Source organism: Protofrankia sp. Cj5, assembly GCF_917627405.1.
GTDB lineage: Bacteria > Actinomycetota > Actinomycetes > Frankiales > Frankiaceae > Protofrankia.
In genome coordinates, this window is record NZ_CAKJTO010000039.1 from 1 (window position 1) to 43,325 (window position 43,325).

Here is a 43,325-nt window from a genome sequence, read left to right on the forward strand (position 1 = left end):
TTCGCCCGCCAGGCAATCGAGCGGCAATGGGGCGGGACGATGGTGCTCACCGAGCCCGACGCGGGTTCGGACGTGGGTGCGGGCCGCACCAGGGCGCTGGCACAGGCCGACGGCACCTGGCACATCGAGGGCGTGAAACGATTCATCACTTCAGGTGACTGGGATGTTCCGGAGAACATCTTCCATCTCACTCTTGCCCGGCCGGAGGGCAGCGGACCGGGCACCAAGGGACTGTCCATGTTCCTGGTCCCGAAGTTCCTGGTGGACCCGGTGACCGGCGAACCTGGCGAGCGCAACGGTGTCTACGTCACCGGCGTCGAGAAGAAGATGGGGCTGAAGGTATCCACCACCTGTGAGCTGCGCTTCGGCGAGAAGCACCCGGCGGTCGGCTGGCTCGTCGGAGACGTCCACGACGGCATCGCCCAGATGTTCGAGGTCATCGAGTACGCCCGCATGATGGTGGGCACCAAGGCCATCGCGACACTGTCCACGGGGTATCTGAACGCCCTGGAGTTCGCGCGGAGCCGGGTCCAGGGCGCTGATCTGACGCAGCTCATGGACAAGGCCGCACAGCGTGTCACGATCATTCATCACCCGGACGTCCGGCGGATGCTCATGTTGCAGAAGGCGTACGCGGAAGGCATGCGCGCGCTTGTCCTGTACACCGCCACCGTCCAGGACAGGGTTGCCGTGGCGAACGCCGCGGGCACGCCGGACGACCTCGCCGGACGGCTCAACGACCTGCTGCTGCCGATAGTCAAGGGCGTTGGCTCTGAGCGGTCCTATGAACTGCTGGCGACGTCCCTGCAGGTTTTCGGTGGTTCTGGCTACCTGCAGGATTACCCGATCGAGCAGTACATCCGCGACGCGAAGATCGACACCCTGTACGAGGGCACCACGTCCATCCAGGGACAGGACTTCTTCTTCCGCAAGATCGTGCGAGATCGCAGCCAGGCCCTCAGCGCGTTGTTCACCGAGATCCAGAGCTTCGCCAAGGACGGCGCGGGGGACGGCGCACTGCGCCGGGAACGGGAGATCCTGGCTGCCGCGCTGGAGAACGTCCAGTCCATGGTCGATGTGCTGACCGGTTTTCTCGCCGGTACCGCGCAGGATCCCAGGCAGGTGTACAAGGTGGGTCTGAACACCACGCGGCTGCTGATGAGTGTCGGCGACCTTGTGATCGGCTGGCTGCTGCTGCGTCAGGCCGAGGTGGCCACAGCGGCGCTCACCGGATCGCAACAGGCCTCGGCAGCCAGGGAGCGTGCCTTCTACGAGGGCAAAGTGTCCACAGCCCGGTGGTTCGTCGCGAACGTGCTGCCCGAGCTGTCGATTCGGCTCAGCGTTCTCCAGGCTACCGATCTTGACTTGATGGACCTGACTGAGGACGCGTTCTGACAGCTGCCCCACACCGGGCGCCGCTCAGGCGTCGTTCGGAGGCGGGGCGGGGCGATGGTCACCACATGCAACCGTCGGGCGCGCGAGACAGAGCCTGGATCGCGCCCCCGGCGGCCCGCCGCTACCAGGCTCCCAGCCCCTGACGTGCCCGGCGGAGGCACGCGGGAGCTGACGGCAGCGGCACGCGGCCGAACGCCTGCCGCGCGTTCACCCGCTGTCGGCCTGTTGCGGCACGGCGGGGTGATCCTCGGACCACCGGTCGTTTCATGACGTACGCAGCGGCGGGAAAGCCTGGTCCAGCTCATTGCGCATGTCCCGCTTGAGCAGGTCGTCGGCCTCGGAAGTGCCCTGGCCCTCCAGCAGGAATCTCGCCACCCGCAGCGTCAGATCGACGCGTTCAGCGAGGTTGAGAGGTCCGTTAAAACGGCCGCTGGAGCCTGCGGAGGTCAGGACCTTGGCGACAAATTCGTCGGCGGCCTGCAGTGCCTCCACGCGCGTCATGCGTTTCACCCCTTTGTACGGAAGCTGTGTCGGAAGCCGTAAGCAAGGCGCAACCGTACCAGGCGAGCTCCTTCCTCCGTTGTCCGCCCCATCCCGTGCTCTTTGTCCCGGTTGATGTCCCGGGTTGGTCTGTTGTGTCCCGTCTTGTGGATACCTCGGCGGGTGCTCGCTATGGCCTCATAATCGTTACTCACAGACACCAGAACGCGGGTCCGCGGGTGCCGCGGAGACTGGTCAACTCCAGGCCAGGGCCACGGCTGGGTCGGCGAGCATCGCGCCGATGTCCGCGAGTACCCTGGCGCCGAGCTCGCCGTCGACGATCCGGTGGTCGAAGGTCAGGGCGAGTTGCGCGACCGTCCGGACGGCGAGTTCTCCGTTGTGTATCCACGGCGTCGGACGGATGGCGCCAAGGGCGAGGATCGCGGCCTCCGGCGGGTTGAGGATGGGCGTTCCGATGTCGATTCCGAACACGCCGATATTGGTAATTGTGATGGTTCCGCCGCGTAGCGAATCAGGTGTGATTTTTCCAGCGCGGGCAGCCGTGGTCAGTTCATGCAGGGCGTGCCCGAGCGCGACGAGCCCCATCCCCTGCGCCCGCGGGATGTTCGGCACCACGAGCCCTCGGGGCGAGGCCACCGCGATCCCGAGGTTGACATCCTCATGGATGAGGATCTGCGCGGGTGCGTCACCGACCGCTTCCGCCCAGCTGGAATTGATCATTGGATGCCGCTGGACCGCGGTCAACAGCGCCTGTGCGACAAACAACAGCGCGGTCACCTTCACACCCGTGAACTCGGGCAGGGCGGCAATCCGGTCCCGAGCCGCCATCATCTCGGTGACATCGACGCTGACGAACTCGGTTACCTGCGGCGCGGTGTACGCGCTGGTCACCATTGCCGCCGCGGTCGCGCGCCGGACGCCGGTCACCGGTATCCGGCGGACGCGGCTGGCAGGCTCCTCACGGGCAGGCAGCCGGGCCGCCTCGACGTCCGCCCGGCTGATCGTTCCGTGCGGCCCAGTACCGGCGATCCGCCACAGGTCGATGCCGAGATCCCGAGCCAGCTTGCGGACTGGTGGTTTCGCCAGTACCCCAGGCTGGGATCGCCGCTCGGCGTGCTCGGCGTGGTCTGGGCGGATTGCCGGTCCGTCCGGTTTGTTGCGTTCCTGCTGCCTGTTCTGTCCGTTCTCGTCGGTCCGCTGCCGGGGCCGGGTGTGTGACGGCCCAGCGGATGCGCGCGGGCCGTACCCGACCAGCACGGGTGTCCGCCCGTCCGCCGGGCTGTCCGTTCCGTGGTCCGTTCCGTGGTCCGGTCGGGTGACCGGACCGAGGTCCGCCGCTGCCGTAGCATCGGTGTCGACGGTGATCAGCGGCCGTCCCACCTCGACGGTGTCGCCGGGTTCGGCGTGTCGAACGACGAGGACACCCGTGAGTGGTGAAGGCACCTCCACCAGCGCCTTGGCGGTCTCCACCTCGACGATCGGCTGATTGATCGTCACAGGCTCGCCCACCGCCACCAGCCACCGGACGATTTCGGCGTCCGGTAGGCCCTCGCCCAGGTCAGGGAGGCGGAACTGTTCACGCGGCACAGGTGACCTCCAACTGGCGGACGGCTCGCGGCCTGGCGCGCGCCGCGCGGGTCTGGTTCGACGGGTCTGCTTCGACGGGCTGGCTCGACAGATCGGCCAGCACCGGTCGTCAGTACTGGAAGGAACGGTCGACGGCGTCCAGGATCCGGTCGACATCCGGCAGGTGGTGTTCTTCCAGCCGGGACGGCGGGTATGGGATGTCATAGCCGGTGACGCGTAGCACCGGAGCCTCCAAGGAGTAGAACGCCGCCTCGGTCACCCGGGCCGCGATCTCCGCGGACAGGGACACGTTCGACGGTGCCTCGTGCACGACCACGCACCGGCCGGTGCGGCGAACGGACGCGAACACTGGGGACAGCTCCAGCGGGGAAAGGGTGCGCAGGTCGATGACCTCGAGCTCGCGCCCCTCGTCCGCCATGACGGCGGCTGCGTCCAGGCAGGTCCGTACCATCGGGCCGTAGGCGACGAGTGTCGCGTCGCCCCCGGTCCGGACAACCCGGCTGGCGTGCAGCGGCGTTGCGTTGGCGAGTGGTTCGTCGGTCTCGACCTCCCCCTTGTCCCAGTACCGGCGCTTGGGTTCGAAAAAGATTATTGGGTCATCGGCCGCGACCGCTTGCTGGATCATCGTGTGGGCATCGGCCGGGCTGGCGCAGGCCACGACTTTCAGGCCCGCGGTATGGCAGAAGTACGCCTCTGGCGACTCACTGTGGTGTTCCACAGCGCCGATGCCACCACCGAACGGGATGCGAACCGTCACCGGCAAGCGGACCCGCCCTTGGTTCCGGTAATGGATTTTCGCCAGCTGAGTGACGATCTGGTTGAAGGCCGGGTAGGCGAAGCCGTCAAACTGGATCTCGCACACCGGCCGGAACCCGCGCATCGCCAGCCCGATCGCGGTGCCGATGATCGCGGACTCGGCCAGCGGGGTGTCGATGACGCGAGCCTCGCCGAAGTCCGCGAGCAGCCCTTCGGTGATCCGGAAGACGCCGCCGAGCCTGCCGACATCCTCGCCCATCACAACGACCTTCTCATCGGCGGCCATGGCCGTGCGCAGACCGGTGTTGAGGGCCTTGGCCAGCGTCAGTGTCGAGCGCACCGTCAGACAGCCTTTCGTGGCTGGCGGGCTGGGCCCGGTGCGGCCGGCATTCCGGCGGTCACGCCCGCGGTGGCCGCGATCTGGGTGACCCGCGTCAGGGGCGGGCGGGTGTTCCAGGCCGCCGGTCCGGCCGGTTCCGGATCAGCCGGTTCCGCCGGTACCGCTGCCGGCCAGGCGTCCCGCATGGCCGCCAGGGTTCTGGGCTCGTCCACGTACACGTGCTCGAACATGCTGCGCGGGGACGGGTCGGGCAGGCTCAGACAACGTTCACGCAACGTGGCCGCGAGGGCGTCGGCCTCGGCGTCGAGAGCGGCTGCCGCATGGTCATCCAGGAGCCCACCGGCGCGCAGATAGGCGGTCATCCGTTGCAGCGGGTCATGCTCTCCCCAGTAGGCCAGTTCCTCGGCATGGCGGTACCGGGACGGATCGTCAGCGGTGGTGTGGGCACCCATCCGGTAGGTCACCGCTTCCACCAGCGTCGCGCGTCCCTGGCGGGCCGACTCCAGCGCCCAGCGGGTTACCGCGAGCGTCGCCAGCACGTCGTTGCCGTCCACCTGGATCCCCTGAATACCGAAACCTGACGCCCGCTGGTAGATCGGCACCCTGGTCTGCCGCCGGGCCGGCGCGGATATCGCCCACTGGTTGTTCTGGCAGAAGAACACCACCGGAGCTTCGAAGACACCCGCCCAGTTGAGCGCCTCGTTGACGTCGCCCTGGCTGGATGCTCCGTCTCCGAAGTAGACCAGCGTGGCCGGCATGCGGTGGCCGTTACTACCCGCACCCACCGCATGATCGCGGGAGATGCCCATCGCGTAACCGGTGGCGTGCAGGGTCTGCGAGCCGACCACGATCGCGTAGCACTGGAACCCGTGTTCGTCCGCGTCCCATCCTCCGTGGGTGACCCCACGGAACAGGCTGAGGATGTCCAGCGGGTCGACGCCACGGCACCAGGCCACCGCGTGCTCCCGGTAGGACGGGAAGACCATGTCGTCGGCACGCAGCGCCCGGGCGGAGCCGACCTGGGCGGCTTCCTGGCCGCGCAGGCTGGCCCACAGGCCAAGCTCACCCTGGCGCTGGAGAGCGGTTGCCTCCTCGTCGAAGCGGCGCGCGATCACCATGTCGCGTAGGAGCCCGTACAGATCAGCGCCGGTGAGGTCAGACAGGTAGGGATCGTAGGTCTGGTCGGGCAGCCGCTCACCGCCCGGCGTGAGCAGCCGTACCGGCTCCGGGCTGCCGTCCCGGGATTCACGTGATCCCTGTGATTCACGTGAATCCCGGGGATCACGCGGGACGGGTGTGACGGCGCCGTTCGGCCCGTCTGTGTCAGGAACGGACATAGTGTCCTCCGGTCATCCTCGGCCGTCCCCGAGATCGTCGGTCGCAGCCGCCGGTTGGGGCAGCCGGTCGCCGCGGTCAGCGGGACCGTTCACCGCGGAGCTGACGATAGTCGTCCCATGGTGGCGAGCAACCCCGGACACGGCTTCCGGCTGTCTGCCGTGGTCGGCGCGTCCCGATAGCGTGGTGCGGTGACAACTGCCCCGACGTCCGCGAGCGGCGCCGACACCGCCAGCGCCATCGTCGACACCGCGCGCCCGCCCGTCCGTTGTGACCTCGGTCGGGTCGGGATCTGGAGCGGCCAGTTCGACTTCTCCCCGGCTTCGGTTGTCCGGGCGGCCGTGGCCGAACTCGACGAGCTGGGCTACCGGGCGGTCTGGACTGGTGAGGTCAAGGGCCGGGAGGTCCTGGTGACAGCCGCGCTGATGCTCGCGGCGACCTCCCGGCTCACGGTCGCGACCGGGATCGCGCAGATTTTCGCCCGGCATCCCCAGACGATGGCGGCCGGGCAGCTGACCCTCGCCGAGGCGTTCGGAGACCGGTTCCTGCTCGGGCTCGGCGTGTCACACGCGTCCCTGATGGAGATCCGCGGCGTTGCCTACACCAAGCCGTTGACGCAGCTGCGGGCATATCTCGACGAGATGGATCGGGCGGCTCGGGAGCAGTACCGGGCAGTGCCACCGGCCTCCTCAACGCGGGTCCTGGCCGCGCTTGGCCCGAAGATGCTGGAGCTGGCACGGGTCCGGGCGGACGGCGCGCACACCTACTTCGTGCCGCCGGAGCACACGGCAAGCGCACGGAAGATCCTCGGGCCGGGCAAGCTGCTTGTCCCAGAGCAGGCGTTCGTCCTCGACACGAATCCCGAGAGCGCGCGGGAGCTGGCGCGGCGGCATACGGGTTCGTATCTGCGGCTGCCGAACTACACGAACAACCTGCGCCGTTTCGGCTTCACCGACGACGACCTCGTGGGCGCGGGTTCCGACCGGCTCGTCGACACGATCGTGCCGTGGGGTGATCCGGACGTCCTGCTCGGCCGGATCAGCGAACATCTTGATGCCGGAGCCGATCATGTGTGCGTCCAGGTCCTTGATGCGGACCGCCGCGGGCTGCCCCGCCGGCAGTGGCGTGAGCTCGCTCCGGCCTTGCTGAGCCTTGGCTGAGGATGCGCGGGGGACAGTTCCCGGCGCACCCGGTTCCAGGCTGGCGTAGCCCCAGTCCGGTCAGTCCGGTCAGTCCGGTCAGTCCGGTCAGTCCGGACTGACCGCGCAGGTGGCGCAGGTCCCGTAGATCTCCAGGGTGTGGGCCACATCGGTGAAGCCCGCCGCCGTCGCGATGTGGTCCGTCCACACCTCGATCTCCGGTCCTTCGACCTCGACGGTCCGTCCGCAGCGACGACACACGAGGTGATGGTGGTGATTGTCAGTGGTGCAGCGGCGGTAGAGGGTCTCGCCGTCGTCACGCCGCAGCACGTCCACCTCACCCCGGTCAGCGAGGACCTGCAGGTGCCGGTACACGGTGGTCAGGCCGACGGCCTGACCACCGTCGCGCAGGTACGCGTGCAGGTCCTGGGCGCTGGTGAAGGCATCGATCTCGGCGAGCGCGGTGGAGACCGCATCGCCCTGGCGGGTGGCCCGGACGGCTGTCCCCCGGCCGAGCGCGGACCGTCTGTTACCGCTCGACCTCCCTGGCGCTGCGGATGTGGGCGGAGGCGTCGACCCGGACACGGCTCGCGATGATGCCGGGGGCGGCGCGGATCGGCTGGATTCGGCACTGGACACAGCCTTCACTCTCTCACCGCTGGCTTCCTCCGGGGGGCGGCAAAGGGGCCACGCTCGTTGGCATGCGGTCGACCGTGCGAAAAATATTGATAACGGTTTTCGTTATTTTCGCTCTCGATCGTTTCGATGATTACGGATCCTCCTGTCGTCAGCTCTGTGTGTAGGTCTCGAGGAACCTGCCGATACGGCCGATCGCGTCGGTGAGGTCATCCACCCCGGGCAGGGTGACTATCCGGATATGATCGGGCCTGGGCCAGTTGAAGCCGGTGCCCTGCACGAGCAGAATTTTTTCGGTCAGCAGCAGGTCCAGGACGAGCCGCTCGTCATTGACGATCCGGTGAACGGCCGAATCGATACGCGGGAACGCGTACAGCGCGCCGCGTGGCTTCACGCACGATATGCCCGGAATATCGTTGAGAAGTTTCCACACCACGTCGCGCTGCTCGTGCAACCGGCCGCCGGGCAACACGAGGTCGCCAGCTCCGCTGTCATCCGCAAGCGCGGCCCGCATGGCATATTGGCCCGGGACGTTGGCGCACAGCCGCATGTTCGCCAGGATGTTGAGGCCTTCAACGTAGCTGGTGGCATGCGTGCGCGGACCGGAGACAACCATCCAGCCGGAGCGGAAGCCGGCGAGTCGATACGCCTTTGACAGCCCGTTGAACGTGACACACATGATGTCCGGAGCGAGCGCCGCGGTGGAGATGTGCTCGGCGTCGTCATAGAGGATCCGGTCGTAGATCTCGTCAGAGAAGATCATGAGGTTGTGCCGGCGGGCGATCTCGATGATGCTGGACAGCGCCTCGCGGCTGTAGACCGCTCCGGTCGGGTTGTTCGGATTAATGATCACTATTGCCCGGGTCCTGGTGGTGACCTTGCTTGCGATGTCGTCGAGGTCGGGCATCCAGTCGGCGGACTCGTCGCACATGTAGTGGACGGGCTGGCCGCCGCACAGACTGACGACCGCGGTCCACAGCGGGTAGTCCGGTGCCGGCAGCAGCACCTCGTCGCCGTCGTTGAGCAGCGCCTGCAAGGACATCATGATCAGTTCTGAGACGCCGTTGCCGAGGTACACGTCGTCGATGTCGATTCCGGCGACGCCCTTACCGGTGGTGTAACGAACCACGGCCGCCCGTGCGGATGCCAGGCCCTTGGAATCGCTGTAACCCTGTGCGTCGGCGAGGCTGTCCACCACCGCCTGAAGAATCGCCGGAGGTGCGGCGAACCCGAACGGCGCGGGGTTGCCGATGTTCAGCTTCAGGACGCGTTGGCCCTCGGCTTCCAACCGCGTCGCCTGGTCGAGAACAGGACCCCGGACGTCGTAGCAGACGTCGGCGAGCTTGTCGGACTGGGTGAACTCCATCTGCCAAGGGTAGGCGCGCCGTCCAGTGGGTTTTCTCGCCCGTGACGGGCTATCCGCCGTACAACCCCCTCGGCGTGGCACGCGGGGAGCCCTGGTTCGGTGGCTGGTTGTGCTGACCAGAGTCAGGGGGTGCGGGTCCAAGTCGGGGTGAGGCCGCGGCCCAGGCCACGGGCCGGACGGGCCGGAGGACGGGACGGTATCGGCAGCGGTCCGGTGTCGATACCGGCGAAGCGGGTGTCCTTGCGGACCTGGTAGACCCAGCTTTTGCTGACACTGATACCGCGGGCGGCGAGCAGCGCGGCAGCCTGTGCCGCCGAGCCGTCGCTCTGTTCCAGCGCGCGGATGATGGCGTCCCGTTTTCCGGCGGTGTCCAGCCCTGGGAATGCCTGGCCGGACGGTTCCGCCGCGGTGTCCGGTAGATCGTCCACATCCTCCGCCACCGCTTCGTACCCGGCCGCACGGCGTCCGTCGACTGGATCAGCCGGATTCAGGGGGCCCGCTGGATCCGGCTGATCGACATCTTCGACGGCTTCGACGTGATCGGGTGTTTGTACTGGGACGGGAGCCAGGAACAGTGGTGACCGCCCGAGCGTGGGCTGCCCTGTGCGCGGGGCGGGAATGCTGACCGTACCGCTGAGCCTCTCACCGGGCGCGACCGGAACATCGGTCGTGTGGGTGGTCGGGCGGCGGGCGTCGGGGAGCGGGCCCACGGGGCGGATCTGACGCATGAGCAGTTCGTAGGAACCGAGCAGAGCCAACGGTGGCCAGGCCGCGATAGCCCTGGCTGTCAGGTTCGGGTCGGCATGCAGGACGTTTGCCGCCAGCGACGCGCATGCGCCCATAGTGAGCAGGGCATAGGACAGCTGGGAACGGCGCCGGCCCGCACGGCGGTCCGCCCACATGCTCATGGAGGCGGCGACGATCAGCCCGTCCACGCTCAGCGGCAGCACCGCCGCGGTCATGGAGTCCTCGCCGTGCTCGATGGCGACGCCACGCATGTGGCGGTAGGAGACGAAGGCTGCCACCGCCGCGACCAGGGTGACGGCCGCGACCGTCGCCATCCGGATGGCCCGCTCCGCGGATGCGCCTGGATGACTACCAGATGACACTGGACGACCCGCGATCACAACAGATCAACTCCCCACGCCGGCTGCGCCGTCCATGATGCCCGTCATCCCAGCCGGAATTCGGCCGGACTCCCCGAAACCCGACCGAATTCCGGCGTGCTTGTTGCTGTTGGTAACATAACTATGACGTTAGGGTGTTTTTCGCTGTTCAGGGCTCCGCGAAGGGGCTATCTGTATTGGGTCATGATTGTTGCGTCGCGCAATGATTCCAGTGTGCTGTCGGTGCTGTCACCGAACGCGGTATCGAGCGCATGCTGGGTCAGGACGGCCGCGGTCGGCCCGAAAGCGATCTGACGGTGGTTGAACAGGAACACGTCGTCGCAGGCCAGATGCGCGAGGGCGAGATCGTCGGTTGAGATCACGACGCTGGCGCCGGCTGATCGCATCGTTGCGAGGGTGGCCAACAGCGCTGCCTGGCTGGGCACGTCGACCTCGGTGAGCGGCTCGTCGAGCAGGAGGATGCGTGGCTGCTGGGCTATGGCGCGCGCGAGCATCACCCGTTGACGCTGGGTGCCGGACAGCGTCTCGAAACGGTCACGGGAACGGTCGGCGAGCCCGACTCTCGCCAGCGCGCGGGCGGCAACCGTCCGGTCGGCGAGGGTGGGGCGCCGTACCCATCCGATCCATCGGTAGCGCCCCATGAGTACGACCTGGATGACGGTGACTCGAGTTTTGCTGTCAAAACTGTCGGCCGGTGGGATGTACGCGACCTGGCGGCGGGCCTGCCCCGGCGGCTGACCGAGCACGGTGACCGATCCTTTGATCACCGGTGCCAGCCCGAGTATCGATTGGAGCAGTACTGATTTTCCACCGTGCCGTGGGCCTATAATAGCGACGGCATGGCCTGTTTCGACGGTTCCGTGGACGTTCGTGAGTACCGGTGTCCGGCCGGCGGCGATCGTGACCCGCTCGAAGAGCACGGCCGGGCCCGCGGCACCTGCTATCGACGCGCCGGGCTGGTCCGATGCATCCGTTATGTTCACTATCTTCGGTACGTTGTAGGTGTCGCCCGACAGCCCCCGCATTACCTCGGCCATGCTTCGAGACGGTACGGCTGTTGCGCGTGCAAGGCATGACGAGCTGTGACCGTGCTGGCGCTATCACCCGTTCGGGTTGGCTCGGCCGGCGGGTGACGCGACCTATGGGTGACGCGACCTATGGGTGAAGAAAGTGGCGCGCCACCTCCACCAGATAACGGTCAGCGGCATGCTTGGGCAGCGCGTCCAACGGCTTGTCCGGAGGGTTGGCCGCCTGGAACATATTCAGCCGCTTGTCCTCGCTGAATAAGCACGCCCCAATGATTACTGGTATGATCCGACAGCCACCGGCGTCCGCCGCCGCTAACAGCTTCGGCACTTCTTTGTGATTAATGAAGTCGGATGCGAGAAAATTGGCACTGACCAGAAGGATCGCAATTTTTGCCCGTTCCAGGGCCTGAGTGATCTCGGTCAGCCAGCGGTCTCCGGCCTGAATACGCCGATCATCCCACAGGTCGAGCATTCCGTCGCGGATGAGTGGACGCAGGTGGGTGTCCAGTCGCTCGAGCCAGGCCCCGTCCCGGTGGCTGTAGCTGACGAAAACCTGGTCGCGAGGCCGGGGCAGGCGCTTGCCAGCCACCTCGGCGAGCTGTTCGGCGCTGCGGCGCCGTAGGTAGAAAAGTAGCTGAGGGTCCTCGCCGATAATCATCCGTGCCCGTGGATCGTAATGCAGATGTTTCTCGATAGCGGCGGAGGGGCCGGTCAGCCCGGCCGGGTGGCTGCGGATGAAGGCGTCGATCCCGGCCGCGAAGCCAGGGTTGTCCACCCGTACGTCCTCGCGCAGGTCGTCAAGGCGCAGGACCCCGTCATCATGGCGGCCCAGCTGGGTAAGCAGATGGATGCAGGTGGCTTCGGCGGGTCCGTCGAGCGCGGCGAAGCCGGCCAGCTCCGGGTCGTACTTGGCGGCCAGATCACGCATCACCCTTGTCTCCGCACGGGTGACGTCGCCGGCTATCTCCACGGAGAACGGCTGAGTCCGCTCGACACCGTGGAGAACGGCCAGCTCCCAGCACAGCATCTGCGCGGTCAGCAGGCTCCCCGCCGCCGCCCGCACGATCTGCGCACGGTCCTTGAAGACCAGATTGAGCGCTTGTTCGCCTTTGCCGATGACGTCGAGGACGAGGGCGTTGCCGTCCGTGCGCAGACCGGCCGCGGACAGCCGGAAGACGTCGATGCGGGTGGCCACGTCGAAACCCAGGTCGACCAGGCTCGCGCCGGTACCCGGTATCCCCACGACGAGGAGCTTGGCCGCCGATTCTTCGTCGGCGAGCACCTTGAGGTGGTCGAGCAGCCTCTCCCGCAGCTCCGCGGGCAGCCGGTGGAAGTCGTCGACGGCAACCGTGCCGACATGGTGCTCCGGGAGCCGCTCGATCGCCGGGCGGTCGGCTGGTTTGCGGGCACTGAGCACCTGGACCTGTCCCAGCGAGGGCCCGGCCCGCTCCAGCGCCTTCTTGAGCAGCGTCGTCTTGCCGATACCGGACGGCCCTTCGACGACGATGCCCCGGCCGGTGGTGCGCAACGCCATGATGAGCCGGAAGAACTCCGGCGGCTCGACAAAGGTCAGTGACGGCACACCGCTGCGCTTGAAGACGTCGTTGAGGTCGAAGACCTCTGTGGACGCCGCCGGATCGGTGCCGTAGGGTGTGTTGTCTTCCAGGATCAGTGGTGCCGGGGGCGTTGTATATCGGCCAGCTGGGTAAGCGCCGCCCGGAGGTCCGGACCTGGCTTCCCAGGTGTTCCGGGTGGCCTCGTCGATGGCGAGCCAGACGCCCTCGACGACACTCGCGATCGCGGCGTCCCGGCTCTCCCATTCGCTGATGGGCACGCCACCGCTCGGCAGTGGAGTGAGATCCCGGAGCTGGGTCCGCTGCCAGGTAATCGGATGGGTGATCACCGGTATCACGATCAGACGGCCGGCGCTTTGTTCGGCCAGCAGCTTCTCGACCGCGACGGATTCCAGGAACTGGGAACGAAGCAGCCCACGGCTTATCAGCAACAGGACCACGTCGCCGTTCTCGGCTGGCAGTACCTGATTGTCGATACCGTTTCCGCTGCTGGTCTGCCCATGCCCAACGGGATTATCGAGCAGCGCGTCGATCTGCCATAGAATCGGTTCCAGCCGCGTTTCGCGGCGAAGCACGAAGGCGCTCCAGATTTCCCTGGCGTCGTCCGAGTCGTGAGCGTGGATGACGAAGATCTTGCGTCCGTGGGCAGCACTCGCCGCTGATGGGTCCTCGTTCGCCCTCAGGACATCCGGCAGTCGTTCCATGAGAGCATGTTGTCGTGTTCTTGTGTAGGTCCGTACGACCGCCGCGACGGCGTCATCGATTTCTTCGGGGTAGACGGCGGTCAGATCCAGAGCCGGTATATTTCGCAGCTCGGATGGCAGTCCGGTTTCTCTGACGATGACGGGTAGTACGGGTCTACGTGATTCGAGGAACGTCCGCAGTAATCGGGGGATGCTACTCGATCGGAAATAGGAGGGTGAGACCACGACGATCAGGACGTCGGCCGATTCCGGCGCCGGGGGAGGTCCTTCCGACGGTACGATCGGTGGATACGGTCCGTCGGCGGGAACAACCTGGTATCCCTTTGCCCGGAGCGCATCCCTGATCTTCGTTCCCCAGCCGGCGTCCTGCGGCGCGCAGCTGAGGAAGACGTCGTAGTGTGCCACGGGACCTGCCTCGGTGAGTGCGAACCGTGGCGCTGATAGTAACCGGGCGGATCGTGACTGTGGGTGTCGGACGTGTAGATGACACCCAGATGGTGTGCTCCGCGGAGGAGGATGGCCGGCATCGGTCGGTCATGGCCCAGCATCAGGTTGTGGCCCAACACCGGTCATGAGGTGCGGTAGGTGATGGTGACGCGGCGGTTCTGGGCGCGGCCGGCGCTGTTGTCCGAACCGTCCGGATTGGTGTTCGCGGCGACGGGGCTGGCGGAACCCTGGCCGGTCGCGGAGACCAGCACGTCGTGTGGGGCTCTTGGGCGCAGCAGGTCCGCGACGGCGTTCGCCCGTCGTTGGGAGAGGATCACGTTGTATGCGGGTGTGCCGGTGCTGTCGGTGTAGCCGTTGACCGCGACGGTCCCCCTGGCGCCGCCGATCCCCGCCGCTATGTCCGCGAGGTGCTCGCGGGCCGTCTCGGTCAGATCGGCGGAGTCGAAGGCGAACAACACGTCCGAGCTGATGGTCACGGCCACACCGGAGGCGTCCCGCCGCTCGGTGCGCAGCGGGACAACAGCTGTGTCGACCTCGATGGGACGGACCGCGTCCGCCACCTCGATTCGCTGGATCGAGGCGGCGATAGCCTGATCGCTGACTGTGGCCGAGGGCGCGGGCGGCTCCGACGCGGCCCAGGCGTTCGGTTCGTCGGCCCAGAGAACGGCGCCGGCGACCAAGGCGACAACCGTGACGACGGCAACCGTGACGATGGAGATCGCGGTGGCCGGGCGCCGACGTCGTGCGCCGCCGCTTCGGCCACCCGGGCTATCGGCTGACCGGAGCATCGTCGAACAACAGCCGATCGTCGGCATAGACGTCGACGGTCCGCACGTCCTCAGGCGGCGCCGCGAACGTGTACGAGGCGCTGACCGGGGTGTTGTTGACAGTCTTCGTCCGCGGGCCGCTCGCGCCGAGTTCAGTGTTGCGGCTGTCCTGGACGACCACGTAACGCTTCAGATTGGTGCTGTCGACAAGAGCGATGGCCGGGCTATGCGCGGCGAACATGTCGAAAACCGAGATCTCCTTGTCACGTGGGAGATCACTATACCTCGGTGTCCACACAACGGTCAGCGTCGCCAGCCGCCCGTCCACCTTCAGGCTGATGAAACCGACCTCGACGGTTCCGGAACCTCCACCCGGAGCGCGGAAGCTGGCCGTTCGGGAGGCGACAGCGCCATCCGCGGCGCCCTGGCCGGCCCCGGTCGTACCGGCCCGCGGCGTGGTCACCGTGGTGGCCGATGCGTGGGCCGGTGGCGAAGCCTTGTTCGAGCCGCCGGAGCAGCCGGCGCTGACCAGCACGATCGCGCCAAGCGTGGCTGTGCGCAGAATCAGGCGGGTTCTCATCCTGCGGAACATCTGGACCTCCCGCATGAGTGTGACGACGGTGCGCGGTCCCGATTATGCGGATGGAGGCTGCTCCGGAGTTCCCGATTCGGTGGATGTGTGCGTGATGCTCACAGGTGGCGGTTTCAAAAATGTCATATTGACAAACTCGATGATTTTATGTATGGGCAGCTAGGCCTGCTTGCCTGGGTTCCGTCCCGCCAATCCACGCCACGGAAGTTTCTTGATCGACGTTGTTCGAGTCGTCTGACGAGTATTGTTTGATTGTGTTTCTTGTTGAAAATGTCTATTTTTAGTGTCTTTGTAGATCCGAAACAACACATGAGCAACCGGCGTGGAGTGTGGTAGCGATCCGCTGGGCTGGCGGAGGATTCTAGGCTGTCAGGTGTTCCGCGAAGGTGCTCCCTCATCCAGGAGGTGTTAGTTGATCTTCAGATATGTGGGTGACGGACGCCCGTATCCTGACCATGGCCTGAGCCAGCGGGAATGGGCCGCGATCCCCCCGCGCCAGGTCAGGTTGGACCAACTGATCACAACCAAGCGGGTGCTCGCGCTTGACGTCCTCCTCGACGAGGATTCGACCTTCTACGGGGACCTGTTCCCGCATGTTGTGGAGTGGGACGACGCGCTCTATCTGGAGGACGGCCTCCACCGTGCCGTTCGTGCGGCGTTGCAGCAGCGCAACTCCATCCACGCTCGTGTGCATGTGCTCCAGCCGAACCGGACCGTGGACACGGCTGGGTCCACCGGGGCTGACACGGCGTTCGGCGGCGCGGCAACCAGGGTCGGCCCGTGGCTTGGTGTCAGTTCCCGCTGATCAGATAGGTCGTGTAACGGTCTGTGCCGACTTTTCCGAAGATGTGCTCCGGGCAGTCGTGCGCGGGCTTGTAGGCAACGATCGGCCGCCAGACCGGCAAACGTCCGATCTGGGTGAGGGCGCCGCCAGCGAGTTTGCGAGCGTCCGCCTGGGTGCGGTCCTGTTCGTCACTGAGTTCATACCATGATCCGCACCAGCGGATCTCTCTCGGGCGGCTCGTCCACGCCGCGGTATGGAAGAACCACAGCAGGTACATCTCCCGGAACAATAAAGTGATCATGAAAATGACCAGCAGCGAACGGACAAAGTTCCCGGTTCGGCTTGAAGCGAGAACAGGGCTCACGGGACAAGGACCCTGGAATGTGGCCAGGCGATCTTTAGAGCGCCTGGCCGCGGGGGACGCGGCGTCGCGGGGCTGGGGCATGCCCCTGGCGTCATCACTCCCCGTCCATCGCCGCGCGACGCACGGGTACCCCGGCTCGTCGGTCGCCGGCCACCAGGGCGCATGCCTCCTTCGTCTCGCGGTGCACGTACCCCAACCCCACTCCTTGATCCGCGCCCCTGTCGCTGGTCGCTCTTGGTAGCGTTCCTGGGCGAATTGTCCGACCATCCGATGGGAGACGTCCTGCGGCCCCGACCACCGTGCGCCACTGCCCGCTTCTGTCCAACCATGATCGTATTGGCCGGCCGGTCCCACGGGAATTCGCCCGGCCCGAACACACCATAGGGGCATTTAGCCGTGTTCCGCGGCAACCGGCCGCCCGGCGCGCCACGCGGCCAGCGGATCGTCAGCTGTGCGGCCGGTAGGCGGCGACCAGCACGGCGACACCTGTGATGATCGGTACCGACAGCACCAGGCCGATGCCGCCCTGCGTGCCAGGCTGGTCCGGCATCCCTGGGGACGCCGGACCAGCTCACGGGCTGAGGTCCAACAGGCGCACCGGCTGACCCACCCACCGGTCCGGTGCCACCGTCGCGATCACCGCACCCGCGGGACGTTCCGGGGTGGGCTCGGCCGCATAGCGGACGTGCGCCGGCGCCCAGCCGGTATCGCGGGCCAGTGCGAGCGCGGCCGCCAGGTCCAACTCCACGATGGTCACCGCCGGCAGCGCGGCGATGTGCTCGGCGGTGCCCGGCCGGGCCCGGTCCGCCTCCACCAGCGCACACGCCGGCGCGTACAGAAAATGGCCCGGCTCGGTGTGGGCAAGGTGAATCAGCTCGGAGGCCAGCCGGTTGCCGTGCCCGGCCGAGAGCATCGCCGTGTCATCCAGCACCACATGCAGCGCGTCGCTCACCGCCCCAACGCCCGCGCCAGCCGCCGGTCCAACTCCTCCCGGGCCTGCGTGGCCTCCTCCTCCGTCGGGTCGTAACCACTCCACTCCCGCAGCACCGCCCGCGCCCGCTCCGCACGCTCAGCCCGCTCCGCAGGCGTCAGCAGCGTGCTCGCCAACCGCGCCAGATACGCCCGCAACGACAACCCTTCCGCAGCCGCCACCGCCGCCAACCGATCCCGCGCCTCCGCCGGAATCCGCACATTCGCATCCGTCATGGACAGCCTCCTTTCACCCACCCAGCAGAATACGGGTACGTGAACGTACCCTGGCAGATGCCGCAGGCTGCCCGTCATCTCATCCCCCCGCACTGTGTTCAGGATGCGGCGGGGGAGTGCCCGAGCAGTGGCACCCCCACACGGCAGCGGACTCCTGGTAAAGCGCGGGTGTCGAATCCAACCGCCCTACCAGGAGCCCGAGCGCCAGTATCGTCTGCGTGCACGTGTGTGTCCTGCCCCGCCCACCCCGAATCCCGCCAGTCGATGGCCGTAGCACCACACGACGGTTTCTACCCGTCCTCGACGATCACGGATGCGCAGTGGAGGGTGCTCGAACCGCTCCTGCCCGCGCCGGGTAACCGGGCGGGGAAGGGCGGCCGGCCCGCGAAGCACGCTCGACGGCGTGTCCTGGACGCGATCTTCTATCTGGTGCGGGGTGGCTTGACTTGGCGACAGCTCCCCGTGGAGTTCCCACCGTGGCGAACGGTGTACACTCCTTGTCCGTCAGATCATGTGGATCTTCCACTCGGGGAAATCTACTTGCCACTTTTAGCTATCGCATGGTCAAGGAAACACTGCCTAGTGCGTGCCGTTTCGACGGCGACTGGCCAGCAGGGCGAAAGCGCCGAATCCGATCCCGGCGATCCCGGCGATCAGGCCCGCGATACCCAGCCCTCGAGCTGTTCCGTCGCTGCTGTCGGCGCTTTGGGAAGCGGTCTGCACCGTCACGCCGCTGGTCGCCCCCGTGTTGTTCGGCGTGCTGGCGGCGGCTGCGGCGGTTCCTGAACCGCCGTGCGTGTCGGTGCTGTCGGTGCTCGCCGCGGTGATGGTCAGTGTCGGTGCCGGGTGCTCGGGCTCGGCCTGTCCAGGCTGCGCGACGTCGATCCATCGCACGACCTGGCCGTCGCTGTAGGTCTGCAGAGTCTTGAACGCGAGTGTGCCGGCCTTGTCCGGCAATGGCCCGGCCGAGATGACGAACTGGGCGAACTCGCCCGACTTGATGGCTGTGTCGGCCGATGAAGCGGTCCAGATGATCTCACTGACCCCCTCGGAGACGGTGCCGTCATCCGTAGTGATCGGCTTGTCCAGTTTGGTTTTCCTGATTTCGTGGGTCCAGCCGGGGATGTTCTCGACCAGCACCGACGCGATCGGGGCATCGGCGGGGAACTGAACATCGATTTTGGTTGTGGCAGCGTCGTCCCGCTCCGTCGGGACCTCGAAGGTGAGTGTCGTGTCGGTACCAGTGACGGCTGTTGTCGGCCGCACGGTGACATGAGCCGAGGCCGGCAGCGCGAAGGCGATCACGCCGGTGAGGGCGGCGCCGAGTACGGCGGCACCACGGGTCGTACGGGACATGCTGATCCTCTCGAGGAAAATTGATCACAAAGGAAATTGTGCTGGGCGCACAAGAAGTGCGGCAGGAGCGATCGGCGAGTCACCGATTGCCAGGATGGCGGTGATCATTGCTCGCCTGAATCCACACTTTTGGGACTTTTGTTCCGTCGATCGCGCCGTCCCACGCGGAGATCACCCCGTGGAACGCTCGTCGCGTTCCAGATCAGGGCGTTTCCGGCAGGTCTGGACGTCTTCAGGCGTCTTCAGGCGTCTTCAGGCCGAGCGGCGGCCCGCGCCGGCCATCGGTGCGGGCAAACAGACGTCCGGTCACGTATGCCGGCCGCATGAAGACGGCGGATCGGCAACTGCCGGACCGGCGCGTCAGGGGTTCGGCGCCCGGCGCTGTTCCCAGCGGCGGGCCGAGCAGCGTGGCCGCGAACCGGCGAGCATTCCGTAGCAGTACGATAGCGGAACGCGCACGGACGCGACAGCGGGCCACCGCGAGGCGTAGGCACGCCGCGTTCCACAGCCCTCGTTCAGCCTGACCGAGCACGGCGGCGACCAGCGCGGCCGCGCTTACGTGGGCCACAGTCATCGTGGTGCCGTCAGTCAGTACAGCGCCCGCCATGCCGGGGCCATGTGCGGTGACCGCGAACGTGATGTGCAGGGCCAGCTGGGCGAGTCCGACGCCGGCGAGCAGGGCGACGAACCGCCGTTCCCGTCCGGCGAGGCCGTATGCGATGCGGGTCAGCAACCCGAATGCGCCGGCCAGCAGGGTTGCGGACGGACGGTGGCCGCCTGCCGCGGCGTGCGCCGCTACGGCGAGGGCGACCGACGAGCCGGCAAAGGTGGACGCACGCGCCAAGCGGCCCGCGGTCGTCACGGCGGGCGGTTCAACGCTGGCGGCGACGGCCGCCGCGCGTACGTACACGGCGGTCAGCCTGCCATATCGGGGCGAGATCGACCCATGCCCGGCTCTGTTTCGGCGTCCGGACACAGCCCAGGTTGTTTCGGTCCAGCTCCCAGCCCCGGTCCGGCCTGTCCGTATCCGCTCCGGTCCGCCGCGTCCTGTTCGGTGGCCTTCTGTACCACCGTCTGCTGTTCCGTCGTGTCCCGGTCCGTCGTGTCCCGGTCCGTGCCGGGCTGTTTCCGCCAGCCGTGCCGTCGGGTCACCACGGGCACCGCGGCGAGGAGCCCGATGCCGATACCGATGGTGACCGTGGTCAGGAGCCGGGCGAGGGCCACGGGGCCCGCGATCGGGGCACCCGATCGGTACAGTAGGCCGACGTCGCCGAAACCGCCGACCATGGCGATGACGAAGCCAGCGGTCGCGGCGAGGTACCCACCGGTGATCGATTCTCGGATCAGCAGGGCGGCCGAGCCCAGCCCGAGCGCCCAGGCAGCCATCTCGACGGTGTTGCTGAGGAAGAATCCCGACAGCCGGCCGTCGGCCCGCGAGAATGTGATCAGTAAGGAGTGGGTGATGTCCGCGGCCACAGTGATCGTCACCGCCGCGGCCAGCGCCGTAGCCGCGCGTCGTAGCAGTCCGAGAGCCATGACCCCAGCGGCTAGCATGATCCCGAGAACGAACCACGGCGTGGGGGACGGCCCTGGAATCCAGTCGAGGGCACCGGTCACGTTGACCGTCTGGCCGTCCACGGTCAGCGGGATCATCCAGGTGTAGATCTCGTGAAAGCGGCCGGGCGCGGCCAGAACGACCGGCGGGTCCTGCGCCCCCATCCAGTGGGTGCGGTGGTCGTGCCAGACGGTGGTGCCGCCATGGCCGATTTTCTCCCAGCGGGGCGGCGCCGTGTCATCGCTTCCGGTCAGCGGTTTGGATGATCCGTTCGCCAGCCCGTACCGGCTTGTGTTGAGATAGGTCTCGGACGAGAGGGCGTTGCGCCAAGTCCCGGTCGGGTCCACCCGCAGGTATGGTTCGTCGGAATATCCTTTGACGATCACGGTGTGATTACCGATAACGGTCAGCCTGACCCGGCTGCCGTTTTCCACCGGGGTGAGGGTGATGCCGTCCACCGGTGGGTTCATGCCGGTCAGGGTCGTGCGCAGGTTGGTGGCTCCGCCCCCGTTGACGGAGTGCGCCGATGCGGGCGAGGCTGTGACAACCAGCCAGCAGGTCAGCACGCCGAGAACAAGCAGCGCGTGGGGCAGCCCGTGACATAACCGGCCTCTGTCGGTCACATTCATCGACAGATAGCCTACGCAGCCTTTTCGGTGGACGGTGATGCCGGGCAGGGGGAGCGGGCGGGGCCGGAGGACGGTGAGAGGGACACTGGTGCGGTGATAGAGGCTCGCGGCATGCGCCGTCTCGGGTTCCTGCTGGTTGCCGTCGTCGCGGCGCTGATCGCGACAGCGGGCCCGGCGTCGGCGCACGCCGTGCTCGACCGCAGCGACCCGGTCGCGGGAGCGACCCTGACGGTCCCGCCGTCGCAGGTCACGCTTGCTTTCAGCGAGTCGGTAACAACGGACGCACGTTCGATAACAGTCATCTCCCCAACCGGCCAGCGGGTGGATGCCGGCGATGTCCGCCACGGGCAGACCGGCAGCCAGGTCGTGGCGGGGCTGTCCGCCGACCTCGGGCGTGGCACGTACGTGGTCAGCTGGCATGTCATCTCCGCGGACAGCCATCCGGTCTCCGGCAGCTTCTTCTTCGGTGTCGGGGTGGCTCCAGACGCCAGCGCCGCGGCGTCCGTGTCCACCAGGAGCGGTTCGGCCGCTGTCAGCGTGCTGGCCGGTGTGGTGCGTTTCGGAGCCTTCGCCGGTTTGTCCGTTCTGCTCGGTGCGGGTTTCTTCCTGCTGGCGCTCTGGCCGGCGGGGCTACGACAGCTGGGCCCGCGGCGGCTGCTGTGGGCGGGATGGGGCGTGACGCTCGCCGCCGCTGTCGGGCTGTTGCTGGTCCAGGGGCCGTACGGCGCGGGTCAGGGGTTGTCCGCACTGGCGCGCTGGGCTCCGCTGTCGACCACGTTGCACACCAGGTTCGGGCATCTGGTGCTGTTGAGAATCCTCGCGCTGCTGCTCGCGATACCGCTCCTGCACGCGATCGTGGCCGGTGGCCGCCGGGCCGTCGCGGAGCTCTGCGGCCTCGCCCTTGTCATCGCCGGGACCCAGGCCGCGTCCGGCCATGCGGGTGTCGGCGGCGACGCGTGGCTGGCGACCGCGATCCTGACTGTGCACGTGCTGGGAGTCGCCGTCTGGATGGGTGGTCTCGCCACCCTTGTGCTCTTCCTGCGTGCGAGGTCCGGGCGTGGCCGCGCAGATGATCGCCCTTCTCGGTCCGGCGCCCGGGTGCCCGCTGCCCGCGCCGCCGAGCTTGCCGGGGTGTTGCCGCGTTGGTCACGTACCGCGATGGCAGCGGTTGCCGTCGTCATCCTCACGGGTAGCTATCAGTCCTGGCGAGAGGTAGGCGGATTGCCCGCGCTGACCGCCACTGCCTATGGCCGTCTGTTATTGCTGAAGGTCTGGTTCGTGGCGTTAGCGCTCGGAGTCGGCTGGCTGGCGCACAGGTGGGTTGTCCGCAACTACCGGCCGGTCGTCGCGGCGCTGGCCGCGAGTCGCTCGGACACGACAGCCGGCCTGGCCGCCCACTCGGTAGGGCCGTCATCGACCGATATCGCGGCGCGGCCCGAAGTGGCCGAGCGTGCGGTGGCTGGGTTGCGCCGTGGGGTGATGTTCGAGGCCGGCCTGGCCACAGTGGTGCTCGCGGTGACCGCGGTGTTGGTCAACTCGGTTCCGGCGCGGACGTCCTATGTACCGCCGTTCGCTGACACGGTGTTCGCCGGACCGCTCACCGTCCAGGTCGACATCGCCCCGACCAGGCACGGGCCGCAGACCTTGCACATCTACACGTTCGATCCCGCTGGCAAGGTCGCGCCGCTTGCGGACGCGTCAGCGCAGCTGTCCCTGCCCGACGCCGGGGTCGGACCGCTCTCGGTGCCGCTTGCCCAGGTCGCACCGGGCCACGCAATCGCTCAGGGGATGCAGGTGCCGCTGACCGGTACGTGGCAACTGCGGCTGACGTTACGGGTCAACGATTTCGATCAATATGTAACCACGCTGTTCTACCAGGTGCGGTAGCCGCCGAGGCCGGTGAGCCCGGGCGGCGCGAGCTGGACCCCTGCCGATCACTTAAGCCTGCGGCGGTGTCCCCGAGGTGAGCACGGACGGGGTTGTTGTGTCCGCGTCGGGCGTGGCCGAGGGAGCTGTCGAGGGCATCTGTGTCGCTGGTGACGCTGACGGGACTTCGACCGGCGGTACGTGTGTCGCTGAATTGCCCATTGATGAGGAGGCGGTTACGGTTGGTAGTGTTGCGGTCGACCGTGGTAGCACATTGACCATTGTGGGTGGACTGGGTTCGGGGACCGCCTGCGGTCTGGCCAGCTCGGCGGTGGACCGCTGGGCCACCAGAATCATCTCGTTCGCACTCGCGACTTCGAGCATGGTTGGTACGGTCCGCTGTCCGGGCACCCGTCTGGTGAACGCCCCGGCGACTGTCGGGCTGATCGTGTCAGGTCGGTGCCGGCCAGTGACGAGTGGCCCTGGCGCTGGCGGGCCGAACGCGACATCGGGATAGCGGGGGCTGACCTCGGCCGTGGTCGGCCAGTTGATCGCGGCGGTGACACCCGCGACGGCGAGGAGCAGCGACGCGGCGAGCGTGACCATGGGCCGGCCACGTCGCTCGTCCGGGGGGCGAGCGACGCCGTCTGGATGAGCGACGGAGCCTGGCTCGTCCGTGTGGTCCGCTGATGTACCGCGGGCGCTGCCCGCGGGGGTATCTGGTACCGGGGTATCCGGCATGGGGGCTGACATGGGGGCTGGCATTGAGGCTGGTATTGAGGCTGACATGGGGGCTGGCATGGAGGTATCCGGCATCGAGGAGGCGTGCGGTGGGACCGACGGGACCGGACTTCCGAGCGCCGTCGCGGCTCGATCGAAGGTGCGGACAAGTCCTTCCCGCAGTCCCCTGGGCGCCGGGGTGAGCTGAGTCTTTGCGAGCATCTCCTCAGGGGCCGCGGCGTGCCGCACCGGGCCACCGCGGGCCTGGGGCGAGCCGGACCAGGCCAGGGCGCTGCCGCGGGCCAGCTCGAGTAGCCATGAGCGCAACCGGGTAGGCTCGCCGAGCGCGCCCAGCCGGGTCCGGGCAACGAGGGCGAACGCTGTGCCCGCCGCCGCCTGAGCGACCTCGGCCTCGCCCAGGATGAGCAGACACATCGAGAAGACGTCGTCGGCGTACTGTTCGTAAACATCGTCGAAAGCATCCCGTTCGCCTCGCCGGATCCGCATGACGAGGTCGATATCCGACTCCGGGGTCCGTGGCAGCGGCGTGCGGGGCCTGTCTTGGGCGTCGCGGGCAGTGGGCGCAACCGCGGATCGATCGAGGCTCGGGCCGGTGGCGGATACGTCTGCTGGGTCAGTGCGGCGGATACCGCCGTTCATCAGTGCATTCTCCTGTGTCCCCCGTCGGCGAGATGAGTCATAGCCGCGTCCGGGTGTGGAGCGGGTTACACCGTCACCGCTCGCCACGTTAGAGCTTCCTGGCCAGCCTAGGGGGGAATGTCAGGAAAATTCTGCTGCCACCCGCTGGATCCGCGGGCCGGAGGTTGTGTGATCGAATTTTCCGGCCTGGCTGGTGCCATTTTTTGATCTTGATTGGCGCCAGCTGGCGGGTCCGGATGCCGTGGATGCGTGATGGGCGGTATCTTGCGATCAAAATGATCGTGGCTGAGATGCCGACATCCGGCCTTTCCGGATCTTTTGGCAAAGATCCGGAAAGGCCGGATGTCAACGGGGCGGGAAGATCAGGACGGTGGCTGCTGGGCCAGGGTGACCTCCGCGGTGTGCGTCTGACCGTTGCGGGTGTAGGTGACGGTCACCTTGCTGCCGATGTCCTGGGAGCGGACCGCGGCGATAAGTCCATCCACACTCGTGATCCGGCGGTCTCCCAGTTTGGTGATGACATCGCCGCGCTGGAGCCCGGCCTGCTGCGCGGGACCGTTGCCGACCAGATTCTCGACTTTGGCACCGGTCCCATCGCCGTTCGGATCGGTCTGGCTCGCTCCCGCGGTTGACGCGTTCACGCCAAGATACGGGTGCACCGCCGAGCCTCTGCTGATCAGTTCTTCGGCGATCGACTGCGCATAGTTGGACGGGATCGCGAACCCGACACCGATGTTGCCGGACTGCTGTTCCTGCTGGCCGCCGAACCCGCCGCCGCCCGAGCCCACCGTGGCGATAGCCGAGTTGATGCCGATCAGCTCACCCTTGCTGTTGGTGAGCGGGCCGCCGGAGTTTCCAGGGTTGATCGGGGCGTCGGTCTGGATAGCGTCGAGAACGGCGTTGCTGTCCTGGACGTTCGTGTCACCGGTACGCACCGGCCGGTGTATGGCGCTCACGATCCCCGATGTGACGGTACCGCTGAGGCCGAGCGGGCTGCCGACCGCGACCACCAGCTCGCCAACCGCGAGCGCGTCCGAGTTGCCGAAGGCGGTCGCCCGCAGCCCGGTCGTGTCGATCTTTACTACCGCGAGGTCGGAGGTGGGGTCGGTCCCGATGATCCTTGCGTTAAACTCCTTGCCGTCCTGGGTGGTCACCTGCAGTGAACCGCCTTGTGCGGCATCGGATACCACGTGGTTGTTGGTCAGGATGTAGCCGTCCTGGCGAATGATTACTCCGGAACCGGTGCTTGCCTGGTTCCTTGATGCGGCGGCTATCGTGACCACGCTCGGAAGGATCGTCTGCGCGGCGGCTGACACCGTGCCGGACGCGGCTGGGGATGTTCCCGCGCCGCTGGTGCCGCGCAGCAGGCCGCTGGACGACACCACAGTCGGCGTGCTGTTGCCGCCGGCGACCAGGGCACCGACGCCACCGCCCACCCCAGCGGAGACCAGCGCGATCGCGATCGCGGCGGCGACGAGCCGTTTGCGGCGTGGTGGTGGTGCCGGTTGTCCGGCGGTCTGGGGGGGGCCGTAGTACGGCCCGGACGGCGGCGGTGTGCCGAACGGCGGTGTCGGCCCGAACGGTGATGTTGGGCCGGACGGTGGTGTTGGGCCGGACGGCGGGCCTGGCGCGCTGAAGGCACCGCCCGGGTATCCGGAGTTCGCGCCACCGCCCGCGTCGACCATGGTCGACGAGTCGTCGGGGACGCTCGTGCCCGGCGGGTTCCACGGCGTTCCCCACCAGGCCCGGCTGGACGACTCGGCCGAGTCCCGCTCAGGGCGTGTCTGGGGAGCCGCGGTAGTCGATGCGGAAGATCCTGCTGCCGCCGCTGCCGCTGGTCGTTCGGGTTCGGCGTCACCCAGGCCGCTCCTTGCCGCCGGCTGCACGGCAGTCTGGTGAGTGGCGGGGTATGGCTCCACCTCCGGTGCCGTCCAGACCGGGGTGTCCTGCCCGGAGCGGACGCCGTCGCCGCCGTCAGGCGCCCGCGAGTCCGAGGAACGTCCATCCGGGGAGGTGAAGGGGGGCCGCGTGTTCATGGTAGAAACCTTCCCCTCACAAGCTGAGCGAAGACTGAAACGCGACCAACAGTCGGCTGAGACGCGGCGCGTGGGGAGCATCGTCCCGACGTGGTCAATGCGGTGTCGACGGTTACGGCAACCGCCGGGTACGCCGTGCCGGTACCCGTGAGAAAGTGTCTGAAGCTCGTCAACCTGTTCTCCTGTCCGAACATCCAGCTGCCCGAGTGGCCGACCCACTGACTCACTGGCCCGTCACACGATGGCGAACGTCGTGGCCGCTTTGGCTGCCGGGTCGCCTGATTCACAGACTGTGACGACCGGACGATGACGAGGCCGCTGCCCCGAGCAGATGGTCACGCAGCCCGGGAAGGCGCCTGTGAAGGCGTTTTCAGTAGCCTCCCAGCTGCGCTTCGGACTGTCCCCAACACGTTTCATAATGCTCGGAGAAGTGCGGTTGCCAAAGCGCTCGCGGGTTCACCGTGACCGCGAATCATCACATGGCGTGGCGGGCCTCGCGCTGCCAACGCTGAGCCGGGTGCGGACGGCACTGCTGGAGGCCACTATCGACGGGCCATGGGCGGGCGTCGCGGGCGGTCTGCTCGTGTCCTCGGTTGGGCTCGGGCTGGCACACCGGGGCTGGTTGTTGACAGGCGGGTGGCCATCCGGCGCACGCTGCACCCACCTCACTGTGGTCGGTTGGGCGCACGCTTGGGCGATCAGGTGAAAGTGAAGATTCGTTCGGGTGGGGTGGGGCGTGTTGTGCTACTTGAACTTGTTGCGGATACGCTGAATCTCGCTGTTCTGACGACATCGACACAACCAGTGCCGTGCGCGTGTGACCGGAGGATGCCCGCGTGGTCCGAGGAGACCCCGACCCCCGGGGCGACCGACGAGATGATCCTCGAGGTGACCCCTGGGTGAATTCGCGCGGGACGCCGCGTGGTGACGATGCCACCACGCGGCGTCCCGGCCACTCGGGGCGTCCGCGGTATCCGGAGTCGAGCGGGCCGCGGCCCCTGATTCCTGGCTCCCAGCCCGCTGCTGGCGAGCGGCCCGGCTCGCCTGTCCAGCCACTTGGCCCATCGCCGGTCCGCGCCGGTGATCCGGTCCGTCGCGGGCGACCGGTCAGCGCGGGCCGGCGCATGGTGGCTTTTGGCACGCTGCCTGGACGCACCGACCAGCTCGGACGGCCCGTCGCTGGCAGGGTGGGTGGGGCCGGCGATCGTCCGGCCGCATACCTGCCGGGTGGAGCCACTGGCGTTACCGCCACGGTGGACGGTGGTCGCGCGTTGCCGAGTGCCCCTGACCCGCTGGACACGACCACGGTTGTGCGCAGGCCGGTCACGGCGTCCGTGGCGGAAGGTGTTGATCATCGGTTCGGTCGCCGCTCCGTGCCTGGGCCCGTGCCTGGGCCCGGACCGGACGCCCGTGGCCGGATGGCAGAGGTTCCTGGACCAGGCGCCGTCAACGGCACCGTCACAGGGCCGAGGCCTTACACCGGTCCTCCGACGGAGGGCTTCGACCCGTTCCCGGCTCGCGGTCGCGACGCGCCGAAGCCGGTCGCCGCGGCCAGGCCGGGGGTGCTGCCCGGGTCACCCATGCCACCGGCTGGGGGTGGGCTGGGGCCGGCTTCCGCCGTGGCGGGCAGGAGCGCGGCGACGGGTTCCCGCCGGACGGGCGTTGGTGACCCGTCCCGTGCCACAGAACCTGCCGGCCACGGGGCGGCTTCGGCCGACCGGGTGGACCGATTCGACCAGACCGACCAGACCGACCAGGAGGAGATCGACAGCACCGGGCAGTTTGCCAGGATTCCTGGGAACGGCGACGGGACGGGCGCGGGGGCGACGGCCGCGGCCTGGGATCCGCGGGTCACGGAAGGCCGGGCCGACGCGCGCGCTGGGTCCGGCGGTACGGGTTCCCGACCGGTCGAGGACTTCGCCGCCGATTTCGCTCAGTCGGTTCCGTCCGGTGTGGAGGTTGTGTCCGGCACCGCGCGATCCGCGGGTGCGGGAACCCGCGGGCGTCCGGTTGGAATCGTAGTGAATCTGCTTCTTGTCGTAATCTTTTTGATCGTTGGCTTCTCTGTCGGGCAGGCGCTTGCGGCGCCGGGGTCGGCGAGCGCACAGTCACGGGTTGGCAACTGGGCACGCGATCATCATCTGACGTTCCTGGTCGACACTGCGGGGAAGTTGCGTTGACCGGTGGTATCGCAGGAACACGTGACGGTCTGCCAGCACGATCAGGATAAAGCGGAAAAACAGCCGAAAAAGGTACTTAGGGTGCTCGGCAACAGAAGCTGTGACGTCGTGGGGCTGGGGCAGGCGCCCCAATCCCACTCCTTGATCCACACCCCTATTGCCGGGCGCTCTTAGCCGCAGGTTTTTGATTTATGTTCTACTGTTGCGGAAAACATTTGACGCCAGGCTCTTGCGTTCGGAGGCATTCGCGTGTCGAATCGGCATCGACGAGTCTGTCGCATTCTGTCACACAGTGCGCGGCTTCACGTGATGTCGGCTGGGTATCGTCGCAGCCTGTCACCCGCGGCAGGAGGGCCTGTGCGTCCACATCCCGCACGTCAACATGCTACTGGTCCGCGTGTCATCCGTCCGGTCGCGCGTCGGGCAGCGGACACACCCATCGCCGATCCCGGCGGTTACGCCGGGACCAGTATCCCAGGCGAATTCGATCTTAACCGATTCCCCGCTCCGCCCGGTCGGGCGCCGACCGCGGACGAGATCGACGCGATAGCGCGAGCGGTCTTCGCGAGCCCGTTGGTCGCGCTTGTCCCCCCGGGCCGGCTTCAGGTGACTTCGATCAGAATTTCCACCGGCCCGCCGGACTGGGCGTTCGCCGCGCTCCTGCCACGTGATATGGATCTTGATCCAGCGGTGGCCGTACTCCGTTTTGATGTCAGCGGAGGCTGGGTTCTCGATCAGGTGGGCACGGCCGAAGTGGGTGTCGGGCGGTTTCCCGTCCTGGGTGCCGACGCGTCTGATCATGGTGGGCGGTAGGGCGTGCCGGCTCCTGTACCCAGCGGGCCGATGGTGGTGCGATCATTGTTCTTCCGTGCCGTCGGCCCCCTGAATTCCTGGGCCGTCGGCGGGATACTGTCATGAGGGTGTCCATGTCGGCGGACGGAGCTGACGTCTCCTCCACTGCGGCCGGGTGGCTGCGAGGCCTTTCTGACGACGAGCTGACTCGGCTTTTCACGCTGCGTCCTGATCTGGCCACGCCGCCGCCGCCCGACTTCGACGTCCTCGCCGCCCGCCTGGAGATCCGGGTGAGCGTGACGCGCGCGCTGGAGCGGCTTGACACGTTCACCCTCGAGGTCTGTGAGGCACTGACGCTGCTTCCGGCGCCAGTGAGCATCGATGATCTATGTGGGTTCTGCGGGACCACGGCCGTGGCGGCAGCGCTGGTGACATTGCGCGAGCGGGCGCTGATCTGGGGGGATGACAGCGCCATCCGGCTCGTCGCAATGGCCCGTGACCTTCTCGGTGAGCGCCCGCTCGGCCTCGGCCGGCCATTACGTGTGTGTGTGGCCGGTCACCGGCACACGCACCTCGCGCGCCTCGCGCTGGCGGTCGGTGTCGCTTCCCAGCGGGACCGGGGCGGAGCGGGCCGCGGCTCTCTCCTTGACGAACTGAGCGCCGCGCTGGCCGCCCCGGATCGGGTTGCGGCTCTCGTCGAGGAATGCGGTCCACGGGCTCGCCAGCTTCTCGACCGGCTCGCCGCCGGGCCGGCGCTCGGGCACACGGGCGACGCGCGACGGCTGCTCGCCGCGTCCGACGCTCACACACCGGTGGAGCAGCTGCTGGCCAGGGGGCTGCTCATCGGCATCGACGAGACCATGGTTGAACTCCCTCGGGAGGTCGGGCTCGCGCTGCGTGGCGACCGTCCGGGCGGGGTGCTGCATCCCGAACCGCCGGTCCTGACCGGCAAGACGATCGATTGTGTTCAGGTGGACGGTACAGCTGCCCTCGCCGCCGACACGATGATCCGTCTGGTGACGACACTGCTGGAAGCCTGGGGCACGGCCCCGCCCACCCCGTTGCGCACCGGTGGCCTGAGCGTCCGGGACTTCCGTACGGCCGCGAGGCTGCTCGATGTCGCCGAACCGACCGCGGCGCTGGTGATTGAGACCGCCTACGCGGCGGGGCTGGTGGACACCGCTCCCGGGGCCGATGTAATGATCATGCCTACAACCGCCTATGACAGGTGGTGTGTGGACACTCCCGCGATGCGTTGGGCCACGCTGGTCGAGGCCTGGCTGTGTTCTCCGCAGGTGTCGGGCCTGGTGGGGGAGCGCGACGACAAGGGCCGTCAGCTTGCCGCGCTCTCCGTCGAACTGCGCCGCCAGCACGCACCCGAGCTGCGCCGCCTCGTGCTGGACGCCTTCGCGACGGTGCCGGTGGGGCTTGCGCCGACGGCCGAATCGGTGCGGGCCCTGCTTGCGTGGCGGATGCCTCGCCGGGGTGGGCCGCTGCTGGACCGCATGATCGACTGGACGTTCACCGAAGCGGATCTGCTCGGTGTCACCGGGCGCGGTGCGCTGTCCTCGGCGGGGCGGGCGCTGGTCCGCGGCGAGGGCAAGGACGGGGACGGAGCCAGCCGCTCGGACCTGGCTGCCGCGCTCAGCCCGATGTTGCCCGAGCCGGTCAGCGAACTTCTGGTGCAGGCTGACCTCACCGCGGTGGCCCCGGGCCCGCTGGTGCCGGAGATCGCCGCGGAGCTCACGCAGATGGCCGACGTCGAGTCGGCCGGTGCGGCAACGGTCTTCCGCTTCTCTGAAGCATCCCTGCGGCGTGCGCTGGATGCCGGTCGGGTCATCGAGGATATTCGCGACTTTCTGGCCCGGGTCGCTCGCGGGGGTATTCCGCAGACGCTGGACTATCTTATAAATGATGTTGCTCGTCGTCATGGCCGGTTGCGGGCGGGGCCCGCCATGGCATATCTGCGCTGCGACGACACCGCTGTGCTCGCGGAGGTGGTCGCCTCGCGGCGAACCCAGACGCTCGGGCTGCGGCGGGTCGCGCCCACCGTGGTGATCTCCGCGCTGCCTCTGCCCAAGCTGCTGGAGGGCCTGCGCGCGGCCGGGTTCGCCCCGGTCGGTGAAGGGCCGGACGGACGTGTGGTCCTGCACCGACCGGAGGTGCACAGAACGCCCGGCCGGCCGCGCCCGAGTAGCGCGGAGTCCGTGGGTGTTCGCAACGAGCAGTTCCGAGATGTGGTACGGATGGTTCGTCGTGGCGACGACAGTGCCCGCGCGGCCCGTGCGGCCAGCGCCGCGATCGGTTCGGTGCCCGACCGGATGGTGCGAACGGCTCCGCTGATCCTGGTGACTCTGCAGGGAGCGGCGCGGACCGGCCGCCGAATGTTGCTTGGCTATGTTGATCAACAGGGGAAGTCGAGCGAACGTATTGTTCGTCCGATGGTTGTTGATGGGGGTTGGGTGACCGTGTGGGATGAGCGTGCCACGACAACCCGGCGCTTCGCGCTGCACCGCGTCACCGGTGTCATGGACGTTGAGGATGTGCTCCCGGCCGCTGGGTTCACCGATTACGGCTGGGCGGTCGAGCTGAGTGCCGCGGATACTCTGCCGGGTGTCACCGAAGGCGGTATGGCCGGCGCTCTTGCCGATGCCGGAACGGTCGGGTCGATGCCGGTACCAGACCGGCAATACCCGGAATTCCTGGATCCGGAGGACGTTACGGACCTGTCATGACGGCAGCTGCCGCTTTGTGGGCTTGGTGCTTCGTGGGCTTGTCGGTTCGGCGGCGGGCGGGGCACGGGTGGTGCACGGGCGGTGCGTCCCTGGTTGCAGCTGCCACGGGCCCGTTTTCCCGCTGGGGATCCTCGCGTCCGGGCTGTCATGAGGCCTTCGACTCAGCTGCCGGCGAACATGCAAGAATTGCTGGGCGGGTTCGGTTCAGGTTGACAGAGGCAGCGCGCGTCCAGAGGTCACGAGAAGTTTTAGGAGGTCGGTGAGAAGTGGCTGATGGTCCATTGATTGTCCAGTCGGACAAGACCATGTTGCTGGAAGTCGACCATCCACTGGCCACGGACGCGCGGGCGGCGATCGCCCCGTTCGCGGAGCTGGAACGCTCCCCCGAGCATATGCACACCTACCGGATCACTCCGTTGGCACTCTGGAACGCCAGGGCTGCCGGTCATGACGCGGAGCAGGTCGTCGACGCACTTGTTCGCTTCTCCCGTTACGCGGTCCCGCACGCGCTGCTCGTCGACATTGCCGACACGATGGACCGTTACGGCCGTCTGCGGCTGGAGAACGATCCGCAGCGGGGCCTGGTCCTGCGGACCATCGACCGCGCGGTGCTCACCGAGGTCATCCGTTCCAAGAAGGTCCTGCCGCTGCTGGGCCAGCGCCTCGACGAGGACACGGTCGCGGTGCACCCGTCCGAGCGGGGACGGCTCAAGCAGGCGTTGCTCAAGGTCGGCTGGCCGGCTGAGGACTGCGCCGGTTACGTCGACGGGGAGGCGCATCCGATCGAACTGCGCCAGGACGGCTGGGAGCTGCGCGGCTACCAGAAGGGCGCGGTCGCGGGTTTCTGGGAGGGCGGTTCGGGCGTGGTGGTGCTGCCCAGCGGCGCTGGCAAGACCATCGTTGGTGCCGCCGCGATGGCCCATGCCCGTACCACGACCCTCATCCTGGTCACCAACACGGTGGCCGGCCGGCAGTGGCGCACGGAACTGCTGAAGCGGACGTCGCTCACCGAGGACGAGATCGGCGAGTACTCGGGTGAACGCAAGGAGATCCGGCCCGTCACGATCGCCACCTACCAGGTGATGACTGCCCGTCGCAAGGGCGAGTACCTGCATCTGGATCTGTTCGGTGCCCGTGACTGGGGATTGATCGTCTACGACGAGGTGCATCTGCTACCCGCGCCGGTTTTCCGGATGACCGCTGACATCCAGTCCCGGCGGCGGCTCGGTCTGACCGCGACGCTGGTCCGAGAGGACGGACGCGAGGGCGACGTCTTCTCCCTGATCGGTCCCAAACGGTACGACGCTCCGTGGCGTGAGATCGAGGCCCAGGGCTGGATCGCTCCGGCTGAGTGCACCGAGGTGCGGGTGACACTCACCGAGGACGAGCGGATGGCCTATGCGGTGGCGGAGGCTGAAGAGCGTTATCGGATGTGCGCGACCGCTTATAGCAAGCGGGCGGTCGTGCGGCGGTTGGTCGAACGGCACGCGGGCGACCGGGTGCTCGTCATCGGTGCTTATCTTGATCAGCTTGATCAACTTGGCGAGCTGCTCAACGCCCCGGTCATTCAGGGGTCGACCCGTAACCGGGAGCGTGAGCGTCTGTTCGAGGCGTTCCGCAGCGGAGAAATCATGACCTTGGTCGTCTCAAAGGTCGCCAACGTGTCGATCGACCTGCCCGAGGCCGGGGTCGCCATCCAGGTGAGCGGGACCTTCGGGTCACGCCAGGAGGAGGCGCAGCGCCTTGGGCGGGTGTTGCGCCCCAAGGCGGACGGCCGTGGCGCGCATTTCTACACGGTGGTCTCCCGGGACACGATCGATCAGGAGTACGCCGCGCATCGCCAGCGTTTTCTGGCGGAGCAGGGCTACGCCTACACCATCGTGGACGCGGACGACATCCCCGATCCAGCTTAGAACTGAGAGCTTAGAGCGACCGGCAACAGCGGCGCGGCAGGGCCTGTCTGATAGATCTTCGGTCGCTTCGCCCCCCGCACGAACGCTTCGCGTCCGTGCGGGTCCCTGCTGTCGATGCCTGCATCGACCAACATCTATCAGATGCGTCCTGGAGTCAGTTCTGGTCTCTTGTCCGGTCTGGTCTTTTGTCCGGGTGATCCGAGACAATGTGATCTCTGCCAACATGATCTGGACAAGTCGTCATTCTGGTTGTGGAGGGTCGATCAGGCTTGCCGGGATGATCGTGCAGGCAACTGGGCTGGTCACGGTGAGTTCCTGTGACCCGACCGCGGACCCGGCCCGGACGTAGGCCCCGCTGACAAGATCGTAGGCGTCGATACTCGGGGTGCCGGGGTCGACCAGCCAGTAGCTGGGGACACCGCGGTCACGGTAGACGTCGAATTTCAGGGTTTGGTCGTAGCGACGGTTGTTGATCTCGGCGACTTCCACGACCAGCAGTGGCAGATCGGTGATGCGGCGGGGACGGTCGTCGTCAGCCGCTGCCGCCACAATGATGTCGGGCACGATCTCGCTGCGGGGCTCAACGCGAAGGCTGACCCCCCGGGTGTGGACGCGCATGTGCGAGGGGGTCGCCTCGATGAGCAGCCGGACAAGACGCTTGGTTACCCTGGTCTCCAACGGTGTCGGCCATGCGCGGATCAGGCACATCCCGTCGATGAGCTCGAAGCGAGGATCTTCAAGGCCGAGCTCGTCGAGGTCGGCGACGGTCAGCGGTGGGGCGGGCAGCACCATGGTGGGGCGGTGCGAGCGCGGCATGGAACCAGGCTGGATCACTCCAGTAATGGTGCCGCTTCCAGCCTCGGCTGTCGAAACCTCCGGCGCCGGTATCCAGACTCAGCCCAAACCACGGGAGTCCTGCTTGAGCGCGGTGTCGATGGTCAGCGCGGAGGCGACCACCAGACTGCACAGCGGGTCGGCGATCGGCCGGTGGATCTGCACCACGTAATTGTCAGCGGTCGTGAACATCGTGCGGGCCAAGCCTTCCCAGGTCTTGGTCACCCGGGCTATCTCGGTGTCGGTGTGGTCGACGATTGAGAAGTTCCACGCCCGCCAGTTCTCTGCTTTGATCATGCCGACAGGGGCGCCAGCGCTTTGCAGGGCAAAGCGGATCTTTCCGAAGACGTTCTGTTGGACGATGTCACCGATCTCGGCTCCGTCCGGCCGAGAGACGATCACCCTCGATTTGAGGAGCTTCGCCGGCCTGGTCAGGACGAGTTGCGGAACTCCGGCGCTGTCGCGGACCTCGAGCCGGTGGGTGAAGAACTGATCGAGTGAGCTGACGAATCGCACCGCTTTCTTGATGGTGCTCTGACCGACCTCGACGACCGATCCGATCTGGTTACCGGACTGGTCGAACACCGCGTACTCGTTTGTCAGCTCGATGAGTTTGGTCTTCTGGTTGACCACGAGGACCGGTTCGGTGAAGAGCGTCCCCTGTCCGCTGTGGACGGGGCTCAGGCCTGCCCCTTCCCGCACTTGGCGCCGGATCCGATCCGGGGTGTAGTTGGTCCGGACAGGTTCCGGCTGGTAACCCTGGGGACTTCCCCAGCCCTGTGGGGGCACTCCAGCGGACGCCCCCGGCTGGGTGCTACTCACCTGGTCGGTCCATAACCCGCCGTCCCAGTAGCGAAAAGGATGCTGGCCGGAGGGATCCGGGTACCAGCCGGCCGGTGGCATGGTCTGGGTCATGTTGTGCACACTCCCACAAGTCTTGCCGGTCGCAATCGCCCATCGCGCATGGTGATTGATGTGCTAATCGTGCCATGGCAAAGGGGCGGCCCCGAAACAGGACCACCCCTTTGCGCCCACCACCGACTGGCTTACGACCAGTTCAGACCGGAGGGCCGAACCTCGAACCGTGGACTCAGAAGTCCATGTCACCGCCGCCACCGGGAACCGCCGGGGCCGGGTTCTTCTCCGGCTTGTCGGCGATGACGACCTCGGTGGTAAGGAACAGCCCGGCGATGGACGCGGCGTTCTGCAGCGCGGAACGGGTGACCTTGGCCGGGTCGATGATGCCGGTGGCGATCAGGTCGACGTACTCACCGGTGGCCGCGTTCAGGCCATGGCCGGCAGGCAGGTGACGGACCTTGTCGACCACGACGCCGCCTTCGAGACCGCTGTTGTAGGCGATCTGCTTGATCGGCGCCTCGAGAGCCAGCCGGACGATGTTCGCCCCGGTTGCCTCGTCCCCGGCCAGGTCGAGCTTCTCGAACGCCGTGACCGACGCCTGGAGCAGCGCGACGCCACCGCCAGCGACGATGCCCTCCTCGACCGCGGCCTTCGCGTTCGAGACGGCGTCCTCGATGCGGTGCTTCTTCTCCTTCAGTTCGACCTCGGTCGCGGCACCGACCTTGATGACCGCGACGCCACCGGCGAGCTTGGCCAGCCGCTCCTGCAGCTTCTCGCGGTCGTAGTCGGAGTCCGACTTCTCGATCTCGGCACGGATCTGGCTGACCCGACCGGCGATCTGGTCGGGGTCGCCGGCGCCTTCGACGATGGTGGTCTCGTCCTTGGTGACGACGAACTTGCGGGCCTTGCCGAGCAGGTCGAGCGTGGTGCTCTCCAGCTTGAGGCCGACGTCCTCGGAGATGACCTGGCCACCGGTGAGGATGGCGATGTCGCCGAGCAGGGCCTTGCGGCGGTCACCGAAGCCGGGGGCCTTCACCGCGACGCTCTTGAAGGTACCGCGGATCTTGTTGACGACCAGGGTGGCCAGGGCCTCACCCTCGACGTCCTCGGAGATGATGGCCAGCGGCTTGCCGGCCTGCATGACCTTCTCCAGCAGCGGGAGCAGGTCCTTGACCGCAGCGATCTTGCTGTTGACGATGAGCACGTACGGGTCGTCGAGGACGGCTTCCTGGCGGTCGGCGTCGGTGACGAAGTACGGCGAGATGTAGCCCTTGTCAAAGCGCATGCCCTCAGTGAGCTCGAGCTCGAGACCGAAGGTGTTGCTCTCCTCGACGGTGACTACGCCTTCCTTGCCGACCTTGTCCAGCGCCTCGGCGATCAGCGCGCCGATCGCGGGGTCGCCCGCGGAGATGGACGCGGTGGACGCGATCTGCTCCTTGGTCTCGACCTCCTTGGCCTGCTTGGAGAGCTCCTCCGAGACGCGTTCGACCGCGACCTCGATGCCCTTCTTCAGGCCCAGCGGGTTCGCGCCGGCCGCCACGTTGCGCAGACCCTCACGGACCAGCGCCTGGGCGAGAATGGTCGCGGTGGTGGTGCCATCACCCGCGACGTCGTTCGTCTTCTTCGCGACTTCCTTGACGAGCTCCGCACCGATCTTCTCGTACGGATCCTCGAGCTCGATCTCCTTGGCGATGCTCACGCCGTCGTTGGTGATTGTGGGGACGCCCCACTTCTTCTCCAGAACGACGTTGCGACCCTTCGGGCCGAGCGTGACCTTTACGGCGTCGGCCAGCTGGTTCATGCCGCGCTCCAGGCCGCGCCGTGCCTCCTCATCGAAGGCAATGATCTTCGGCATGGTGTCGGGGTCCTCCCAGGGGAATGGCTGTTCAATGACCTGGCCAAGACGACGCCCGCGACGGACGGCCAGCTGGCCTCGTCGCTCAGCCTTGGCACTCGGAGCTGGTGAGTGCCAGCTCCTGTTTAGCACTCGAGATGGGTGAGTGCAAGCTCGCCCCCTGTCGCGGCGTGCCGCCGCGGGGCCGCGGGCGGGGGCCGACCGGCTGCTGTCATACGGCCCATGAACCGCGGGCGAATCCTCGGTGCCGCGATGCCTCCACCACCCGGTGTCATGGTCGCTGTCACTCAGTGTTACAGCAGGCTTCCGTTCGAACCAGGCCGATGGCTGCTCGCAGCCAGGGAAGGCTGCGGCAGCGGTCCCGGGTGACCAGGGCTCGGTGCGGCCCCGCCGGCAGATAGGGTGATCTATGGTTGTATCCGGTCAAGTAGTGTTCGCAGACGGCCCGACGTTCACTCCATGAGGTCGCCGGAGCCGATACCGAGTTCGCGTTCCAGGTCCGCCGGACTGTGCTCCCGCAGGTAGTCGCGGAATTTCCGCGCTACGACACTCATGTGTTCCTCGGCGGTCTTCCGATCGATGTGGAGGCGCTGGGCGATGCCGCTGTACGGCTCGCCGCGGGCGCGTGCCCGCAGGACCTCCCGTTGCCTTTCGGTGAGGTCGGGCAGGGCTCCGCTCCGGCTGACCGCCTCGGCGAGGCCGGTCACCGCGGTGGTGAGTACCAACCGGCCGGCGGCGATCGCGTCGACTGCGTCGACCAGCCGCGCGGGGCGTTCGGACTTGTGGACGATCCCCAGCGCGCCCGCGCCCAGGCAGCCCGCGAGCACCAGCGGCCGGCGCTGACCGGTGTAGATGAGCACCCGATAGCCGGCTGCGGCAACTGCGGCGACCGCGTGGCGGCCGTGGACAGGGCTGGGACGTCCGCCGCTGCCGCTGAGGTCGAGATCGACGAGGACGGCATCCAACATGCCGGCATGGGGCCGCGCAGCCAGAACGCGGGGCGCCAGGGCCAGGAACTCCTCGACGGTCCTCGCGGCGACAACCACGTTCAGTTCCGGTACCAGCAGCGGCAGTGAGTCCCGGTAGACTGGCTCGTCGTCGACCACGCCGATCCGGCGTGAACGCGCCTCGCCAGGGTTTTCCGTGATCGTCACATCTTCTCCTTCGACATTCGTACGAATGTCCCTTCCCCGTGCGTCGATTCGATCTCGACCTGACCGCCAATGGACGCGATCGCCGCATATACCTGTTGCGACAAGCCGAATCCTGCCAGGCGGATGTTCGGGTCGAATCCGATGCCGTCGTCGCGGACGCACACCTCCCAGCTGTTTCCGTCGGTCTCGGCATGGATGACGACCTCGCGGGCCTGGGCATGCTGACGGACGTTGAACAACAGGGTTCGAACAGCGCGACTGACAACCTCCACATCGGCCGCTGGAATGGTGTCGCGGGCGAGGTCGGCGTTCAGCACAGGAGCAAGGTCGGCGAATTCGTCCGCGATGGCCTCAAGCTCGGCGATGATGCCGCTGGAACGCCGTAGCTGGGTGCCGAGGTAATGGCGCATTTCAGTGGCGAGCCGCAGGGCCTGGCGCCGTAGGACAGCCCGGGCGTTTTCATCAAGGTCGTCGGCCGCGAGCAGTTCCAGCGCCGATGCCGGGTCGTGGATCAACTTCTGTACCCGGAGTCTTTCCGCCTCGGTGGCGAGCATCACCGCGGCGGACCGAGCGGAGTCCGCGTCCCTGCCGAGCCTTCGGGTGTAGCCGGCGACGAGCCGGACGAGAACAGCAAAGCCGATATAGGCCACCGAGTTCGTGAGTGTGGTGAGGCGCGTGTCGTGGTCGCTGGCTGCCGGGAGGCTGGTCACCAGGAAAACCGCGCACAGCAGGCTGGCCGCGGCGAGCGTCTGCCACCAGTGGCGGAAGACGATCGCCGCGCCCGCGGCCATCGGGATGGTCGTGGCGAAACCCGGGTTCCCCCAGCTGGACGAGGCGGTTCCGGCAGCGACGAACATCATGACGCTGATGAGGAAGAGCACGCCGAACGAAAGATCGACAATGCCGAGCCAGGCGTCGTCGAACCGCCCGCGTCGCCACATGCGCCGGCTGACTACCGCCGCCTCCAGCAGGAGCAGGCTCAGCGACGCGACGGTGAGCATGCGACGGTCGGTGCGTTCGAGGATCAGCGGTAGACCCACCGCGACCTGGATGATATTGAAGCAGCGCAGGCCGATGTAGGTGATGACCAGCCCACGCTCAACCCCGGCTTCGGATGTGGGCAGCGTGTAGATTTTATCTACAGGCAATCTATGGCCGGCCTCTCGTAGTCAAATTCTTGGCAACGCACGTCGACGCTACCGGTCCGTGGCCGTGGTTCGGACCCGGAAAAATCCGGGTCCGAACCACGGCCGTGCTCGACTATCGTGCTCGGCGGCGGGTGTAAGGGGGGCACCCGCCGCCGGCCGTTTACGTAGTGAAATCCAGTCCAGGGGGATGCGGGTGGCCGTGTATTACAGGGCATGCAACCGTGCCGTCACCGTGAGGCTTATTCAGGACTCCCATCCTACATGATCTAGATCATGTATCGCCGCAGGTTGAGATGCTGGTCGAGGCGCTGTTATGGATCTTGATGGGTAAGCTCTGCATAACTCTCTCAGGTGCGGGAGTAGAACATTTCCGAACAAAGATAGATGAGGTGATTTCCTTGTGCCGAACAATGCGAAGGAAGGCGCAATCATTTACGTTCTTCCTTGCACTTCTTATCAGCCTCGGCGTCACGGTTTTTGAAACTACTGACCCGGCTAAAGCGGAACCAGAGTGCAAAAACGGAGGAGTGTACGTACTATTTGCCCGCGGGTCGGGGGAAACATTTAATGGTCCTCGTGCGCTCTCCTTCCAGCACTATATTATGCAAGCCATAGCGAATGCTGGAATCGAGAACCAGTGGGCTGAGCTAGGAAATCTGGACAACAAACCCGGCCCAGATAACAAGGCAAACAATCCCGGCGAATACCCCGCCGTCGCCTGGACCAACTGGGGTATTCTAACCGGCTGGGAGGGCTACTATGCTAGCGTCAGAACTGGTGTAGCCGAGCTAGCAAGGCATCTGAACGACCGCGCCGCCAAGTGCCCTAAGGAATCCATCGTCATCGGCGGATACTCGCAAGGTGCCGAGGTAGTCGGAACGGCGCTATTCAATGTAAGCAGCTACACACTCAGTCGCATCGCCTATGTGGCGCTATATGGTGATCCACGCACTTCGGCGTGCAATGCTATTATGCGGCCACCGTGGTCACGCGGTAATGCTTTCTGTGCGCTGGGGTCACTCGGCGCACGAGCCCCGTACATTCCCATGCAATTGACTGGGCGTGTCGGTAGCTGGTGTGACGCATGGGATGGGGTATGCACTGGCTTTGCGCCGCTGACGCCACCCAATCCGCTAAGCTCGCATACTCGCGCCTATCAAGACCGCTGGATAGCTGACTCCGCTAACGAGATCGCCAATAAGGCGCTCTCCAAGCGCAATGAGCTCAATCCAAGTTCGCAGTCCGCACCGCTACCGAGTTACACCATCACCCCGCCCGACACATCAGCAGACTCACCAGCAGCACCGCCGCCACCTCCCGTGGTTAATTCTGTCAAAAGGACTGCTGCGCCTAACGGCACTCGTGAGGTCTATGCCGCCACCAAGTCTTCGGTGACCGAAGCATGGTGGAGCCCCGGCGGAGATGGTGCCCACGAGTCGGAAATCATTCATATCTCACAAGACAACATCGTCGGCTTCGACAAGGTGAACGAACCGAATGGGATTACGCAGTCACTATATACGGCTGTCCCTGATGGTGTCTGGGAGACATGGTGGCGTCCGAATGAAGGCGTTCATCATAACAAGATCATAACTGGTCTATCCGGTGTCCGGCAAGTCATTGCCGATCCCGTGACGGACAGTGTGGGATATACTCATCGTCTGTACGTTCTGGCAAGTGACGGACCGTACGAGGTATGGTGGCGCGATGGTGGAGATGGTATTCACGCCAACCGTCTCGACGTTGTTAATGGACCGGTCACTATGGACAAATCCAGAGGGTCGGACGGTACGGATCAGCTTTACGTAGCCACACCAACGTACGTGTACGAACTGTGGTGGCGACCGGGAACGGGTGTGCACCATGGGACTGTAATAAACATTACCCAGGGTAACATTCGTAGCCTCGACAAGGGAGACAACCTTTCTGACGGCGGGCAACTCCTGTACACAGGAACGAGCACCACTGCGTGGCAGACATACTGGAATAGCACTACAGGCGTAGGTCTTACCAACGGGATCATCGCAACAGGTCAGACCAATGCTATTCAGATCAAGAAGACCGTGTATAACGGCGTGCATGAGCTCTACCTGGCCACTCCCGACCATGTACAGGAATACTGGTGGAATGGGCCGAATAATGGCACCAGTACACTGATCAATATCTCGCAAAACAACATCACTGGCTTCGACAAGAGCAGCGACGGTGCAGACCAACAGATCTACACCGCGTCGGGCGATCTCGTGTACGAGACATGGTGGCGAGCAGGCGTCGGCCCGACGAGCAGCGTCCTGTTCAAGGTCGCTCGCTGAAGGTGTTGAGAACTCCTGGCAACGCGGCAATTACCGCGTAACGGAGTCACCCGTTGGCTGGGCGTCGTTGATGGTGGCGACGCCCAGCCATGCTTGGCCTACTTGATTCACTTTTTTACCTGTTGGTTTGCCGCAACGGCTTGAGTCTGGTCGCCCCGCTTGGTGGAGCAGGTTTTTCTTTGGCTATGCAACGTCACATAACATTAATTCTACGACGTAGAACCACTTGACTTTCGCAGTTATGCGGCGTCGGTGTCCCAGACCAGGCGGAGGGTATGGAGTTCTGCCGGGGTCGGTGGTTCGGGCGAGTGAGCTGATATTTGGCGGTGATCAGGACGCGGCGGAGTTTGGCGTGCATGTCTGCGGTGGAGGGGTGGGTCTTGGTGGTGTACCAGGGGGCATGGGTGTGGTGGCCTGCGACGGTGTACGAGATGGTGGTGAGGGTCTGGCAGGTCAGGCCGAACGGGACGGTGCACTCGACGGTGGCTTTCGCCCGGTTGTGGGCTTGGCCGACGCCGAAGATCTGCTTGGCGTCGGAGATCGCGACCTCGATGCTCCATCGCGCGGCGTACCGCTCGATGATCTGTGCGGGTTTGGTGAGGGTGTCGGTGGTGACCAGGGCCGGGTTGTAGGTGCCGGCCTGGTCGGGGGTGTCGCGGACGAGCACGACGGGTGACCGGGCGGGTGCCGAACACTGCGCACCACAGGCAGTACAGGGCGGCGGCGTGCACGACCGCGGTGCGGTCGTAGCGGGTGACGGTGACTTGGGGTGAAGGGGGTGGCGGCGGCGAGCTGGGTGAGGCTGCCGAGCCGGTCGCCTTTCTTCCGTGGCCGGCAGGGCCGGCGTCCTTGCGTAGCCGGGTGGTCCAGGTAGGTCGTTGAGGCGGGCAGGATGCGTCGTTCGTCGCCAGCGCGGCATCGCCGACCGTGTGGATCGTCCGCCTGGGCAGGGCCGCAGCCAGTTTCTCGACCGTGCGGGCGGCCAGCCACAGCCGGGAGGCCGACGTGCTGTCCTTAGGGAGCGCAGAAAAATAACACGTAGAGTCCCGGAACGGCGTCCGTTGGTGTGTTATA

The 43,325-nt window shown here is 66.6% G+C and carries 35 protein-coding genes and 1 pseudogene; 11 read left to right on the forward strand and 25 right to left on the reverse strand.

Going from position 1 to position 43,325, the window contains the following annotated elements:
* Positions 1-1,395, forward strand: a 1,395-nt coding sequence (locus MJ777_RS10635) for an acyl-CoA dehydrogenase (RefSeq protein WP_239375654.1), incomplete at its 5' end; no start/stop codon positions are given.
* Positions 1,396-1,659: 264 nt separating this feature from the next.
* Here the strand turns inward: MJ777_RS10635 and MJ777_RS10640 are convergent.
* From MJ777_RS10640 to MJ777_RS10655, 4 genes are all read right to left on the reverse strand, one after another.
* Positions 1,660-1,896 carry a hypothetical protein gene (locus tag MJ777_RS10640; RefSeq protein WP_239310741.1) on the reverse strand — a complete coding sequence of 79 codons (237 nt, stop codon included), beginning with the start codon at positions 1,894-1,896 and terminating at the stop codon, positions 1,660-1,662.
* Positions 1,897-2,130: 234 nt separating this feature from the next.
* Positions 2,131-3,483 carry a dihydrolipoamide acetyltransferase family protein gene (locus MJ777_RS10645; protein WP_239375656.1) on the reverse strand — a complete coding sequence of 451 codons (1,353 nt, stop codon included), beginning with the start codon at positions 3,481-3,483 and terminating at the stop codon, positions 2,131-2,133.
* 109 nt (positions 3,484-3,592) lie between these two features.
* Positions 3,593-4,579 (reverse strand): alpha-ketoacid dehydrogenase subunit beta, encoded by a 987-nt coding sequence (locus tag MJ777_RS10650; protein ID WP_255724034.1) that lies wholly within the window; start codon positions 4,577-4,579, stop codon positions 3,593-3,595.
* 2 nt (positions 4,580-4,581) lie between these two features.
* On the reverse strand, positions 4,582-5,916 hold the full coding sequence (locus MJ777_RS10655; RefSeq protein WP_239375666.1) for a thiamine pyrophosphate-dependent enzyme: 1,335 nt from the start codon (positions 5,914-5,916) through the stop codon (positions 4,582-4,584).
* A gap of 189 nt (positions 5,917-6,105) precedes the next feature.
* Here MJ777_RS10655 and MJ777_RS10660 point away from each other — a divergent pair, with 189 nt between their 5' ends.
* On the forward strand, positions 6,106-7,074 hold the full coding sequence (locus MJ777_RS10660; protein ID WP_370652697.1) for an LLM class F420-dependent oxidoreductase: 969 nt from the start codon (positions 6,106-6,108) through the stop codon (positions 7,072-7,074).
* An 87-nt stretch (positions 7,075-7,161) separates the two neighbouring features.
* Here the strand turns inward: MJ777_RS10660 and MJ777_RS10665 are convergent, their stop codons facing one another.
* From MJ777_RS10665 to MJ777_RS10695, 7 genes are all read right to left on the reverse strand, one after another.
* On the reverse strand, positions 7,162-7,638 hold the full coding sequence (locus tag MJ777_RS10665) for a Fur family transcriptional regulator (RefSeq protein WP_255720144.1): 477 nt from the start codon (positions 7,636-7,638) through the stop codon (positions 7,162-7,164).
* Between the two features lie 202 nt (positions 7,639-7,840).
* The gene (locus MJ777_RS10670; RefSeq protein ID WP_239375676.1) at positions 7,841-9,055 is read right to left on the reverse strand and encodes a pyridoxal phosphate-dependent aminotransferase; all 1,215 of its coding nucleotides are present in this window, start codon (positions 9,053-9,055) and stop codon (positions 7,841-7,843) included.
* A 122-nt stretch (positions 9,056-9,177) separates the two neighbouring features.
* Positions 9,178-10,116, reverse strand: coding sequence for a DUF2637 domain-containing protein (locus tag MJ777_RS10675; RefSeq protein ID WP_239375678.1), 939 nt, complete (start codon positions 10,114-10,116; stop codon positions 9,178-9,180).
* A 233-nt stretch (positions 10,117-10,349) separates the two neighbouring features.
* Positions 10,350-11,219: a metal ABC transporter ATP-binding protein gene (locus MJ777_RS10680; RefSeq protein WP_239375687.1), complete on the reverse strand. Its 870-nt coding sequence runs from the start codon at positions 11,217-11,219 to the stop codon at positions 10,350-10,352.
* 118 nt (positions 11,220-11,337) lie between these two features.
* Entirely contained in the window at positions 11,338-13,893 is a 2,556-nt protein-coding gene (locus tag MJ777_RS10685) for a TIR domain-containing protein (RefSeq protein WP_239375689.1), read from the reverse strand.
* A gap of 164 nt (positions 13,894-14,057) precedes the next feature.
* A complete protein-coding gene (locus tag MJ777_RS10690; protein ID WP_239310748.1) occupies positions 14,058-14,723 on the reverse strand; it encodes an OmpA family protein in 666 nt (221 codons plus the stop codon).
* Positions 14,704-15,282, reverse strand: a complete 579-nt coding sequence (locus MJ777_RS10695) for a hypothetical protein (protein WP_239310749.1) — start codon at positions 15,280-15,282, stop codon at positions 14,704-14,706. Before MJ777_RS10695 ends, MJ777_RS10690 begins: the two co-directional genes overlap by 20 nt.
* 424 nt (positions 15,283-15,706) lie before the next feature.
* Between MJ777_RS10695 and MJ777_RS10700 the strand changes: the two genes are divergently transcribed.
* On the forward strand, positions 15,707-16,099 hold the full coding sequence (locus MJ777_RS10700) for a type II toxin-antitoxin system VapB family antitoxin (protein ID WP_239310750.1): 393 nt from the start codon (positions 15,707-15,709) through the stop codon (positions 16,097-16,099).
* Here MJ777_RS10700 and MJ777_RS10705 read toward each other — a convergent pair.
* The 3 genes from MJ777_RS10705 to MJ777_RS10715 all read right to left on the reverse strand — a co-directional run bounded on the left by MJ777_RS10705 (position 16,086) and on the right by MJ777_RS10715 (position 17,648).
* Positions 16,086-16,379, reverse strand: a complete 294-nt coding sequence (locus MJ777_RS10705) for a hypothetical protein (RefSeq protein WP_370651617.1) — start codon at positions 16,377-16,379, stop codon at positions 16,086-16,088. The two genes, MJ777_RS10700 and MJ777_RS10705, sit on opposite strands and share 14 nt — an antisense overlap.
* 634 nt (positions 16,380-17,013) lie before the next feature.
* The gene (locus MJ777_RS10710) at positions 17,014-17,394 is read right to left on the reverse strand and encodes a hypothetical protein (protein ID WP_239375691.1); all 381 of its coding nucleotides are present in this window, start codon (positions 17,392-17,394) and stop codon (positions 17,014-17,016) included.
* Positions 17,391-17,648: a hypothetical protein gene (locus MJ777_RS10715; protein ID WP_239310754.1), complete on the reverse strand. Its 258-nt coding sequence runs from the start codon at positions 17,646-17,648 to the stop codon at positions 17,391-17,393. The genes MJ777_RS10710 and MJ777_RS10715 overlap by 4 nt, the downstream gene beginning before the upstream one ends.
* 264 nt (positions 17,649-17,912) lie before the next feature.
* Here MJ777_RS10715 and MJ777_RS23090 point away from each other — a divergent pair.
* A pseudogene (locus MJ777_RS23090) lies at positions 17,913-18,131 on the forward strand (transposase); the annotation flags it as partial.
* Positions 18,132-18,227: 96 nt separating this feature from the next.
* On the opposite strand, the gene MJ777_RS10720 reads toward MJ777_RS23090, so the two are convergent.
* The 3 genes from MJ777_RS10720 to MJ777_RS10730 form a co-directional block, all read right to left on the reverse strand.
* On the reverse strand, positions 18,228-19,004 hold the full coding sequence (locus tag MJ777_RS10720) for a YcnI family protein (RefSeq protein ID WP_239310755.1): 777 nt from the start codon (positions 19,002-19,004) through the stop codon (positions 18,228-18,230).
* Positions 19,005-19,236: 232 nt separating this feature from the next.
* Positions 19,237-19,914: a hypothetical protein gene (locus MJ777_RS10725; RefSeq protein ID WP_239309820.1), complete on the reverse strand. Its 678-nt coding sequence runs from the start codon at positions 19,912-19,914 to the stop codon at positions 19,237-19,239.
* Between the two features lie 5 nt (positions 19,915-19,919).
* On the reverse strand, positions 19,920-21,188 hold the full coding sequence (locus tag MJ777_RS10730; protein WP_239375693.1) for a hypothetical protein: 1,269 nt from the start codon (positions 21,186-21,188) through the stop codon (positions 19,920-19,922).
* Between the two features lie 111 nt (positions 21,189-21,299).
* Here MJ777_RS10730 and MJ777_RS10735 point away from each other — a divergent pair, with 111 nt between their 5' ends.
* Positions 21,300-23,075, forward strand: coding sequence for a copper resistance CopC/CopD family protein (locus tag MJ777_RS10735; protein WP_239375695.1), 1,776 nt, complete (start codon positions 21,300-21,302; stop codon positions 23,073-23,075).
* 51 nt (positions 23,076-23,126) lie between these two features.
* On the opposite strand, the gene MJ777_RS10740 is transcribed toward MJ777_RS10735, so the two are convergent.
* Positions 23,127-24,434, reverse strand: coding sequence for an RNA polymerase subunit sigma-24 (locus MJ777_RS10740; protein WP_239375697.1), 1,308 nt, complete (start codon positions 24,432-24,434; stop codon positions 23,127-23,129).
* 362 nt (positions 24,435-24,796) lie between these two features.
* Positions 24,797-26,470 (reverse strand): S1C family serine protease, encoded by a 1,674-nt coding sequence (locus MJ777_RS10745; protein WP_239375699.1) that lies wholly within the window; start codon positions 26,468-26,470, stop codon positions 24,797-24,799.
* 484 nt (positions 26,471-26,954) lie between these two features.
* Between MJ777_RS10745 and MJ777_RS10750 the strand changes: the two genes are divergently transcribed.
* From MJ777_RS10750 to MJ777_RS10770, 5 genes are all read left to right on the forward strand, one after another.
* The gene (locus tag MJ777_RS10750) at positions 26,955-27,176 is read left to right on the forward strand and encodes a hypothetical protein (protein ID WP_239348272.1); all 222 of its coding nucleotides are present in this window, start codon (positions 26,955-26,957) and stop codon (positions 27,174-27,176) included.
* A 418-nt stretch (positions 27,177-27,594) separates the two neighbouring features.
* The gene (locus MJ777_RS10755) at positions 27,595-28,650 is read left to right on the forward strand and encodes a hypothetical protein (protein ID WP_239375701.1); all 1,056 of its coding nucleotides are present in this window, start codon (positions 27,595-27,597) and stop codon (positions 28,648-28,650) included.
* A gap of 357 nt (positions 28,651-29,007) precedes the next feature.
* Entirely contained in the window at positions 29,008-29,463 is a 456-nt protein-coding gene (locus MJ777_RS10760) for a hypothetical protein (RefSeq protein WP_239375703.1), read from the forward strand.
* Positions 29,464-29,564: 101 nt separating this feature from the next.
* Positions 29,565-32,177 carry a helicase-associated domain-containing protein gene (locus MJ777_RS10765; RefSeq protein WP_239375712.1) on the forward strand — a complete coding sequence of 871 codons (2,613 nt, stop codon included), beginning with the start codon at positions 29,565-29,567 and terminating at the stop codon, positions 32,175-32,177.
* Positions 32,178-32,443: 266 nt separating this feature from the next.
* Positions 32,444-34,090, forward strand: coding sequence for a DNA repair helicase XPB (locus tag MJ777_RS10770; RefSeq protein WP_239309808.1), 1,647 nt, complete (start codon positions 32,444-32,446; stop codon positions 34,088-34,090).
* A gap of 240 nt (positions 34,091-34,330) precedes the next feature.
* Here the strand turns inward: MJ777_RS10770 and MJ777_RS10775 are convergent, their stop codons facing one another.
* The 5 genes from MJ777_RS10775 to MJ777_RS10795 form a co-directional block, all read right to left on the reverse strand.
* Positions 34,331-34,906, reverse strand: a complete 576-nt coding sequence (locus tag MJ777_RS10775) for a Uma2 family endonuclease (protein ID WP_239309806.1) — start codon at positions 34,904-34,906, stop codon at positions 34,331-34,333.
* 78 nt (positions 34,907-34,984) lie between these two features.
* Complete coding sequence (locus MJ777_RS10780; protein ID WP_239375714.1) at positions 34,985-35,839, reverse strand: phospholipid scramblase-related protein; 855 nt, start codon at positions 35,837-35,839, stop codon at positions 34,985-34,987.
* A gap of 175 nt (positions 35,840-36,014) precedes the next feature.
* Positions 36,015-37,637, reverse strand: coding sequence for a chaperonin GroEL (gene groL, locus MJ777_RS10785; RefSeq protein ID WP_239309802.1), 1,623 nt, complete (start codon positions 37,635-37,637; stop codon positions 36,015-36,017).
* Between the two features lie 452 nt (positions 37,638-38,089).
* Positions 38,090-38,791 carry a response regulator transcription factor gene (locus tag MJ777_RS10790; protein WP_239330963.1) on the reverse strand — a complete coding sequence of 234 codons (702 nt, stop codon included), beginning with the start codon at positions 38,789-38,791 and terminating at the stop codon, positions 38,090-38,092.
* The gene (locus MJ777_RS10795; protein WP_239375716.1) at positions 38,788-39,939 is read right to left on the reverse strand and encodes a sensor histidine kinase; all 1,152 of its coding nucleotides are present in this window, start codon (positions 39,937-39,939) and stop codon (positions 38,788-38,790) included. Before MJ777_RS10795 ends, MJ777_RS10790 begins: the two co-directional genes overlap by 4 nt.
* Positions 39,940-40,232: 293 nt before the next feature.
* Between MJ777_RS10795 and MJ777_RS10800 the strand changes: the two genes are divergently transcribed.
* Positions 40,233-42,251 (forward strand): cutinase family protein, encoded by a 2,019-nt coding sequence (locus tag MJ777_RS10800; protein ID WP_239375718.1) that lies wholly within the window; start codon positions 40,233-40,235, stop codon positions 42,249-42,251.
* A 193-nt stretch (positions 42,252-42,444) separates the two neighbouring features.
* On the opposite strand, the gene MJ777_RS10805 is transcribed toward MJ777_RS10800, so the two are convergent.
* Positions 42,445-42,918, reverse strand: coding sequence for a hypothetical protein (locus tag MJ777_RS10805; protein ID WP_239375720.1), 474 nt, complete (start codon positions 42,916-42,918; stop codon positions 42,445-42,447).
* Positions 42,919-43,325: the final 407 nt, after the last annotated feature.

Excerpts from the sequence above, each read along its gene's own strand:
- MJ777_RS10740 (WP_239375697.1), bottom strand. The coding sequence starts at position 24,434 with ATGAACGGCGGTATCCGCCGCACTGACCCAGCAGACGTATCCGCCACC.
- MJ777_RS10780 (WP_239375714.1), bottom strand. The coding sequence starts at position 35,839 with ATGACCCAGACCATGCCACCGGCCGGCTGGTACCCGGATCCCTCCGGC.
- MJ777_RS10675 (WP_239375678.1), bottom strand. The coding sequence starts at position 10,116 with ATGGCGACGGTCGCGGCCGTCACCCTGGTCGCGGCGGTGGCAGCCTTC.
- MJ777_RS10655 (WP_239375666.1), bottom strand. The coding sequence starts at position 5,916 with ATGTCCGTTCCTGACACAGACGGGCCGAACGGCGCCGTCACACCCGTC.
- MJ777_RS10745 (WP_239375699.1), bottom strand. The coding sequence starts at position 26,470 with ATGAACACGCGGCCCCCCTTCACCTCCCCGGATGGACGTTCCTCGGAC.
- MJ777_RS10705 (WP_370651617.1), bottom strand. The coding sequence starts at position 16,379 with ATGATCACTTTATTGTTCCGGGAGATGTACCTGCTGTGGTTCTTCCAT.
- MJ777_RS10775 (WP_239309806.1), bottom strand. The coding sequence starts at position 34,906 with ATGCCGCGCTCGCACCGCCCCACCATGGTGCTGCCCGCCCCACCGCTG.
- groL (WP_239309802.1), bottom strand. The coding sequence starts at position 37,637 with ATGCCGAAGATCATTGCCTTCGATGAGGAGGCACGGCGCGGCCTGGAG.
- MJ777_RS10755 (WP_239375701.1), top strand. The coding sequence starts at position 27,595 with ATGGTGGCTTTTGGCACGCTGCCTGGACGCACCGACCAGCTCGGACGG.
- MJ777_RS10765 (WP_239375712.1), top strand. The coding sequence starts at position 29,565 with ATGAGGGTGTCCATGTCGGCGGACGGAGCTGACGTCTCCTCCACTGCG.
- MJ777_RS10735 (WP_239375695.1), top strand. The coding sequence starts at position 21,300 with ATGCGCCGTCTCGGGTTCCTGCTGGTTGCCGTCGTCGCGGCGCTGATC.
- MJ777_RS10680 (WP_239375687.1), bottom strand. The coding sequence starts at position 11,219 with ATGGCCGAGGTAATGCGGGGGCTGTCGGGCGACACCTACAACGTACCG.
- MJ777_RS10690 (WP_239310748.1), bottom strand. The coding sequence starts at position 14,723 with ATGCTCCGGTCAGCCGATAGCCCGGGTGGCCGAAGCGGCGGCGCACGA.
- MJ777_RS10640 (WP_239310741.1), bottom strand. The coding sequence starts at position 1,896 with ATGACGCGCGTGGAGGCACTGCAGGCCGCCGACGAATTTGTCGCCAAG.
- MJ777_RS10715 (WP_239310754.1), bottom strand. The coding sequence starts at position 17,648 with ATGACGGATGCGAATGTGCGGATTCCGGCGGAGGCGCGGGATCGGTTG.
- MJ777_RS10730 (WP_239375693.1), bottom strand. The coding sequence starts at position 21,188 with ATGAATGTGACCGACAGAGGCCGGTTATGTCACGGGCTGCCCCACGCG.
- MJ777_RS10695 (WP_239310749.1), bottom strand. The coding sequence starts at position 15,282 with ATGAGAACCCGCCTGATTCTGCGCACAGCCACGCTTGGCGCGATCGTG.
- MJ777_RS10720 (WP_239310755.1), bottom strand. The coding sequence starts at position 19,004 with ATGTCCCGTACGACCCGTGGTGCCGCCGTACTCGGCGCCGCCCTCACC.
- MJ777_RS10670 (WP_239375676.1), bottom strand. The coding sequence starts at position 9,055 with ATGGAGTTCACCCAGTCCGACAAGCTCGCCGACGTCTGCTACGACGTC.
- MJ777_RS10800 (WP_239375718.1), top strand. The coding sequence starts at position 40,233 with ATGCTGGTCGAGGCGCTGTTATGGATCTTGATGGGTAAGCTCTGCATA.